Source organism: Streptomyces sp. NPDC002446, from assembly GCF_053595675.1.
This window is the reverse complement of sequence record NZ_JBSFYC010000043.1, coordinates 1-57671: the sequence shown is the minus strand read 5'-3', so window position 1 is coordinate 57671 and position 57671 is coordinate 1. Positions and strand designations below refer to the sequence as shown.

At 71.3% G+C, this 57671-nt stretch carries 54 protein-coding genes (1 of these 54 running past the window's edge); 47 read left to right on the top strand and 7 right to left on the bottom strand.

Translation table 11 applies throughout. From position 1 onward, the window contains the following. Window positions 1-154, bottom strand: partial view of a hypothetical protein gene (locus ACWD6P_RS23515; RefSeq protein WP_451446115.1) — the 5' end (the start) only. Its footprint begins 1526 nt before the window's first position; only the first 154 of its 1680 coding nucleotides appear in the window; its start codon is at window positions 152-154; its stop codon lies off the left edge, out of view. A 172-nt stretch (window positions 155-326) separates the two neighbouring features. Further along, window positions 327-2525, bottom strand: a complete 2199-nt coding sequence (locus ACWD6P_RS23510; protein WP_451446114.1) for an elongation factor G-like protein EF-G2 — start codon at window positions 2523-2525, stop codon at window positions 327-329. Window positions 2526-2788: 263 nt separating this feature from the next. Here ACWD6P_RS23510 and pgsA point away from each other — a divergent pair, with 263 nt between their 5' ends. The 15 genes from pgsA to ACWD6P_RS23435 all read left to right on the top strand — a co-directional run bounded on the left by pgsA (window position 2789) and on the right by ACWD6P_RS23435 (window position 18173). Next, window positions 2789-3439 (top strand): phosphatidylinositol phosphate synthase, encoded by a 651-nt coding sequence (gene pgsA / locus ACWD6P_RS23505; RefSeq protein WP_451446113.1) that lies wholly within the window; start codon window positions 2789-2791, stop codon window positions 3437-3439. Window positions 3440-3442: 3 nt separating this feature from the next. Then, entirely contained in the window at window positions 3443-4378 is a 936-nt protein-coding gene (locus ACWD6P_RS23500; RefSeq protein WP_451446112.1) for a phosphatidylinositol mannoside acyltransferase, read from the top strand. After that, the gene (locus ACWD6P_RS23495) at window positions 4375-5535 is read left to right on the top strand and encodes a glycosyltransferase family 4 protein (RefSeq protein ID WP_451446111.1); all 1161 of its coding nucleotides are present in this window, start codon (window positions 4375-4377) and stop codon (window positions 5533-5535) included. The genes ACWD6P_RS23500 and ACWD6P_RS23495 overlap by 4 nt, the downstream gene beginning before the upstream one ends. Before the next feature lie 50 nt (window positions 5536-5585). Further along, on the top strand, window positions 5586-6131 hold the full coding sequence (locus ACWD6P_RS23490; protein ID WP_451446110.1) for a hypothetical protein: 546 nt from the start codon (window positions 5586-5588) through the stop codon (window positions 6129-6131). A gap of 150 nt (window positions 6132-6281) precedes the next feature. Further along, window positions 6282-7193: a pyridoxal 5'-phosphate synthase lyase subunit PdxS gene (gene pdxS / locus ACWD6P_RS23485; RefSeq protein ID WP_451446109.1), complete on the top strand. Its 912-nt coding sequence runs from the start codon at window positions 6282-6284 to the stop codon at window positions 7191-7193. Between the two features lie 10 nt (window positions 7194-7203). Continuing rightward, a complete protein-coding gene (gene pdxT, locus ACWD6P_RS23480; protein ID WP_451446108.1) occupies window positions 7204-7797 on the top strand; it encodes a pyridoxal 5'-phosphate synthase glutaminase subunit PdxT in 594 nt (197 codons plus the stop codon). 73 nt (window positions 7798-7870) lie between these two features. Beyond that, the gene (locus ACWD6P_RS23475) at window positions 7871-8623 is read left to right on the top strand and encodes a YebC/PmpR family DNA-binding transcriptional regulator (protein ID WP_030415315.1); all 753 of its coding nucleotides are present in this window, start codon (window positions 7871-7873) and stop codon (window positions 8621-8623) included. Window positions 8624-8796: 173 nt separating this feature from the next. After that, window positions 8797-9348, top strand: coding sequence for a crossover junction endodeoxyribonuclease RuvC (gene ruvC / locus ACWD6P_RS23470; RefSeq protein WP_451446107.1), 552 nt, complete (start codon window positions 8797-8799; stop codon window positions 9346-9348). Further along, window positions 9345-9962, top strand: coding sequence for a Holliday junction branch migration protein RuvA (gene ruvA / locus ACWD6P_RS23465; protein WP_451446106.1), 618 nt, complete (start codon window positions 9345-9347; stop codon window positions 9960-9962). The genes ruvC and ruvA overlap by 4 nt, the downstream gene beginning before the upstream one ends. Window positions 9963-10044: 82 nt before the next feature. Continuing rightward, on the top strand, window positions 10045-11133 hold the full coding sequence (ruvB, locus tag ACWD6P_RS23460; protein WP_451446105.1) for a Holliday junction branch migration DNA helicase RuvB: 1089 nt from the start codon (window positions 10045-10047) through the stop codon (window positions 11131-11133). A 164-nt stretch (window positions 11134-11297) separates the two neighbouring features. Beyond that, window positions 11298-11822 (top strand): preprotein translocase subunit YajC, encoded by a 525-nt coding sequence (gene yajC / locus ACWD6P_RS23455; protein WP_451446104.1) that lies wholly within the window; start codon window positions 11298-11300, stop codon window positions 11820-11822. A gap of 147 nt (window positions 11823-11969) precedes the next feature. Beyond that, the gene (gene secD, locus ACWD6P_RS23450; RefSeq protein WP_451446103.1) at window positions 11970-13751 is read left to right on the top strand and encodes a protein translocase subunit SecD; all 1782 of its coding nucleotides are present in this window, start codon (window positions 11970-11972) and stop codon (window positions 13749-13751) included. 1 nt (window position 13752) lies between these two features. After that, the gene (gene secF / locus ACWD6P_RS23445) at window positions 13753-14874 is read left to right on the top strand and encodes a protein translocase subunit SecF (protein WP_451446102.1); all 1122 of its coding nucleotides are present in this window, start codon (window positions 13753-13755) and stop codon (window positions 14872-14874) included. Continuing rightward, a complete protein-coding gene (locus ACWD6P_RS23440; RefSeq protein WP_451446101.1) occupies window positions 14871-15419 on the top strand; it encodes an adenine phosphoribosyltransferase in 549 nt (182 codons plus the stop codon). Before secF ends, ACWD6P_RS23440 begins: the two co-directional genes overlap by 4 nt. Before the next feature lie 216 nt (window positions 15420-15635). Continuing rightward, window positions 15636-18173 (top strand): RelA/SpoT family protein, encoded by a 2538-nt coding sequence (locus ACWD6P_RS23435; RefSeq protein ID WP_451446125.1) that lies wholly within the window; start codon window positions 15636-15638, stop codon window positions 18171-18173. A 133-nt stretch (window positions 18174-18306) separates the two neighbouring features. Here ACWD6P_RS23435 and ACWD6P_RS23430 read toward each other — a convergent pair whose 3' ends face one another. Further along, window positions 18307-19536: a DUF349 domain-containing protein gene (locus ACWD6P_RS23430; RefSeq protein WP_451446100.1), complete on the bottom strand. Its 1230-nt coding sequence runs from the start codon at window positions 19534-19536 to the stop codon at window positions 18307-18309. A gap of 251 nt (window positions 19537-19787) precedes the next feature. Continuing rightward, window positions 19788-20597, bottom strand: a complete 810-nt coding sequence (locus tag ACWD6P_RS23425) for a peptidylprolyl isomerase (RefSeq protein WP_451446099.1) — start codon at window positions 20595-20597, stop codon at window positions 19788-19790. Window positions 20598-20805: 208 nt separating this feature from the next. Between ACWD6P_RS23425 and ACWD6P_RS23420 the strand changes: the two genes are divergently transcribed. The 4 genes from ACWD6P_RS23420 (at window position 20806) to ACWD6P_RS23405 (ending at window position 25079) form a co-directional block, all read left to right on the top strand. Next, complete coding sequence (locus ACWD6P_RS23420) at window positions 20806-21519, top strand: MBL fold metallo-hydrolase (RefSeq protein WP_451446098.1); 714 nt, start codon at window positions 20806-20808, stop codon at window positions 21517-21519. Between the two features lie 10 nt (window positions 21520-21529). Further along, entirely contained in the window at window positions 21530-22792 is a 1263-nt protein-coding gene (gene hisS / locus ACWD6P_RS23415; RefSeq protein WP_451446097.1) for a histidine--tRNA ligase, read from the top strand. Window positions 22793-22982: 190 nt separating this feature from the next. Next, window positions 22983-23624: a vitamin K epoxide reductase family protein gene (locus tag ACWD6P_RS23410; protein WP_451446096.1), complete on the top strand. Its 642-nt coding sequence runs from the start codon at window positions 22983-22985 to the stop codon at window positions 23622-23624. A gap of 84 nt (window positions 23625-23708) precedes the next feature. Then, window positions 23709-25079 (top strand): replication-associated recombination protein A, encoded by a 1371-nt coding sequence (locus tag ACWD6P_RS23405; RefSeq protein ID WP_451446095.1) that lies wholly within the window; start codon window positions 23709-23711, stop codon window positions 25077-25079. A gap of 54 nt (window positions 25080-25133) precedes the next feature. Here ACWD6P_RS23405 and ACWD6P_RS23400 read toward each other — a convergent pair whose 3' ends face one another. Continuing rightward, window positions 25134-25925 carry a DUF2470 domain-containing protein gene (locus tag ACWD6P_RS23400; protein ID WP_451446094.1) on the bottom strand — a complete coding sequence of 264 codons (792 nt, stop codon included), beginning with the start codon at window positions 25923-25925 and terminating at the stop codon, window positions 25134-25136. Between the two features lie 185 nt (window positions 25926-26110). Here ACWD6P_RS23400 and rpsD point away from each other — a divergent pair, with 185 nt between their 5' ends. Further along, entirely contained in the window at window positions 26111-26722 is a 612-nt protein-coding gene (gene rpsD / locus ACWD6P_RS23395) for a 30S ribosomal protein S4 (RefSeq protein WP_384429048.1), read from the top strand. Here the strand turns inward: rpsD and ACWD6P_RS23390 are convergent. After that, a complete protein-coding gene (locus ACWD6P_RS23390) occupies window positions 26719-28941 on the bottom strand; it encodes an ATP-binding protein (RefSeq protein WP_451446093.1) in 2223 nt (740 codons plus the stop codon). The genes rpsD and ACWD6P_RS23390 overlap by 4 nt on opposite strands. Before the next feature lie 178 nt (window positions 28942-29119). Here ACWD6P_RS23390 and ACWD6P_RS23385 point away from each other — a divergent pair, with 178 nt between their 5' ends. The 14 genes from ACWD6P_RS23385 (at window position 29120) to nusB (ending at window position 42590) form a co-directional block, all read left to right on the top strand. Beyond that, the gene (locus tag ACWD6P_RS23385) at window positions 29120-29554 is read left to right on the top strand and encodes a DUF948 domain-containing protein (protein WP_451446092.1); all 435 of its coding nucleotides are present in this window, start codon (window positions 29120-29122) and stop codon (window positions 29552-29554) included. Window positions 29555-29562: 8 nt separating this feature from the next. Continuing rightward, window positions 29563-29907, top strand: coding sequence for a DUF6167 family protein (locus ACWD6P_RS23380; protein ID WP_451446091.1), 345 nt, complete (start codon window positions 29563-29565; stop codon window positions 29905-29907). Next, entirely contained in the window at window positions 29907-32576 is a 2670-nt protein-coding gene (alaS, locus tag ACWD6P_RS23375; RefSeq protein WP_451446090.1) for an alanine--tRNA ligase, read from the top strand. The genes ACWD6P_RS23380 and alaS overlap by 1 nt, the downstream gene beginning before the upstream one ends. A 14-nt stretch (window positions 32577-32590) precedes the next feature. Continuing rightward, window positions 32591-33055 carry a Holliday junction resolvase RuvX gene (ruvX, locus tag ACWD6P_RS23370; RefSeq protein WP_451446124.1) on the top strand — a complete coding sequence of 155 codons (465 nt, stop codon included), beginning with the start codon at window positions 32591-32593 and terminating at the stop codon, window positions 33053-33055. A gap of 128 nt (window positions 33056-33183) precedes the next feature. Continuing rightward, window positions 33184-34890, top strand: coding sequence for an endolytic transglycosylase MltG (gene mltG / locus ACWD6P_RS23365; protein ID WP_451446089.1), 1707 nt, complete (start codon window positions 33184-33186; stop codon window positions 34888-34890). Continuing rightward, entirely contained in the window at window positions 34887-35714 is an 828-nt protein-coding gene (locus ACWD6P_RS23360) for a shikimate dehydrogenase (RefSeq protein ID WP_451446088.1), read from the top strand. Before mltG ends, ACWD6P_RS23360 begins: the two co-directional genes overlap by 4 nt. Before the next feature lie 125 nt (window positions 35715-35839). Next, a complete protein-coding gene (aroC, locus tag ACWD6P_RS23355; RefSeq protein ID WP_451446087.1) occupies window positions 35840-37024 on the top strand; it encodes a chorismate synthase in 1185 nt (394 codons plus the stop codon). Then, window positions 37021-37578 carry a shikimate kinase gene (locus ACWD6P_RS23350; protein WP_451446086.1) on the top strand — a complete coding sequence of 186 codons (558 nt, stop codon included), beginning with the start codon at window positions 37021-37023 and terminating at the stop codon, window positions 37576-37578. The genes aroC and ACWD6P_RS23350 overlap by 4 nt, the downstream gene beginning before the upstream one ends. Further along, window positions 37575-38666, top strand: a complete 1092-nt coding sequence (aroB, locus tag ACWD6P_RS23345) for a 3-dehydroquinate synthase (protein WP_451446085.1) — start codon at window positions 37575-37577, stop codon at window positions 38664-38666. The genes ACWD6P_RS23350 and aroB overlap by 4 nt, the downstream gene beginning before the upstream one ends. Window positions 38667-38733: 67 nt before the next feature. Beyond that, window positions 38734-39183 carry a type II 3-dehydroquinate dehydratase gene (gene aroQ, locus ACWD6P_RS23340; RefSeq protein WP_451446084.1) on the top strand — a complete coding sequence of 150 codons (450 nt, stop codon included), beginning with the start codon at window positions 38734-38736 and terminating at the stop codon, window positions 39181-39183. A gap of 261 nt (window positions 39184-39444) precedes the next feature. Continuing rightward, entirely contained in the window at window positions 39445-40326 is an 882-nt protein-coding gene (locus ACWD6P_RS23335; RefSeq protein WP_451446083.1) for a Pro-rich N-terminal domain-containing protein, read from the top strand. Window positions 40327-40413: 87 nt separating this feature from the next. Next, window positions 40414-41520: an aminopeptidase P family protein gene (locus tag ACWD6P_RS23330; RefSeq protein WP_451446082.1), complete on the top strand. Its 1107-nt coding sequence runs from the start codon at window positions 40414-40416 to the stop codon at window positions 41518-41520. A 66-nt stretch (window positions 41521-41586) separates the two neighbouring features. Further along, on the top strand, window positions 41587-42153 hold the full coding sequence (efp, locus tag ACWD6P_RS23325; protein WP_384429085.1) for an elongation factor P: 567 nt from the start codon (window positions 41587-41589) through the stop codon (window positions 42151-42153). A 2-nt stretch (window positions 42154-42155) separates the two neighbouring features. Continuing rightward, window positions 42156-42590: a transcription antitermination factor NusB gene (gene nusB / locus ACWD6P_RS23320; protein WP_451446081.1), complete on the top strand. Its 435-nt coding sequence runs from the start codon at window positions 42156-42158 to the stop codon at window positions 42588-42590. 280 nt (window positions 42591-42870) lie between these two features. Here nusB and bldD read toward each other — a convergent pair whose 3' ends face one another. Next, complete coding sequence (gene bldD / locus ACWD6P_RS23315; protein ID WP_384429091.1) at window positions 42871-43371, bottom strand: transcriptional regulator BldD; 501 nt, start codon at window positions 43369-43371, stop codon at window positions 42871-42873. Window positions 43372-43592: 221 nt separating this feature from the next. Between bldD and pyrR the strand changes: the two genes are divergently transcribed. The 13 genes from pyrR to metK form a co-directional block, all read left to right on the top strand. Further along, complete coding sequence (gene pyrR / locus ACWD6P_RS23310; RefSeq protein ID WP_451446080.1) at window positions 43593-44192, top strand: bifunctional pyr operon transcriptional regulator/uracil phosphoribosyltransferase PyrR; 600 nt, start codon at window positions 43593-43595, stop codon at window positions 44190-44192. A 93-nt stretch (window positions 44193-44285) separates the two neighbouring features. Continuing rightward, window positions 44286-45263: an aspartate carbamoyltransferase catalytic subunit gene (locus ACWD6P_RS23305; protein WP_451446079.1), complete on the top strand. Its 978-nt coding sequence runs from the start codon at window positions 44286-44288 to the stop codon at window positions 45261-45263. A 5-nt stretch (window positions 45264-45268) separates the two neighbouring features. Beyond that, window positions 45269-46555: a dihydroorotase gene (locus ACWD6P_RS23300; protein WP_451446078.1), complete on the top strand. Its 1287-nt coding sequence runs from the start codon at window positions 45269-45271 to the stop codon at window positions 46553-46555. Further along, complete coding sequence (locus ACWD6P_RS23295; protein WP_451446077.1) at window positions 46552-47133, top strand: PH-like domain-containing protein; 582 nt, start codon at window positions 46552-46554, stop codon at window positions 47131-47133. Before ACWD6P_RS23300 ends, ACWD6P_RS23295 begins: the two co-directional genes overlap by 4 nt. After that, complete coding sequence (carA, locus tag ACWD6P_RS23290; protein WP_451446076.1) at window positions 47130-48272, top strand: glutamine-hydrolyzing carbamoyl-phosphate synthase small subunit; 1143 nt, start codon at window positions 47130-47132, stop codon at window positions 48270-48272. The genes ACWD6P_RS23295 and carA overlap by 4 nt, the downstream gene beginning before the upstream one ends. Then, window positions 48265-51576, top strand: coding sequence for a carbamoyl-phosphate synthase large subunit (gene carB, locus ACWD6P_RS23285; RefSeq protein ID WP_451446075.1), 3312 nt, complete (start codon window positions 48265-48267; stop codon window positions 51574-51576). Before carA ends, carB begins: the two co-directional genes overlap by 8 nt. A 92-nt stretch (window positions 51577-51668) precedes the next feature. After that, on the top strand, window positions 51669-52781 hold the full coding sequence (locus tag ACWD6P_RS23280; RefSeq protein ID WP_451446074.1) for a quinone-dependent dihydroorotate dehydrogenase: 1113 nt from the start codon (window positions 51669-51671) through the stop codon (window positions 52779-52781). Then, window positions 52778-53614: an orotidine-5'-phosphate decarboxylase gene (gene pyrF / locus ACWD6P_RS23275; RefSeq protein WP_451446073.1), complete on the top strand. Its 837-nt coding sequence runs from the start codon at window positions 52778-52780 to the stop codon at window positions 53612-53614. Before ACWD6P_RS23280 ends, pyrF begins: the two co-directional genes overlap by 4 nt. 215 nt (window positions 53615-53829) lie before the next feature. Continuing rightward, on the top strand, window positions 53830-54153 hold the full coding sequence (locus ACWD6P_RS23270) for an integration host factor (RefSeq protein WP_006607450.1): 324 nt from the start codon (window positions 53830-53832) through the stop codon (window positions 54151-54153). 38 nt (window positions 54154-54191) lie between these two features. Continuing rightward, entirely contained in the window at window positions 54192-54812 is a 621-nt protein-coding gene (gene gmk / locus ACWD6P_RS23265) for a guanylate kinase (protein ID WP_451446072.1), read from the top strand. Window positions 54813-54918: 106 nt separating this feature from the next. Beyond that, window positions 54919-55191 carry a DNA-directed RNA polymerase subunit omega gene (gene rpoZ, locus ACWD6P_RS23260; protein ID WP_005319902.1) on the top strand — a complete coding sequence of 91 codons (273 nt, stop codon included), beginning with the start codon at window positions 54919-54921 and terminating at the stop codon, window positions 55189-55191. A 103-nt stretch (window positions 55192-55294) separates the two neighbouring features. Then, window positions 55295-56536, top strand: coding sequence for a bifunctional phosphopantothenoylcysteine decarboxylase/phosphopantothenate--cysteine ligase CoaBC (gene coaBC / locus ACWD6P_RS23255; RefSeq protein WP_451446071.1), 1242 nt, complete (start codon window positions 55295-55297; stop codon window positions 56534-56536). A 263-nt stretch (window positions 56537-56799) separates the two neighbouring features. After that, a partial coding sequence (gene metK, locus ACWD6P_RS23250; RefSeq protein WP_451446070.1) for a methionine adenosyltransferase occupies window positions 56800-57671 on the top strand: 872 nt, incomplete at its 3' end.

The window sequence follows — 57671 nt, the reverse complement described above, 5'->3', positions numbered from 1 at the left end:
CCTTGGAAATGTCGGCGAGCGGGCTGTCCCGATAGGCGGCCGAGGCCAGCGCCTGGGTCGCCGCCGTCTGCCCGGCGCTCCCCGAGAGCGGCACCTGCGCCCCTGGGCTGAAGTCGAACCCGTCTGCCACTACCGCCCCCCACACCGCTCGCATCCGATGATGCGGCTCTTCCCGGCTTCCGCTGACGGCACACCTGCCACGAGCCGGTGACCGCGGATCCCGCCGCTGAACAGTGGTCCAACGACGGGCTCTCAGCGTACAGCCGCCGTCCAGCCCAAGGGGGTTGAGCCGGACAGCGGCCGATCCAGGGCTGACCTGGCGTCAACTATGCGCCGTTCGCCGCCTCTTCCCGGTGTTTGTCGGCGAGCTGCGGCGGCATCGGCTCATGCCGTACGTAGACCCGGGAGAACCGCCCGCTGCCGTGCGAGAGGGAGCGCAGATCGATGGCGTACCGGCCGATCTCGATCTCGGGCACCTCCGCGCGCACGACGGTGCGGCCCGCCCCGGACTGCTCGGTGCCCACGACCCGGCCGCGGCGGCCCGACAGATCGCTCATCACCGGACCGACGAAGTCGTCCGGAATCAGCACGCTCACCTCACAGACCGGTTCCAGGAGGTCGATGCGGACACCGGCGGCGGCCTCGCGCAGCGCCAGCGCGCCCGCCGTCTGGAACGCGGCGTCCGAGGAGTCGACCGAGTGCGCCTTGCCGTCGAGCAGCGTGACGCGGATGTCGACCAGCGGATGCCCGGCGGCCACCCCGCGTGCCGCCTGGGCGCGTACGCCCTTCTCGACGGACGGGATGAACTGCCGGGGCACCGCGCCGCCGACGACCTTGTCCACGAACTCGATGCCGGAGCCGCCCGGCAGCGGCTCCACCTCGATCTCGCAGATCGCGAACTGGCCGTGCCCGCCGGACTGCTTCACATGCCGCCCGCGGCCGGCGGAGGCCTCGCCGAAGGTCTCCCGGAGCGACACCTTGTGCGCGACCGTGTCCACCTGGACGCCGTAGCGGTTGCGCAGCCGCTCCAGTGCCACGTCGACATGGGCCTCGCCCAGGCACCACAGCACCACCTGATGGGTGTCCTGATTGTGCTCCAGGCGCATCGTCGGGTCCTCCGCCACCAGGCGGGCCAGGCCCTGCGAGAGCTTGTCCTCGTCGGCCTTGCTGTGTGCCCGGATGGCGACCGGCAGCAGCGGGTCCGGCATCGTCCAGGGCTCCATCAGGAGCGGACTGTCCTTGTCGGAGAGGGTGTCGCCGGTCTCGGCGCGGGACAGCTTCGCCACACACGCCAGATCGCCGGCGATCGCCTGGGGCAGCGGGCGCTGCTGCTTGCCGAACGGGGCGGACAGCGCGCCGACCCGCTCGTCGACGTCATGGTCCTCGTGGCCCCGGTCCTGCAGACCGTGGCCCGAGACGTGCACCGTCTCGTCCGGGCGCAGCGTGCCCGAGAAGACCCGCACCAGCGAGATCCGGCCGACGTACGGGTCCGAGGAGGTCTTGACCACCTCGGCCGCCAGCGGGCCGTCGGGATCGCAGGCCAGCGCGGGGCGCGGCGCGCCCTGCGGGGTGGTCACCTCGGGCGCCTCGCGCTCCGCCGGGGTCGGGAAGCCGCCGGTGACCAGCTCCAGCAGCTCGACGGTGCCCAGGCCCTGCCGGGAGCCCTCGGCGGCCGGTGCGGCGGCCAGTACGGGGTGGAAGGTGCCGCGGGCGACCGCCGTCTCCAGGTCCCCGATGAGCGTCTTGACGTCGATGTCCTCGCCGCCGAGGTAGCGGTCCATCAGGGACTCGTCCTCGCTCTCGGCGATGATCCCCTCGATGAGGCGGTTGCGGGCCTCCTCGATCAGCGGCAGCTCGTCCGCCGTCGGCTCACGTTCGGTGCGCTCGCCGGACGAGTAGTCGAAGACCCGCCGGGAGAGCAGGCCGATCAGGCCGTGGACGGGGGAGTGGCCGTCGGCGCCCGGCGTTCCGTACAGCGGCAGGTACAGCGGCAGCACCGCGTCCGGGTCCTCGCCGCCGAAGGCGCTCCGGCACAGCTCGGTCATCTCGTGGAAGTCGGCGCGGGACGCCTCCAGATGCGTGATGACCAGGGCCCGCGGCATACCGACGGCCGCGCACTCGTCCCAGACCATACGGGTCGCGCCGGCCACGCCGTCGGCCGCCGAGACAACGAAGAGGGCCGCGTCCGCGGCGCGCAGACCGGCCCTGAGCTCCCCGACGAAATCGGCGTATCCGGGGGTGTCCAAGATATTGATCTTGATTCCGCCCCAGTCCACCGGGACCAGGGACAGCTGTACGGAGCGTTGCTGGCGGTGCTCGATCTCGTCGTAGTCCGACAGACACCCACCGTCCTCGACGCGGCCCGCCCGGTTGACCGCGCCGGAAGCCAGCGCGAGGGCCTCGACCAGAGTGGTCTTTCCCGATCCGCTGTGGCCGACCAGCACCACGTTTCTCAGGGCCGTGGGCCGGTCGGCCGCTGATGCCCTGCCGGCGGCTCCCGGGTGTGTACTCGTCTTCTCGCTCATGTGTCTCGCCTCCAGGTCGACACTTTGCGGTGATTCGAGCTTTCCACCGGGGTCATGATGCGTCCATACGTGGCACACGGACCCGGCGCTCCCAAGGGGTACACGGGGCCCGTTCGCGCGCCCGGAGGCGCGTGGCGGCGACCCCGAGCCGCGGGATGCACCCTGCGCCGCGATGCCTTCGCGGCGGCCCGCGGCCTCGTGGCTACGATGGGCCAGCCGGTGGCCCCTTGACCTCGCGGCCCGTTTCGACCTCCGGGAAGGCCATGCTGAACAAGTACGCGCGTGCTTTCTTCACGCGTGTTCTCACGCCGTTCGCCGCCCTGCTCATCCGTATCGGCGTCAGCCCGGACGCGGTCACCCTCGTCGGCACCGGAGGCGTGGTGGCCGGCGCCCTGGTCTTCTACCCCCGGGGCGAGTTCTTCTGGGGCACGGTCGTGATCACCCTCTTCGTCTTCTCCGACCTGGTCGACGGCAACATGGCACGGCAGCTCGGCCGCTCCAGCCGCTGGGGGGCCTTCCTCGACTCCACCCTCGACCGGGTCGCCGACTCGGCGATCTTCGGCGGGCTCGCCCTGTGGTACGCGGGACGCGGCGAGAGCCTGGTGCTCTGCGGGATGGCGATCTTCTGCCTGGCCAGCGGGCAGGTGGTCTCGTACACCAAGGCGCGCGGTGAGGCCATCGGGCTGCCGGTCGACGTCAACGGGCTGGTGGAGCGCGCCGAGCGGCTGGTCATCACGCTGGTGGCCTGCGGGCTCTCGGGGCTGCACGCGTTCGGGGTGCCCGGCGTCGAGGTCCTGCTGCCGGTCGCGCTGTGGATCGTCGGCGTCGGCAGCGCGGTCACCCTCGGCCAGCGTGTGGTGACGGTACGCCGGGAGTCGGCCGAGGCCGACGCCCTCGCACAAGGGGGGAACTAGCGCATGAGTGCGCGCAAGAAGAGCGGTCCGCTGCGGATCGACACCGACAGGCTCACGGACGCGCTCTACGGCCTGGGCTGGAGCACCGTCAAGAAGCTGCCCGAAGGGGTCGCCGTACGGCTCGGCCGGCGGATCGCCGACACCGCCTGGAAGCGCCGCGGCAAGGGCGTCCTCCGCCTGGAGGCCAACCTCGCCCGGGTCGTCCCGGACGCCTCCGCCGAGCGCCTGGCCGAGCTCTCCCGGGCCGGAATGCGCTCGTACATGCGCTACTGGATGGAGTCCTTCCGGCTGCCGGCCTGGAGCGAGGACCGGATAAGGGCGGGCTTCGTGCCCGAGGGCGTGCACCACCTGCAGGAGGCGCTCAAGAGCGACCGCGGCGTCATCCTCGCCCTGCCCCACATGGGCAACTACGACCTCGCGGGCGCCTGGGTCACCACCAAGCTCAACACCCCCTTCACCACCGTCGCCGAGCGCCTCAAGCCGGAGTCCCTCTACGACCGCTTCGTCGCCTACCGCGAGGGCCTGGGCATGGAGGTGCTGCCGCACACCGGCGGCGCCGCCTTCGGCACGCTCGCCCGCCGGCTGCGGGCCGGCGGCCTGGTCTGCCTGGTCGCCGACCGTGATCTGTCCAGCTCCGGCATCCCGGTCAAGTTCTTCGGCGAGGAGACGAGGATGCCGGCCGGCCCCGCCATGCTCGCCGTACAGACCGGCGCGATGCTGCTGCCGGTCACCCTCTGGTACGACCGGACGCCCGTCATGCGCGGCCGCATCCACCCCGAGATCGAGGTCCCCGAGACCGGCACCCGCACCGAGAAGGCCGCCCTGATGACCCAGGCGCTCGCCGACACCTTCGCCTCCGGCATCGCCGACCACCCCGAGGACTGGCACATGCTCCAGCGGCTGTGGCTCGCCGACCTGGAGAACGAGAGGACACCGTGAAGATCGGCATCGTCTGCCCGTACGCCTGGGACGTCCCCGGCGGCGTCCAGTTCCACATCCGGGACCTGGCCGACCACCTGATCCGCCTGGGTCACGAGGTCTCCGTCCTCGCCCCCGCCGACGACGAGACGCCGCTCCCGCCGTACGTCGTCTCCGCCGGCCGCGCCGTCCCCGTCCCGTACAACGGCTCGGTCGCCCGCCTCAACTTCGGCTTCCTCTCCGCGGCCCGGGTCCGCCGCTGGCTGCAGAACGGCGCCTTCGACGTCATCCACATCCACGAACCGGCCTCCCCGTCGCTCGGCCTGCTCTCCTGCTGGGCCGCCCAGGGCCCGATCGTGGCGACCTTCCACACCTCCAACCCGCGCTCGCGGGCGATGATCGCCGCCTATCCGATCCTCCAGCCCGCCCTGGAGAAGATCAGCGCCCGCGTCGCGGTCAGCGAGTACGCCCGCCGCACCCTCGTCGAACACCTCGGCGGCGATGCGGTGGTCATCCCCAACGGCGTGGACGTCGACTTCTTCGCCCGCGCCGAGCCCAGGCCCGAGTGGCAGGGCCGGACCATCGGCTTCATCGGCCGCATCGACGAGCCGCGCAAGGGCCTTCCGGTCCTGATGAAGGCGCTGCCCAAGATCCTCGCCGAGGTGCCCGACGCCCGGCTGCTCGTCGCCGGCCGCGGTGACGAGGAGGAGGCCGTCGCCACCCTCCCCGCCGACCTGCGCTCCCGGGTGGAGTTCCTCGGCATGGTCACCGACGAGGACAAGGCGCGCCTGCTGCGGAGCGTCGACCTCTATGTCGCCCCCAATACGGGCGGCGAGTCCTTCGGCATCATCCTCGTGGAGGCGATGTCCGCCGGCGCACCCGTACTCGCCAGCGACCTCGACGCCTTCGCCCAGGTCCTCGACCAGGGCGAGGCCGGCGAGCTCTTCGCCAACGAGGACGCCGACGCGCTGGCCCGCGCCGCCGTACGCCTGCTGGGCGACCCCGCCCGCCTGGCGGAGCTGCGCGAACGCGGCAGCCGCCATGTCCGCCGCTTCGACTGGTCGACGGTCGGCGCCGACGTCCTCGCCGTCTACGAAACCGTCACCGCCGGCGCGGCCTCGGTGGCCACCGACGAACGCGTCGGCCTGCGGGCCCGGCGGTGGCTGGCGAAGGACTGACCAGGCGCCGCCCCGGGGCAGCTGCCGACGTACGGGTAACGTGACGGCCCGTGACCACCATCATCTGGATCGCGGTAGCGGTCGTCCTCATCGGTGTCTACCTCAGCTGGACGGCCGGCCGCCTGGACCGCCTGCACGCGCGCATCGACGCCGCCCGCGCGGCCCTCGACGCCCAGCTCCTGCGGCGTGCGTCCATCGCGCAGGAGGTCGGCACGTCGGGTGTCCTGGACCCCGCCGCCTCGATCGTCCTCTACCAGGCGGCGCACGAGGCCCGGCAGGCCGAGGAGGACCACCGCGAGGTCGCGGAGAGCGAGCTGAGCCAGACGCTGCGGGCGATCTTCGCGGAGGAGGCGCAGCTGGAGGCCGTACGGGAGGCACCCGGCGGCGAGCAGACGGTCGCCGAGCTCACCGCCGCGGTCCGGCGCGTCCCGATGGCCCGCCGCTTCCACAACGACGCCGTACGGGCCGCGCGTGCCGTCCGCCGCCACCGGGTGGTGCGGGTCTTCCGGCTGGCCGGGCACGCGCCGTTCCCGCTGGCCTTCGAGATGGACGACGAGCCGCCGGCCGTCCTCGACGACCGCTCGGCCGGCGGCTGAGGCCCTCGCCGGGGAGCCGTCGGCCGCCCCGGCCGGGGCCACTGCAGGCCTCAACGAGCCACCGGCTGCGAATTGGCCCTTTTCTCCGGTCCCTCACCGAGGGTTGTGTGTGCGGCACGTTCAACCACCCGCACTGAGTGAGGTCAAACCGTGTCCAGCACGCCCACCACGCCCCAGAACCCCGAGACCGGGACCGCACGCGTCAAGCGCGGCATGGCCGAGCAGCTCAAGGGCGGCGTGATCATGGACGTCGTCACGCCGGAAGAGGCGAAGATCGCCGAGGACGCGGGCGCCGTCGCCGTCATGGCCCTGGAGCGGGTCCCCGCCGACATCCGCAAGGACGGCGGCGTGGCCCGCATGTCGGACCCCGACATGATCGACGGCATCATCGACGCCGTCTCCATCCCGGTCATGGCCAAGTCCCGGATCGGCCACTTCGTCGAGGCCCAGGTCCTGCAGTCGCTCGGCGTCGACTACATCGACGAGTCCGAGGTCCTCACCCCCGCCGACGAGGTCAACCACTCCGACAAGTGGGCCTTCACCACCCCCTTCGTGTGCGGTGCCACCAACCTGGGCGAGGCGCTGCGCCGGATCGCCGAAGGCGCCGCCATGATCCGCTCCAAGGGCGAGGCCGGCACCGGCAACGTCGTCGAGGCGGTCCGCCACCTGCGCCAGATCAAGGCCGAGATCGCCAAGCTGCGCGGCTGTGACAACAACGAGCTGTACGCCGCCGCCAAGGAGCTGCGCGCCCCGTACGAGCTGGTCAAGGAGGTCGCGGAGCTCGGCAAGCTGCCGGTCGTGCTGTTCTCCGCCGGCGGTGTGGCCACCCCGGCCGACGCCGCGCTGATGCGCCAGCTCGGCGCCGAGGGCGTGTTCGTCGGCTCCGGCATCTTCAAGTCCGGCGACCCGGCCAAGCGCGCCGCCGCGATCGTGAAGGCCACCACCTTCTACGACGACCCCAAGGTCATTGCGGACGTCTCCCGCAACCTGGGCGAGGCCATGGTCGGCATCAACTGCGACACCCTCCCCGAGGCCGAGCGCTACGCCAACCGCGGCTGGTGACGGTACGTACATGAGTACTCCCACGATCGGTGTGCTGGCCCTCCAGGGCGACGTCCGCGAGCACCTCACGGCGCTCGCGGCCGCCGACGCCCTGGCGCGGCCGGTGCGCCGCCCCGAGGAACTGGACGAGGTCGACGGCCTGGTCATACCGGGCGGCGAGTCCACCACGATGTCCAAGCTGGCGATCGTCTTCGGCATGCTGGAGCCGCTGCGCGCGTTCGTGCGCGCGGGCAAGCCGGTCTACGGGACCTGCGCCGGCATGATCATGCTCGCGGACAAGCTGCTGGACGCCCGCGAGGACCAGGAGACGCTCGGCGGCATCGACATGATCGTGCGCCGCAACGCGTTCGGACGGCAGAACGAGTCCTTCGAGGCGGCCATCGACGTCGACGGCATCCCCGGCGGACCGGTCGAGGGCGTCTTCATCCGGGCGCCCTGGGTCGAGTCGGTCGGCGGCGCGGTCGAGGTCCTGGCGACGTACGACGGGCACACCGTGGCCGTGCGGCAGGGTAACGTCCTCGCCACGTCGTTCCACCCGGAGCTCACCGGCGACCACCGCGTCCACGGGCTGTTCGTCGAGATGGTGCGCAGCGTGACTGTGTAACACCGCGTCACCCGGCCCCGGTAGGATCTATGGCGTTCGTTTCAGAAGTTGGTTACGCGAAGGAGACAGGCGGATGTCCGGCCACTCTAAATGGGCTACGACGAAGCACAAGAAGGCCGTGATCGATGCCAAGCGCGGCAAGCTCTTCGCGAAGCTGATCAAGAACATCGAGGTCGCGGCCCGTACGGGCGGTGCCGACCCGGACGGCAACCCGACCCTCTTCGACGCCATCCAGAAGGCCAAGAAGAGCTCGGTGCCCAACAAGAACATCGACTCCGCGGTCAAGCGCGGTGCGGGCCTGGAGGCCGGCGGCGCCGACTACGAGACCATCATGTACGAGGGCTACGGCCCCAACGGTGTCGCGGTGCTCATCGAGTGCCTCACCGACAACCGCAACCGTGCCGCCTCGGACGTCCGCGTCGCCATGACCCGCAACGGCGGTTCGATGGCCGACCCGGGCTCGGTCTCGTACCTGTTCAACCGCAAGGGCGTGGTGATCGTCCCCAAGGGTGAACTGACCGAGGACGACGTGCTGGGCGCGGTGCTGGACGCCGGTGCCGAGGAGGTCAACGACCTCGGTGAGTCCTTCGAGGTGCTCAGCGAGGCCACCGACCTGGTCGCGGTCCGTACCGCGCTCCAGGAGGCCGGCATCGACTACGACTCGGCCGACGCCAACTTCGTCCCGACCATGCAGGTCGAGCTGGAGGAAGAGGGCGCGCGCAAGATCTTCAAGCTGATCGACGCGCTGGAGGACAGCGACGACGTGCAGAACGTCTTCGCCAACTTCGACGTCCCGGACGACGTGATGGCCAAGGTCGACGCCTGAGTTCCGCGCCATCGCGCGGCCGCGCCGCCGTTCGCACACGGGCCGACGGGGAACACACCCCCGTCGGCCCGTCGCGTTGTCAGTGGCACCCGATACTGTGCTGAGCAGGGGATCTTCCGCCCCCCCGCGGGGGAGCGGGGGACGAAACGGTACGGCGTGAGGGGAGGGGCAGCGTGAAGGTGCTCGGGGTGGACCCGGGGCTGACCCGGTGCGGGGTCGGCGTGGTGGAAGGCCTGGCCGGCCGCCCGCTGAAGATGGCCGGCGTCGGCGTCGTCCGCACCCCGGCGGACGCCGACATCGCCCACCGGCTGGTCCTCATCGAGCGCGGCATCGACGAGTGGCTCGATGCGCACCGCCCCGAATTCGTCGCCGTGGAGCGGGTCTTCAGCCAGCACAACGTCCGTACGGTCATGGGCACCGCCCAGGCCAGCGCGGTCGCCATGCTGTGCGCGGCGCGCCGCGGACTGCCGGTCGCGCTGCACACCCCCAGCGAGGTCAAGGCGGCTGTCACGGGCTCGGGCCGGGCCGACAAGGCCCAGGTCGGCGCCATGGTCACGCGCCTGCTGCGGCTCGACGCGCCACCGAAACCGGCCGACGCCGCGGACGCCCTCGCCCTCGCCATCTGCCACATCTGGCGGGCTCCCGCGGTCAACCGCCTCCAGCAGGCCCAGGCCGCCGCCCGCCGCACCTCCGCTCCCGTCCGCACGCTGAAGGGCTCCCGATGATCGCCTTTGTCTCCGGCCCGGTCGCGGCCCTGGCTCCCGATACCGCCGTCGTCGAGGTCGGCGGTATCGGCATGGCCGTCCAGTGCACCCCGACCACGCTCGCCGCGCTGCGCATCGGACAGCCGGCCAAGCTCGCCACCTCCCTCGTCGTCCGCGAGGACTCGCTCACGCTCTACGGTTTCTCCGACGACGACGAGCGGCAGACGTTCGAGCTGCTGCAGACCGCCAGCGGCGTGGGTCCCCGGCTCGCCCAGGCCATGCTCGCGGTGCATTCACCGGACGCGCTGCGCCGCGCGGTCGCCACCGGTGACGAGAAGGCGCTCACCGCCGTGCCCGGCATCGGCAAGAAGGGCGCGCAGAAGCTGCTCCTGGAGCTCAAGGACCGGCTCGGCGAGCCGGTGGGCAGCGGCCCCGCCGTCGGCAGCGCCGTCACGGCCGGCTGGCGCGACCAGCTGCAGGCCGCCCTGATCGGGCTCGGGTACGCCACCCGCGAGGCGGACGAGGCGGTCACCGCGGTCGCCCCGCAGGCCGAGGCGGCGCTCGCCGCGGGCGGCGCACCCCAGGTACCGCAGCTGCTCAAGGCCGCCCTGCAGACCCTCAACCGCGCCCGGTGACCGCCGCCACCGGGGCCGTGGGCCCCCGACCGTACGACCACGAAGGCGGCCCGGCCGCCCCGACCCCGCGAGGCAATCCGCAGTGAACTGGGACGAGACCGCACCGCCCGCCGAGGACACCGCCCCCGGCGGCCCGGACCGGCTGGTCGGGGCCGACGCGGACGGCGAGGACACCGCCGTCGAGGCCGCGCTGCGGCCCAAGGACCTCGCCGAGTTCGTGGGCCAGGAGCGGGTGCGCGAACAGCTCGACCTGGTGCTGCGCGCGGCCCGTGCCCGCGGCGCCACCGCCGATCACGTCCTGCTGTCCGGAGCGCCGGGCCTGGGCAAGACCACCCTCTCGATGATCATCGCCGCCGAGATGGGCGCCCCGATCCGGATCACCTCCGGCCCCGCCATCCAGCACGCCGGCGATCTCGCCGCGATCCTCTCCTCCCTCCAGGAGGGCGAGGTCCTCTTCCTCGACGAGATCCACCGGATGTCCCGGCCCGCCGAGGAGATGCTCTACATGGCGATGGAGGACTTCCGCGTCGACGTGATCGTCGGCAAGGGCCCGGGGGCCACCGCCATCCCGCTGGAGCTCCCGCCGTTCACGCTGGTCGGGGCCACGACCCGGGCCGGTCTGCTGCCGCCCCCGCTGCGCGACCGCTTCGGCTTCACCGCCCACATGGAGTTCTACGCCCCCGCCGAGCTGCAGCGGGTCATCCACCGCTCCGCCGGGCTGCTCGACGTCGAGATAGAGCCCGAGGGCGCCGCCGAGATCGCCGGCCGCTCCCGCGGCACCCCCCGTATCGCCAACCGCCTGCTGCGCCGGGTCCGCGACTACGCCCAGGTCAAGGCGGACGGCCTGATCACCCGCGAGATCGCCGCGCAGGCCCTGGGGGTCTACGAGGTCGACGTCCGCGGGCTGGACCGCCTCGACCGCGCGGTGCTCACCGCCCTGCTGAAGCTCTTCGGCGGCGGCCCGGTGGGCCTGTCGACGCTGGCGGTCGCGGTGGGGGAGGAGCGCGAGACGGTCGAGGAGGTCGCCGAGCCGTTCCTCGTACGCGAGGGACTGCTGGCCAGGACCCCCCGGGGACGTATCGCGACGCCGGCCGCCTGGACCCATCTCGGGCTGGTCCCGCCGCAGCAGCAAGCGGGCGGAAACGGACAGCAGGGCTTGTTCGGGGTGTGACGGCGCGGAGACTCGCCCGGCCAGGAACTGCGGTGCGATGCTGGGCGTTGTTCCAGTGGTGGGGACTCGCTTAGACTCCGCCGATGCCAGTCCGCAGGGCCGGCATACCCACCCCCGATAAATGAGGCCGCGGCTTGCGCGGTCGTGTGAAGGATATCCGTCCCGTGCCCAATATCGTCACTCTCCTCCCCTTCATCGTCCTCATCGGGGCCATGTTCCTGATGACGCGGTCCGCCAAGAAGAAGCAGCAGGCGGCCGTGGAGATGCGCAACCAGATGCAGCCGGGCGCCGGCGTGCGGACCATCGGTGGCATGTACGCCACCGTCAAGGAGGTCCACGACGACACCGTCCTCCTGGAGGTCGCCCCCGGCGTGCACGCCATCTACGCCAAGAACGCCGTTGGCGCGGTGCTTGCGGACGAGGAGTACAACCGCATTCTGGACGGTGCTGACCCGGTCCACGCCGACGAGCCGGTCGTCCCCGACGACGCCTCCTCGCTGACCGGCGACACCGCCACCGAGACGGGTGAAAAGGCCGCCAAGATCGAGCTGGGCAAGGCCGAGACCCCGGCCGACGCCGAGCCGGCTGCCGATCAGCCCGCCGCCGACAAGGCCGACAAGGACACCGTCAAGGCAGACGCCGACGCCGCCAAGGAGGACAAGAAGGCCGGCGGCGACGACGCCAAGTAGTCCATCCCACGGAACCGCGGAGCACGTCGAGTCGTGCACCGCGGTTCCGGGACGGTCTAGGCTCCGGCGGGGGCAGGTCCGCACAAGACTTCGTGGCCACTCGGCCGACACCCCGGGCCGAGGGGTTGGACAGGGAGAAACGAGAAGGTGGCAGCACCGAAGAAGGGCCGCAGGGCGCCCGCGAGCCAGGGGCATCCGGGCCGCACCCTGCTGCTGGTCCTGATCGCGATGGTGGGGCTGGTCGGAGGCATGTTCTACTCCGGCACGCTGACCCCCCGGCTGGGTATCGACCTGGCGGGCGGTACGAGCTTCACGCTGGCGGCCCAGAACCAGCCGGGCAAGCCCAACGCGATCAACGAGACCAACATGAACACCGCCGCCGGCATCATGGAGCGGCGGGTCAACGGTCTCGGTGTGACCGAGTCCGAGGTCCAGACGCAGGGCAGCAACCACATCATCGTGAACATCCCCAAGGGGACGGACGCGAAGCAGGCCCGCCAGCAGGTCGGTACCACCGCCCAGCTCGGTTTCCGGCCGGTGCTGACCACCACCGTGGGCACCAAGACCCCCGAGCCCAGCCCCTCCAAGAGCGGTGCGAAGGACACGGGCAAGGGTGACAAGGCGTCCGGCGACAAGGCCGACGACAAGCCGGGCACCGAGCAGAACGCCTCCTCGTCGCAGTCGCCGAGCGCCAAGCCGACGACGCAGGGCCGCGCCGTGACGGACGCGCTGAAGAAGGCGCCGTCCGCCAAGCCCACTCCGTCCGGCTCGGCCAAGCCCTCCGCACCGCCGGCCCCGCCGTCGGTCCCCGGTGCCCAGCAGCTCCCGGCGGCCCTCCAGAAGCAGCTGGACGCGCTGGACTGCTCCACCAAGAAGAGCCGCGCCGTGGCCGGTGAGAAGGCCGCCGGCGCCAAGCCGTCCGACCCGATCGTGGCCTGCAAGGACGACGGCGCCCAGAAGTACGCGCTCGGCCCGATCGCCGTCGAGGGCACGGACGTCAAGGACGCCAAGGCCGTCTTCGACAGCCAGACCGGCCAGGGCTGGATCGTCCAGATGGACTTCACCTCCGAGGGCGGCAAGAAGTTCGCGGACATCACCGGCAAGCTCGCCACCAAGGCGCCGCCGCAGAACCAGTTCGCGATCGTCCTGGACGGCGCGGTGGTCTCCGACCCGCGGGTCACCGAGCGGCTCAACGGCGGTAACGCCACCATCTCCGGCGGCTTCACCCAGCAGAGCGCCGAGGACCTCGGCAACATGCTGTCGTACGGTGCGCTGCCCCTCTCCTTCAAGATCGACGACGAGACCACGGTCACCGCGGCCCTCGGCGGCGAGCAGCTGCACGCCGGTCTGATCGCCGGCGCCATCGGCCTCGCGCTGGTCGTCATCTACCTCATCGCCTACTACCGGGGCCTGGCGCTGGTCGCGCTGGCGAGCCTGTGCGCCTCGGCGATCCTGACGTACACGATCATGACGCTGCTGGGCCCGGCCATCGGCTTCGCGCTGAACCTCCCGGCGGTCTGCGGCGCCATCGTCGCCATCGGCATCACCGCCGACTCGTTCATCGTCTACTTCGAACGCATCCGGGACGAGATCCGCGAGGGACGCACACTGCGCCCGGCCGTCGAGCGCGGCTGGCCGCGGGCCCGCCGCACGATCCTGGTCTCCGACTTCGTGTCGTTCCTGGCCGCCGCGGTGCTGTTCATCGTCACCGTCGGCAAGGTGCAGGGCTTCGCCTTCACCCTCGGCCTGACCACCGTCCTCGACGTCGTGGTGGTCTTCCTCTTCACCAAGCCGCTGATGACGCTGCTGGCCCGGCGGAAGTTCTTCGCCGACGGACACTCCTGGTCCGGCCTCGACCCCAAGCGCCTGGGCGCCAAGCCGCCGCTGCGCCGTCGTCGCACCGCCCCCACCCAGACGAAGGAGGCGTGAGATGTCCAAGCTCGGAAACATCGGCGCCCGGCTCTACCGCGGTGAGGTCGGCTACGACTTCATCGGCAAGCGGAAGATCTGGTACGGCATCTCGATCCTCATCACCATCACGGCCATCGTCGGCCTGGCGGTGCGCGGTCTGAACATGGGCATCGAGTTCTCCGGCGGCGCGGTCTTCACCACCCCGAAGACCTCCGTGACCGCCTCGGAGGCCCAGCACAAGGCCGAGTCGGCGGCGGGCGGCCGCCAGGCCCTGGTGCAGAAGCTCGGCGGCGGTGCGCTGCGCATCCAGATCAGCGGCCTGGACACCAAGCAGGCGGTGCCGGTCCAGGAGGAGCTCGCCAAGGACCTGAAGGTTCCGGTCAAGGACGTCAACACCCAGCTGGTCGGCCCGAGCTGGGGTGAGCAGATCGCCAACAAGGCCTGGCTGGGCCTGGGGATCTTCATGATCCTGGTGGTGCTCTATCTGGCCATCGCGTTCGAATGGCGGATGGCGCTCGCCGCCCTGATCGCGCTCATCCACGACCTCACGATCACGGTCGGCATCTACGCCCTGGTCGGTTTCGAGGTCACCCCCGGCACGGTCATCGGTCTGCTGACCATCCTCGGTTACTCCCTGTACGACACGGTCGTCGTCTTCGACAGCCTCAAGGAAGCCTCCAAGGACATCACCAAACAGAGCCGCTTCACCTACAGCGAGATCGCCAACCGCTCGATCAACAGCACCCTGGTGCGGTCGATCAACACCACGGTCGTGGCGCTGCTGCCGGTCGCCGGTCTGCTGTTCGTCGGCGGCGGTGTGCTGGGCGCGGGCATGCTCAACGACATCTCGCTGGCCCTGTTCGTCGGTCTGGCCGCCGGTGCGTACTCCTCGATCTTCATCGCCACCCCGCTGGTCGCCGACTTCAAGAACGCCGAGCCGGAGATGAAGGCGCTGGCCAAGCGCGTCAAGGCGAAGCGCGCCGCCGCGGCGGCCAAGGCCGCGAGCCAGGAGAACGCGCAGGACGCCGGCTCCGGCGCGGAGGTCGCCGAGGAGGGCGACGGCACCGCGGTCGTCGGACCGCGCGGCCAGTCCGCCCCCCGGGGCCGCGGTCGCGGCGGCTCGTCGGGCAAGCGCCGATGAGCGCCTCCGCAGCCCTGAGGGAGCTGCTGCTCAGCAAGATCTCCGATGTGCCGGACTACCCGCAGCCGGGCGTGATGTTCAAGGACATCACCCCGCTGCTGGCCGACCCGGCCGCCTTCGGCGCGCTCACCGACGCCTTCGCCGAGCTGTGCGCACGGCATCGCGCCGACAAGGTGGTGGGCCTGGAGGCTCGCGGCTTCATCCTCGCCGCCCCGGTCGCGGTCCGCGCCGGCATCGGCTTCGTCCCCGTCCGCAAGGCGGGCAAGCTGCCCGGCGAGACCCTCGGCCAGGCCTACGAGCTGGAGTACGGCACCGCCGAGATCGAGATCCACGCCGATGCGCTGGCTCCCGGCGACCGGGTGCTGGTGATCGACGACGTGCTCGCCACCGGCGGCACGGCCGATGCGTCGGTGCAGCTCATCCGGCGCGCGGGCGCCGAGGTCGCGGGCCTGGCGGTGCTGCTGGAGCTGGGCTTCCTGGCCGGGCGGCAGCGGCTGGAGCCGGGTCTGAAGGGCGCTCCGCTGGAGGCTCTGATCACGGTCTGAGCCCGCTCCGGGCGGCACACGCGCACCACATGAGCAGCAGGGGCATCCGGAAGAATCCGGGTGCCCCTGCTGCTGTGTCATGTACGGACCCATGGCCGCGGGGGAGCCGCGGCCGCGGGCTCGATACCATGGCACCCCGACCCGTTCGAGGTCCTGGGGTCCGGAACCGCTTGAGGAGTGCTCTTGCCAGACGAGGCCCAGCCGCTCTCCCCCGGACTGCGTCCGACGGGATCCGATGCCGCGCGCGCGGACGAGCCGAAGCCGGTGAACGCGGCTTCCCCGGACGCGCCCAAGCCCGAGCGGCCCGGCGAACCCGACGGGAACGCGGGGCCCCGGCCCCCCGCCGGCCGGCCCGCCACCTCCGCCCCGGCCCGCGCGCCCAAGCCGCCCGCCAAGGCCGCCCAGCCCGCCGCGGCCAAGCCGCTGCCGCCGGCCCCGGCCGGCCGCTCCGGTTCGCCCAACCGCGTACGGGCCCGCCTCGCCCGGCTGGGCGTCCAGCGCTCCAGCCCGTACAACCCGGTCCTGGAGCCGCTGCTGCGGGCCGTCCGCGGCAACGACCCCAAGATCGAGACCGCGACGCTGCGCCAGGTCGAGCGGGCCTACCAGGTCGCCGAGCGCTGGCACCGCGGCCAGAAGCGCAAGAGCGGCGACCCGTACATCACCCATCCGCTCGCGGTCACCACCATCCTCGCCGAGCTGGGCATGGACCCGGCGACGCTGATGGCGGGCCTGCTGCACGACACCGTCGAGGACACCGAGTACGGCCTGGACACCCTCCGCCGCGACTTCGGCGACCAGGTCGCGCTGCTGGTCGACGGCGTCACCAAGCTCGACAAGGTCAAGTTCGGCGAGGCCGCGCAGGCCGAGACGGTCCGCAAGATGGTCGTCGCGATGGCCAAGGACCCGCGCGTCCTGGTCATCAAGCTCGCCGACCGGCTGCACAACATGCGCACCATGCGCTACCTCAAGCGCGAGAAGCAGGAGAAGAAGGCGCGCGAGACGCTGGAGATCTACGCGCCGCTCGCCCATCGCCTGGGCATGAACACCATCAAGTGGGAGCTGGAGGACCTCGCCTTCGCGATCCTCTACCCCAAGATGTACGACGAGATCGTGCGGCTGGTCGCCGAGCGGGCGCCCAAGCGCGACGAGTACCTGGCGATAGTGACCGACGAGGTCCAGGCCGATCTGCGCGCCGCCCGCATCAAGGCCACCGTCACCGGCCGCCCCAAGCACTACTACAGCGTCTACCAGAAGATGATCGTGCGCGGCCGCGACTTCGCCGAGATCTACGACCTGGTGGGCATCCGCGTCCTCGTCGACACCGTCCGCGACTGCTACGCCGCCCTCGGCACCATCCACGCGCGATGGAACCCGGTCCCCGGCCGGTTCAAGGACTACATCGCGATGCCGAAGTTCAACATGTACCAGTCGCTGCACACGACGGTCATCGGCCCCAGCGGCAAGCCGGTCGAGCTGCAGATCCGCACCTTCGACATGCACCGCCGCGCCGAGTACGGCATCGCCGCGCACTGGAAGTACAAGCAGGAGGCGGTGGCCGGCGCCTCCAAGATCCGTACGGACGTACCGAAGTCCACCGCCGGCAAGGCCGGCAAGGACAGCGCCGCCGTCAACGACATGGCCTGGCTGCGGCAGCTGCTGGACTGGCAGAAGGAGACCGAGGACCCGGGCGAGTTCCTGGAGTCGCTGCGCTTCGATCTGTCCCGCAACGAGGTCTTCGTCTTCACGCCGAAGGGCGACGTGATAGCGCTGCCGGCCGGCGCCACGCCCGTCGACTTCGCCTACGCGGTGCACACCGAGGTCGGCCACCGCACGATAGGGGCGCGGGTCAACGGGCGCCTCGTACCGCTCGAATCGACCCTGGACAACGGCGATCTGGTGGAGGTCTTCACCTCCAAGGCCACGGGTGCCGGACCGTCCAGGGACTGGCTCGGCTTCGTCAAGTCCCCGCGCGCCCGCAACAAGATCCGCGGCTGGTTCTCCAAGGAGCGCCGCGACGAGGCCATCGAGCAGGGCAAGGACGCCATCGCGCGCGCCATGCGCAAGCAGAACCTGCCGATCCAGCGGATCCTGACCGGCGACTCCCTGGTGACCCTCGCGCACGAGATGCGCTACCCCGACATCTCGTCGCTGTACGCGGCCATCGGCGAGGGCCATGTCGCCGCGCAGGGCGTCGTCCAGAAGCTGGTGCAGGCGCTCGGCGGCCAGGACGAGGCCACCGAGGACATCGCCGAGTCCACCCCGATCCGGCCGCGCTCCAAGCGCCGCTCCAGCGCCGACCCCGGCGTGGTCGTCAAGGGCGTCGACGATGTCTGGGTCAAGCTCGCCCGCTGCTGTACGCCGGTGCCGGGCGACCCCATCATCGGCTTCGTCACCCGCGGCAGCGGCGTCTCGGTGCACCGTGCGGACTGCGTCAACGTCGACTCGCTGTCCCGGCAGCCGGAGCGGATCCTGGACGTCGAGTGGGCGCCCACCCAGTCCTCGGTCTTCCTGGTCGCCATCCAGGTCGAGGCGCTGGACCGCTCCCGGCTCCTGTCGGACGTCACGCGGGTCCTGTCGGACCAGCACGTCAACATCCTCTCGGCGGCCGTCCAGACCTCCCGCGACCGCGTCGCCGCCTCCCGCTTCACGTTCGAGATGGGCGACCCGAAGCATCTGGGGCATGTGCTCAAGGCGGTCCGGGGCGTGGAGGGCGTCTACGACGTCTACCGGGTGACGTCGGCCCGTAGGCCGTAGCTGCGTCACGAGAAGAGGGCCTCGGTACCTATGTACCGAGGCCCTTTCGTGCCGAGATCCTCAGCCATTAATTGAGGAACCCCGACGGCGAGCAACCACCTCCGCGAGAGCGGCGCCGGGTTAGGCGCAAAAATCAGCCGCCGAACTCCTCCAGGCCCTTGAGCGCCTGGTCCAGCAGGGCCTTGCGGCCCTCCAGCTCGCGGCCGAGCTTGTCGGCCTTGGCGTCGTTGCCGGCCGCCCGCGCCGTGTCGATCTGCTTCTGCAGCTTGTCGACGGCGTCCTGCAGCTGGCCGGTCAGCCCCGCGGCGCGGGCCCGCGCCTCAGGGTTCGTACGGCGCCACTCGGCCTCCTCGGCCTCCTGGATGGCCCGCTCCACGGCGTGCATCCGGCCCTCGATCTTGGGGCGGGCGTCCCGCGGGACGTGGCCGATGGCCTCCCACCGCTCGTTGATCGACCGGAACGCGGACCGCGCGGCCTTCAGGTCGGAGACCGGGAGCAGCTTCTCGGCCTCGACGGCCAGCTCCTCCTTGCGGGTCAGGTTCTCCCGCTGCTCGGCGTCGCGCTCTGCGAAGACCTCACCGCGCGCCTGGAAGAAGATGTCCTGGGCGCCGCGGAAGCGGTTCCACAGGTCGTCCTCGTGCTCGCGCTGGGCGCGGCCCGCGGCCTTCCAGTCCGCCATCAGCTCGCGGTAACGGGCCGCGGTGGCGCCCCAGTCCGTCGAGCTGGACAGCGCCTCGGCCTCGGCGACCAGCTTCTCCTTGGCCTTGCGGGACTCCTCGCGCTGCGCGTCCAGCGACGCGAAGTGCGCCTTGCGCCGCTTGGAGAACGCCGAGCGGGCATGCGAGAAGCGGTGCCACAGCTCGTCGTCCGCCTTGCGGTCGAGCCTCGGCAGCCCCTTCCAGGTGTCCACCAGCGCACGCAGCCGCTCGCCGGCCGCCCGCCACTGCTCACTGGCCGCCAGCTCCTCGGCCTCGGCGACCAGCTTCTCCTTGGCCTGGCGGGCCTCGTCGCTCTGCTTGGCCTTCTGTGCCTTGCGCTCCTCGCGGCGCGACTCGACGGCCTCGACGAGCTTGTCCAGCCGCTTCCCGAGCGCCTCCAGATCGCCGACCGCGTGGTGCTCGTCCACCTGCTGGCGCAGATGGTCGATGGCGGCCGTCGCGTCCTTCGCCGACAGGTCGGTGGTCTTGACCCGCCGCTCGAGGAGGCCGATCTCGACGACCAGGCCCTCATACTTGCGCTCGAAGTAGGCGAGGGCCTCCTCGGGAGTGCCCGCCTGCCACGATCCGACGACCTTCTCGCCATCGGCGGTACGCACGTACACGGTCCCCGTCTCATCGACGCGGCCCCATGGGTCGCTGCTCACAGCGCCTCCTCCACATGATGCCGGCGCAGGCGTACGCCCCCCGGCATCGTCCACAGTTTCTGTCCGGCAGAGCCGCGCCCTGGCCGGTCCGACGGGCTGTCTTGCGGGTGAGGGTGGCAGCCGTCGGAGCAGGCACCCTACCCACACGCCAATCTAGGCGACCGGCGGTCGGCTGTCCGCATCCAGCGCGACCGAAATTCCGTGGTCCACGTGCGGGGCGGGGCCCGGCCGCTCCCGCCCCGCCCGGCCGGTCAGGACTTCCCGACGGTCGCCCGGTCGATCACGACGGTGGCGTTGGGCGCGGTGTTCTCGGTCTGCGGGTCGGGCGTCGAACCGGCGTCGGCGATCTTGCGCAGGACGTCCATGCCGCCCGTGATCGTGCCGAACGGTGTGTAGTTCGGGGGCAGCTCGCTGTCCTGGTAGACGAGGAAGAACTGGCTGCCGCCGGAGTTGCGGGTCTTCTCGTTCTGCCCGTCGTAGGTGTTGGCCATCGCGACCGTGCCCGCCGGATACACCCCGCCCTTGAGCCGGGGGTCCTTGAGGTTCTCGTCCGGGATGGTGTACCCGGGCGAGCCCTTGCCCGTGGCCGTCGGGTCGCCGCACTGCAGGACGTGGATGCCCTGGTCCACCAGGCGGTGGCAGCGGCTGTGGTCGAAGTAGCCCTGGCCGGCCAGGAAACGGAACGAGTTGACCGTGTGGGGCGCCTTCGCCGCGTCCAGCTTCAGCTCGATCGTGCCGCAGGTCGTCGCCAGCTTCGCGGAGTAGGAGGCCGAGGTGTCGAGGGACATCGCCGGCTCCTTCTTCCAGGTCTTCTTCGACGGTGTGCCCTTCGCGGGCTTGCCGCACGGGTCCGGTGCCGCGGACGGCGCCGCCCGGTCGCCGTCGCCGGCCAGTCCGGCCGAGGCGTAGGCGGCGGCGCCGGCGGCCAGTGCGACGGCCACCGCGGACGCGATGATCACATTGCGGCGCCTGGACTTGAGCCGGGCCGCGGACCGCCGTTGCTGCTGGCGCTCGAACTTCTCCCTGGCGAGCTGCCGCCGCCGCTGATCCTTGCTGACCACCGGTCGTCTCCTTCAGTCCGATCGTCGAGGTGTCCGCACAGCGGCGTCCGGGAATCGAGGCCTGCGGGCCGCGATCGCCGCCGTCCGCCGTGGCCGTACCGTATATGGGTTCGCCCTGCCGGGAGTCCCGCCGGTAGGCTCTGGAGCTGCCGAGATGTCCGGGAGCGGCCCTGCGGACCGCCCTCCACACCGATCTTTAAGGACGAACGTGCTGATTGCCGGGTTCCCCGCCGGGGCCTGGGGCACCAACTGCTACTTGGTCGCCCCCGCCGCCGGCGAGGAGTGCGTCATCATCGACCCGGGCCACCAGGCGGCCCAAGGAGTCGAGGACGCGGTCAGAAAGCATCGGCTCAAGCCCGTCGCGGTCGTCCTCACACACGGCCATATCGACCATGTCGCCTCGGTCGTCCCCGTGTGCGGCGCGCACGACGTCCCGGCCTGGATCCACCCCGAGGACCGCTACATGATGAGCGACCCGGAGCGGGCCCTCGGGCGCTCCATCGGTCAGCAGCTCATGGGCGAACTGACGGTGGGGGAGCCGGACGACGTCAAGGAGCTCGGCGACGGCACCGTCCTGGAGCTCGCCGGAATGGAGTTCTCCGTCGCGCACGCACCGGGCCATACCAAGGGGTCGGTGACGTTCAGGATGCCCGAGCAGGCGGACGTTCCGCCGGTCTTCTTCTCGGGCGACCTGCTGTTCGCCGGCTCCATCGGACGCACCGACCTGCCGGGCGGCGACCACGCGGAGATCCTCCGGTCGCTGGAGCGCGTATGCCTCCCGCTGGACGACTCGACCGTGGTCCTCTCCGGCCACGGCCCCCAGACCACCATCGGCCGCGAGCGCGCCACCAACCCCTTCCTGCGGGAGGTGGCCGCCGGCCTCGGAGACGGCTTCAGCGCCGCTCCACGACGAGGAATGTGACGAAGCTTCCGTGAGCACCTTCAAGGCCCCCAAGGGCACGTACGACCTGATTCCGCCGCAGTCCGCCACCTTTCTCGCGGTGCGCGACGCGATCGCCGCGCCGCTGAGGAACTCCGGGTACGGCTACATCGAGACGCCCGGCTTCGAGAACGTCGAGCTGTTCGCGCGCGGTGTCGGTGAGTCCACCGACATCGTGACCAAGGAGATGTACGTCTTCGAGACCAAGGGCGGCGACCGGCTCGCGCTGCGCCCCGAGACCACCGCGCCCGTGCTGCGTGCCGTCCTGGAGTCCAACCTCCACAAGGCGGGCAACCTGCCGGTGAAGGTCTGGTACTCGGGCTCGCAGTACCGCTACGAGCGCCCCCAGAAGGGCCGCTACAGGCACTTCTCCCAGGTCGGAGCCGAGGCCATCGGCGCCGAAGACCCGGCCCTGGACGCCGAGTTGATCATCCTGGCCGACCAGGCCTACCGCACGCTGGGGCTGCGCGACTTCCGCATCCTGCTCAACTCCCTGGGCGACAAGGAGTGCCGCCCGGTCTACCGTGCCGCGCTGCAGGACTTCCTGCGCGGTCTGGAGCTGGACGAGGACACCCGCCGCCGGATCGAGATCAATCCGCTGCGGGTCCTGGACGACAAGCGCGAGTCGGTCCAGGAGCGGCTCGTCGGGGCGCCGATGCTCCGTGACTACCTGTGCGAGTCCTGCAAGGCGTACCACGAGCAGGTGCGCGAGCTGCTGACCGCGGCGGGCGTGGCCTTCGAGGACGACGAGAAGCTGGTCCGCGGCCTGGACTACTACACCCGCACCACCTTCGAGTTCGTCCACGACGGCCTCGGCTCGCAGTCCGCGGTGGGCGGCGGCGGCCGCTACGACGGCCTGTCGGAGATGATCGGCGGCCCCGCGCTGCCGTCCGTCGGATGGGCGCTGGGCGTCGACCGCACGGTGCTGGCGCTGGAGGCGGAGGGCATCACGCTCGACATCCCCGCCGCCACCGCCGTCTACGCGGTCCCGCTGGGCGAGGAGGCCCGCCGGGTGCTGTTCGGCACGGTCACCGAGCTGCGCCGGTCCGGCGTCGCCACCGACTTCGCCTACGGCGGCAAGGGCCTGAAGAACGCCATGAAGTCCGCCAACCGCTCCGGCGCACGGCTGGCGCTGGTGGCGGGCGAGCGGGATCTGGCCGAGGGCGTCGTCCAGCTCAAGGACCTGCAGAGCGGCGAGCAGACGCCCGTCGCACTGGACGCGGTGGCCGACGAGGTGCGGCGCCGGCTGGGCTGAGGCCGTCACGACGGCGCCACGGCCCGGTGGCGCCGTCAACCGCCGGCGCCCGGAATCACTCGCTTGAGCTGCCGTCTCTTTATGCGCAGCGAACGGTGGGTCGTTGCGCAGTTGGGGCACAATGAAGGGCGCGCCCGCCGCTGCGCGGGCCGCCCGGCCTCATCTCCCCACCGACCGACGGAACGGCCATATGACGACGACAGCGGTTGACGACGTGTCCATCGACGACGACCACGCGAGCGGCACCGGCACCATCGGCTCGGGCCGGGGCTATGCGCTGCTCCTGGTGATCACCGGCGCGCTCGGCGCCCTGGCCGCCTGGGTCATCACGCTGGACAAGATCGAGCTGCTGAAGGACCCGAACTTCAAGCCGGCCTGCAGCTTCAACCCGATCATCTCCTGCGGCAGCGTCATGCAGAGCAAGCAGGCGGAGGTCTTCGGCTTCCCGAACCCGTTTGCCGGCCTGGTCGGCTTCGGCGTGGTCATCGCGATCGGCATGGCCCTGCTCGCCGGCGCCCGCTTCCGCCGCTGGTACTGGATCGGGCTGAACGTCGGCACCGGGCTCGCCGCGGTCTTCTGCATGTGGCTGATGACCCAGTCGCTGTACAGCATCAACGCGCTGTGCCTGTGGTGCACGCTGACCTGGTGCGTCACGATCCTGATGTTCTGGTACACCACCGCGCACAACCTCAAGCACGGCATCATCCCGGCCCCCGAGGGCCTGCGCCGCACCGTGCTGGAGTTCCACTGGGTCGTGCCGGTGCTCTGGTACGGCGTGATCGCCCTGCTGATCCTCACCAAGTGGTGGTCGTACTGGAGCACGCTGATCTGAGCCCGGCTGCCAGCCGCCCCGCGCCCCGGCCCGTCCATGACGGCGGCCGGGGCGTTGTCAGTGGGGTGCCATAGGCTCGTGGACGTGGAACCCGACCTGTTCACCGCCGCCGCCGAAGACCGCCAGGAGAAGGACCCTGCGGGGTCCCCGCTCGCCGTGCGGATGCGTCCGCGCACCCTCGACGAGGTCGTGGGCCAGCAGCATCTGCTCAAGCCGGGCTCGCCGCTGCGGCGGCTGGTGGGCGAGGGGAGCGGCGGGCCCGCGGGGCCGTCGTCGGTGTTCCTGTGGGGGCCGCCCGGCATCGGCAAGACGACTCTGGCGTATGTCGTCAGCCAGGCGACGAACAAGCGCTTTGTGGAGCTCTCCGCGATCACGGCCGGGGTCAAGGAGGTCCGCGCGGTCATCGACGGTGCCCGGCGGGCCTCGGGCGGCTTCGGCAAGGAGACCGTCCTCTTCCTCGACGAGATCCACCGCTTCAGCAAGGCCCAGCAGGACTCCCTGCTGCCGGCCGTGGAGAACCGCTGGGTCACCCTGATCGCCGCGACGACCGAGAACCCGTACTTCTCGGTGATCTCGCCGCTGCTGTCGCGTTCGCTGCTGCTGACGCTGGAACCGCTCACGGACGACGATCTGCGCGGCCTGCTGCGGCGCGCGCTGACCGACGCGCGCGGTCTGGCCGGCGCGGTCACCCTCCCCGAGGACACCGAGGCGCATCTGCTGCGCATCGCCGGCGGGGACGCCCGGCGCGCGCTGACGGCCCTGGAGGCAGGCGCCGGATCCGCGCTGGCCAAGGGCGAGAAGGAGATCACCCTCCAGACCCTGGAGGAGTCCGTCGACCGTGCCGCGGTGAAGTACGACCGGGACGGCGACCAGCACTACGACGTCGCCAGCGCGCTGATCAAGTCCATCCGCGGCTCGGACGTCGACGCCGCGCTGCACTACCTCGCGCGGATGATCGAGGCGGGCGAGGACCCGCGGTTCATCGCCCGCCGGCTGATGATCTCGGCGAGCGAGGACATCGGCCTGGCGGACCCGTCGGCCCTGCAGACCGCGGTCGCCGCCGCCCAGGCCGTGGCGATGATCGGCTTCCCCGAGGCCCGGATCACGCTGAGCCAGGCCACCATCGCGCTCGCCCTGGCGCCGAAGTCCAACGCCGCCTATCTGGCCATCGACGCCGCGCTGGCGGACGTCCGGGCCGGCCGGGCCGGTGCGGTCCCGCCCCACCTGCGCGACAGCCACTACAAGGGCGCCCAGAAGCTCGGCCACGGCCAGGGCTACCAGTACCCGCACGACCTGCCGGGCGGCATCGCGGCCCAGCAGTACGCGCCGGACGAGGTGCACGGCAAGCGGTACTACGAGCCCACCCGCCATGGCGCGGAGGCGCGCTACGCCGATGTGGCCGAGCGGGTGCGCTCCCGCCTGCGCGGCGCCGCGGGCGAGGGCGCCGCCGAATAGCCCGGTGCCGGGAACGGGCGACCCGGCGGCCCCTCGCCGAGCGGCCGCCCGGGTCTATTCGGCCGCCGCCTCGAAGAGCACATGCATCGCCCGTCGCAGCTCCGCCACGTCCCGGACGGGCTCCGGGAAGTCGAAGCGGGCGTCGAAGGAGTGCTGCTCGGCGGCCGTGCCGCGGTCTCCCGCGGCACGGCCCCCGGACCCCCCGACAAAACGGACCCGCAGCCCGAAGCGGTCCAGGCCCACGGGTACGGCCCGGTCGCGCAGCCCGCAGACCCGGCCGCGCTCGCCCAGCAGGGCGCACAGCCCGCGTACCTGCTCGCTGTGCGCGGAGTGCAGATGCTGCAGCAGCTCCGCCTCGTGGGCGACCAGCGGGTCGGGTTCCGCGTCGGCGAAGTCGTCCGGCTCGACGGCCTCGGCGCCCCACAGGTCGTCCACCGCGCCCTCACCGACCTCCAGGCGCAGCATCATCCAGGCGGGTCGCCCGTACAGCCCCGGCGCCGGGTCCGGCTGGAGCGCCTCGCCGATGCCGAGCAGCTCGCCGACGGGGTGCCGCTCGGCGAGCAGCATCGCCGCCTCGGCGCGCTGCTCGTTGCGCACGGGGGTCAGCCAGCCGGCCACCCAGGCCCGTCCGCGGATGCGATGGGGCACAGAAACGGGCGCGACATCAGTGATCTCCATCACTGCGGACAGATCATCATCCTGCGCGTGCGCGGCCGCCCGAGCGGCCGCAGAGTCCCCAGGGACCAGCAACAGCACGTCTCCGCCCGGTGTGACGGTCCGGCAGACGGGAGCCGAGAGCCCCGTCTCGTCGGGATCCTCGACACCGGGGACGCTCAAAGATGCCATACCATGGGACTCGACGAGGGTTCGTACGCGCTCGGCGGCGGTCGGCTGCCGGGCGTCTTCCACGGGACGCGGCTGACCCGCCTCGGTGCTCTGACCAGCACTGGGCAGGGGGATCCCAGGTCGAAACATGCGTTCTCCTCGCGCTAAGGTAAGCCTCACCTAACTTACACGGAGGTCCGTTCCACGTGAACCAGTCGCGTCCCAAGGTCAAGAAGTCGCGCGCGCTCGGCATTGCGCTGACGCCGAAGGCCGTCAAGTACTTCGAGGCCCGTCCCTACCCGCCCGGCGAGCACGGCCGTGGCCGCAAGCAGAACAGTGACTACAAGGTCCGGCTGCTTGAGAAGCAGCGTCTGCGTGCGCAGTACGACATCAGCGAGCGTCAGATGGCGCGCGCCTACGACCGCGCTCGGAAGGTCGAAGGCAAGACCGGCGAAGCGCTGATCATCGAGCTTGAGCGCCGTCTGGACGCGCTCGTCCTGCGTTCGGGCATCGCCCGCACGATCTACCAGGCCCGTCAGATGGTCGTCCACGGCCACATCTCGGTGAACGACCGCAAGGTCGACAAGCCGTCCTTCCGCGTCCGCCCCGGCGACGTCGTGATGGTCCGCGAGCGCAGCCGCGAGAAGCACCCCTTCCAGGTCGCGCGTGAGGGTGGCTACGCCCCCGACGGCGAGACCCCGCGCTACCTCGAGGTCAACCTGCAGGCTCTGGCGTTCCGCCTCGACCGGGACCCGAACCGCAAGGAGATCCCGGTGATCTGCGACGAGCAGCTCGTCGTCGAGTACTACGCCCGCTAAGCACCAGCAGGCGCAGCACCGTCCCGGCCCGCCGTCTCCCCGCCGCTCGCGGAGGGGGAGGCGGCGGGCTCGTGCGTGGCGGGCGCGCGGCGCACCGCACGGCGTGCTGCGGCAGGCCGGCCGGTGCGCCGCAGGATCCGGTCCACCGTCGCGTCCAGATCGAGCCGTCCGCCCGTGCGCAGCGCCCGCTCGTAGCGCCCGTCGCCCAGCCGCTGCCGGGCCTGCTCCTCGCACCGCGCGTGCAGCCGGCCGAAGTGGCGCGAGCCGAACAGCGGCAGCCCCACCGACGGCCAGATCCGCCCCGCGGCGCCCTGCAGCACCGCGGCCTCCTCCGCATCGCCCTCGCCGAGCATCACCGGCGCCAGCAGCTCGATCGCCAGCACCGCGCCCAGCAGGTCGTGGAGGGTGTGGTCGATGGCCAGCGACTCCTCCAGCAGCGCGCGGGCCCGCCCGCCGTCGCCCCGGGACCAGGCGGCGTAGGCCAGTACGAACTGCGCGGAGGCCAGCGTCCAGCGTTCGCCGTGGTCCTCGCAGACCTCCAGCACCTCCTCGCACAGCCGCACCGCGTCCGCCAGCTCGTCCTGGAAGGCCGCCGCCATCGCCAGCGCGAGCTGCGCCATCAGCGCCGTACCGCTGAGCTCGCCGATCTCCCGGTAGCGCGCCAGCGCGCCGCGCAGCAGCTCCTCGGCACGCGGCAGGTCGTCGCAGACCAGGGCCAGGCAGCCGGTGCGGTGCAGCGCGTACGCGGCCGCGGTGGCGTTCCCGGTCCGTTCGGCCTTCTCGCTGCACTCCCGCAGCGCCCCGAGCGCGCCGACGGTGTCCCCCTGGAGCACCGCGACATGGCCGGTCACCCACAGCGCCTTCAGCCGCGCCTCGTCGTGGTCGCTCTCCAGCTCCAGGGCCCGGTCGAGCCAGTGCCGGCCCTCCGAGAGCCGGCCGCAGCCCACCCAGTAGAACCACAGGGTGCCCGCCAGATACTGGCCCAGATGCGTATCGGCGGCGGTCGCCAGGCTCTGCTCCAGCGCCACCCGCAGATTGGGCAGTTCGGCCTCGATCCGGGCGGCGATCTCGGCCTGCCGCGAGCTGAACCAGTCCAGTTCGCACCAGGTCGCCAGCCCCAGGTACCAGTCGCGGTGCCGGCGCCGCAGCCGGTCGCCGTCCTGCGTCGCGGCCAGCCAGCCGGCGCCGTAGGCCCGTACGGTCTCCAGCATCCGGTAGCGCACCCCGGTCGCGGTCTCCTCGCGTACGAGCACCGACTGGGCGACCAACTCGGCGACGACGTCCAGGAGTTCCTCGCACGGCAGCTCCGGGCCCGAGCAGACGTACTCCGCCGCCTCCAGGTCGAACTGCCCGGCGAAGACCGACAGCCGCGCCCACAGCAGCCGTTGTGCGGGCGTGCACAGCTCATGGCTCCAGCCGATCGTGGTCCGCAGCGCCCGGTGGCGGGGCACGACCCCCCGGGTGCTGCCGGTCAGCAGCCGGAAGCGGTCGTCGAGGCGGTGCAGCACCTGGTCGACGGAGAGCGCGCGCAGCCTGCCCGCGGCCAGTTCCAGCGCGAGCGGAATGCCGTCGAGCCGTCGGCACAGCTCGCCGACCGCGGCCTCGTCGCGCTCCTCGACGGTGAAGCCCGCGACGACCGCGGCGGCGCGGTCGGCGAACAGCGCGGCGGCGTCGGCCGGGTTCATCGGCCCCAGCGGCAGGACGTGCTCGCCCGGGATCCCGAGCGGGCGCCGGCCCGCGGCCAGCACCCGCAGCCCGGGGGAGCGGCGCAGCAGCTCCAGGGCCAGCTCGGCGCAGGCGTCGGCCAGGTGGTCATAGCCGTCCAGGACGAGCAGCAGCTCACGGTCCGCGAGGTGGTCGCCGAGCGCGGTGCGCACCGGACGGCCGCTGCGGCCGTCCGGCGCCAGCGCCTCGGCGACGGCGTGGTCCAGGAGGTGCGGCTTGCGCAGGGAGTCCAGTCCGATCAGCCACGCCCCATCGCAGAAGCGATCCTGCAAGATCGCGGCGCCGCGGGCGGCAAGGCGTGACTTTCCGACGCCGCCGAGACCGGTGAGGGTGACGATCCGGGCCGATTCCAGCTGCCGCGCCAGCGCGGAGAGTTCGTCGGCGCGGCCGATGAAGCGGTCGGTCTCCGCGGGGAGATTTCCCGGCCCGCCCGGCGCCCGCAGGCGCTCGGAGGAAGGACGAGGAGAGGGCCCGGGGCGCGGGAAGCGTCGCATGGCACACGGAGCGTACTCGGCGGGATGCGGACCGTACAATCATGCGCCCGCCTCCGGGCCGCACCGGTCCCGTGACGCGGGGAACGGGGTACGGACGGACAGTCACGGCGCGATAAGGTCAAGGTTGCCGTCCGAGCAGGACGAGACCAGACCAAACCAGTCGGAGAGTGGTGCCAACGTGTCCGGTGGAGAGGTGGCCGGGATCCTCGTGGCCGTCTTCTGGGCGATCCTCGTGTCGTTCCTCGCCCTGGTGCTGGTGAGGCTCGCGCAGACGCTGAAGGCGACCACCAAGATGGTGGCCGAGGTGTCTGAGCAGGCCGTCCCGCTCCTCGCGGACGCCTCCGCGACCGTCCGCTCCGCGCACACCCAGCTGGCCCGCGTCGACGCCATCGCCGCCGATGTCCAGGAGGTCACCGCCAACGCCTCCGCGCTCTCCTCGACCGTCTCCTCCGCCTTCGGCGGACCGCTGGTCAAGGTGGCCGCCTTCGGCTACGGCGTGCGCCGCGCGATCGGCAAGAAGGGCGAGCCGGAGCCCAAGCGCACCGTCGTCGTCGGCCGTACCCTGCCCGGCGCCCGCCGCGGCGGGCGCCGCAACCGTCGCTCCAAGGACTGATCACAGCGATGTTCCGCCGCGCATTCTGGTTCACCACCGGCGCCGCCGCCGGGGTGTGGGCCACCAACAAGGTCCACCAAAAGCTGCGCAAGCTGCAGCCCGACAGCCTCGCCGCGCAGGCCGCGGAGAAGGCCGTCGAGACCGGAAACCGGTTGCGTCAATTTGCATTGGACGTACGGACCGGAATGGCGGACCGTGAAGAGCAGCTGCACGACGCACTCGGGCTCAGCGAGCCGGCCGAGGTGCGCGAGCTGCCCGCACCGCGCCGCGCGGTGCTCCCCCCGCAGTACCGAACCACGAGAAGAACCGGACCGAACGGTCTGACCGGACCGACTGGAAAAGAGGACCACTGATGGAGTCGGCTGAAATCCGCCGCCGCTGGCTGCGCTTCTTCGAGGAGCGCGGGCACACCGTCGTGCCGTCGGCGTCGCTCATCGCGGACGACCCGACGCTGCTGCTCGTCAACGCGGGCATGGTCCCCTTCAAGCCGTACTTCCTCGGCGAGGTCAAGCCCCCGCACAAGACCGCCACCAGCGTCCAGAAGTGCGTCCGTACGCCGGACATCGAAGAGGTCGGCAAGACCACCCGGCACGGCACGTTCTTCCAGATGTGCGGCAACTTCTCCTTCGGCGACTACTTCAAGGAAGGCGCCATCAAGCACGCCTGGGAGCTGCTGACCAGCTCGCAGGCCGACGGCGGCTACGGCCTCGACCCCGAGCGCCTGTGGATCACCGTCTACCTCGACGACGACGAGGCCGAGCGCATCTGGCACGAGGTCGTCGGAGTGCCCAAGGAGCGCATCCAGCGGCTGGGCATGAAGGAGAACTACTGGTCCATGGGCGTGCCGGGCCCCTGCGGCCCGTGCTCCGAGATCAACTACGACCGCGGCCCCGAGTTCGGCGTCGAGGGCGGCCCGGCCGTCAACGACGAGCGGTACGTGGAGATCTGGAACCTGGTCTTCATGCAGTACGAGCGCGGCGCGGGCACCGGCAAGGAGGACTTCGAGATCCTCGGCGAGCTGCCCAGCAAGAACATCGACACCGGCCTCGGCCTCGAGCGCCTCGCGATGATCCTGCAGGGCGTGCACAACATGTACGAGACGGACACCCTGCGCGTCGTCATCGACAAGGCCACCGAGCTCACCGGCGTCCGCTACGGCGCCTCGAACGCCACCGACGTCTCGCTGCGTGTGGTCGCCGACCACATCCGTACCTCCACGATGCTCATCGGTGACGGCGTCACCCCGGGCAACGAGGGCCGCGGCTATGTCCTGCGCCGCATCATGCGCCGCGCCATCCGCAACATGCGCCTGCTCGGCGCCACCGGCCCGGTCGTCGGCGAGCTGCTGGACGTCGTCATCAAGACCATGGGCCAGCAGTACCCCGAGCTGCTGCAGGACCGCCGCCGGATCGAGACGGTCGCCCTCGCCGAGGAGGCCGCCTTCCTCAAGACGCTCAAGGCCGGCACCAACATCCTGGACACCGCGGTCACGGACACCAAGACCGCCGGCTCCACGGTCCTGCCCGGCGACAAGGCCTTCCTGCTCCACGACACCTGGGGCTTCCCGATCGACCTCACCCTCGAAATGGCCGCCGAGCAGGGCCTTTCGGTGGACGAGGATGGCTTCCGCCGGCTGATGAAGAAGCAGCGGGAGATGGCCAAGGCCGACGCCCAGTCCAAGAAGCACGGCCACGCCGACCTGTCCGCCTACCGCGAGGTCGCCGACAAGTCCGGCAGCACGGAGTTCACCGGCTACAGCGCCACCGAGGGCGAGTCCACGGTCGTCGGCCTGCTGGTCAACGGCGCCCCGGCGCCCGCCGCCCACGAGGGCGACGAGGTCGAGGTCGTCCTGGACCGCACCCCCTTCTACGCCGAGGGCGGCGGCCAGCTCGCCGACCAGGGCCGGATCAAGCTGGACTCCGGCGCCGTCGTCGAGGTCCGCGACGTCCAGCAGCCGGTGCCCGGTGTCACGGTCCACAAGGGCGTCGTCCAGGTCGGTGAGGTGGTGCTCGGCTCGTCCGCGTACGCCGCCATCGACGTCAACCGCCGGCGCGCCATCGCCCGTGCCCACAGCGCCACCCACCTCACCCACCAGGCGCTGCGCGACGCCCTGGGCCCGACGGCCGCCCAGGCCGGTTCGGAGAACTCCCCGGGCCGCTTCCGCTTCGACTTCGGCTCGCCGACCGCCGTTCCCGGCTCGGTCCTGACCGACGTCGAACAGAAGATCAACGACGTGCTCGCCCGTGAGCTGGACGTGCACGCCGAGGTCATGAGCATGGAGGACGCCAAGAAGCAGGGCGCCATCGCCGAGTTCGGCGAGAAGTACGGCGACCGGGTCCGCGTGGTGACCATCGGCGACTTCTCCAAGGAGCTGTGCGGCGGCACGCACGTCCACAACACCGCCCAGCTGGGCCTGGTGAAGCTGCTGGGCGAGTCCTCCATCGGCTCCGGCGTGCGCCGTGTCGAGGCACTGGTCGGCGTGGACGCCTACCGGTTCCTGGCCCGTGAGCACACCGTCGTCTCCCAGCTCACCGAGCTGGTCAAGGGGCGTCCGGAGGAGCTTCCGGAGAAGATCTCCGGTGTCCTGGCCAAGCTGAAGGACGCCGAGAAGGAGATCGAGAGGTTCCGCGCCGAGAAGGTGCTGCAGGCCGCCGCCGGGCTGGCCGAGGGCGCCAAGGACGTCCGCGGGGTGGCGCTGGCCGCCGGCCAGGTCCCGGACGGCACCTCCGCCGACGACCTGCGCAAGCTCGTCCTGGACGTCCGCGGCCGGATCCAGGGTGACCGGCCCGCCGTGGTGGCGCTGTTCTCGGTCGCCAACGGCCGTCCGGTGACGGTCATCGCCACCAACGAGGCCGCCCGCGAGCGCGGCATCAAGGCCGGCGAGCTGGTCCGTACGGCGGCCAAGACGCTCGGCGGCGGTGGCGGCGGCAAGCCGGACGTCGCCCAGGGCGGCGGCCAGAACCCCGCCGCGGTACCGGACGCCATCCAGGCCGTGGAGCGGCTCGTGGCCGAGGCGGCCTGACGCCGGTGAGTGAGATGCGACGCGGCCGGCGCATCGCCGTGGATGTCGGGGACGCCCGGATCGGGGTCGCCTCGTGCGACCCCGACGGGGTCCTCGCCACCCCGGTCGAGACCGTGCCGGGACGGGACGTCCCGGCGGCGCACCGCCGGCTCAAGGCGATCGTCGAGGAGTACGAGCCGCTCGAAGTCGTGGTCGGCCTGCCCCGCTCCCTCAGTGGGGGAGAGGGGCCGGCCGCGGCCAAGGTCCGGGCCTTCGCCCAGGAGCTGGCGCGGAACATCGCACCCGTAGGGGTCCGGCTGGTCGACGAGCGGATGTCGACGGTCACCGCGACCCAGGGCCTGCGGGCCTCCGGCGTGCGCAGCAAGAAGGGCCGCTCGGTGGTCGACCAGGCGGCCGCGGTGGTCATCCTGCAGAGCGCGCTGGAGACCGAGCGGACCTCCGGGGAGGCTCCCGGCGAGAGCGTCGAAGTGGTCATCTGATCGCGATACGGTAACGTGCCGCGCGATGTGGCGGCGGTTCGAACAGCCGCACGTGCAAGTAGAGGCGGATCGATACAGCAAGCGCGCTGCCGGACCGGAGCGCACCGCCTCTCGGCTCTAGGGGATCGATGACCGAGTATGGCCGGGGCTACGGCTCCGAACCGTGGCATCCCGAGGACCCGCTCTACGGAGACCAGGGTCCCTACGGAGGCCAGGCGCAGCAGCCTCAGTGGGGCGGGCAGCAACCCGCCCCGCAGCACTCCGCCCCCCAGCAGTACACGGGTCCCCGGCAGCAGCATCCCCAGCAGCACTACGACGCGGGCTGGGACGGGTCGCAGACCGGGCAGCTGCCGTACGACCCGTACGACCCCTACGGGCAGCAGCCGCCGGCCGATCCGTACGGCGGGGCGGGCCAGGACTACTCGGGCCAGGACTACTACGGGCATCAGGCCGCCTATCAGCAGCCGCAGTCCCAGCAGGCGCACCAGCAGCAGGCCCCGCACCAGCAGCAACAGCAGCAGTACCAGCAGCAGGGGCATCCGCAGGGCCGGGTCGAGCCGGAATACGACGAGCCGTCGCACGGCGCCGGTGACGACTGGCGCGCGGATCCCGAGCCGGAGCACCCGTTCTTCGCCGAGGACGACGGCCGCTCGTACGACGACGGCCGCTCGTACGACGACGGCCACGACGACCACGACGACGACCCGCCCGAGGGGCGCCGTTCGGGCCGCGAGCGCCGCGGCAAGAAGAACAAGAAGAACAAGCGCCGCAGCGGCACCGCCTGCCTGGTCGTCACCCTGGTCTTCGCCGGAGCCGTCGGGACCGTCGGCTACTTCGGCTACGACTTCTTCATGGCGCACTTCGGCTCGGCCCCCGACTACGAGGGCGAGGGCTCGGGCGAGATCCAGGTCGAGATTCCGGACGGTTCGCCGATCTCGGCAATGGGAGAGATCCTCGCGAAGAACGGCGTGGTCAAGAGCGCCGGCGCCTTCAGCGAGGCGGCCGGCGACAAGACTCTGCAGCCGGGAACGTATTCGCTGCGCAAGCACATGTCGGCCGCCGCGGCCGTCGAGCTGATGCTGGACCCCAAGAGCCGCAACGGCCTCACCATCCGCGAGGGACTGCGGGCCGGCGAGGTCTACAAACTCATCGACAAGAAGCTCAAACTCAAGGCGGGCACGACCAAGGACGTCGCCAAGAGCCAGGCCAAGAACCTCGGCCTGCCGTCCTGGGCCAATGACTCCGCGAAGATAAAAGACCCGCTGGAAGGCTTCCTCTACCCGTCCACCTACAGCGTGGGCGACAACGCGAAGCCGGCCGCGGTCCTCAAGCAGATGGTGGCGCGGGCCAATCAGGTCTACGAGAAGATCGACCTCACGGGGAGCGCGCAGAAGCTGCACCTCTCCTCGCCGATGCAGCTGCTCACCGTCGCCAGCCTCACCCAGGCCGAAGGCAAGTACAAGCACGACTTCCTCAAGGTCGCACGCGTCGTCTACAACCGCCTCAAGCCGGACAACACCGAGACCTACGGTCTGCTCGACTTCGACTCGACGGTGAACTACGCGAGGTCCCAGAGCACTCTGGACACCGGGTCCGTCGACAATCTGCGGAACTTCAACGACCCGTACAACACCTACAAGTTCAAGGGTCTGCCGCCGGGACCGATCGGCAATCCCGGTGAGGTGGCGCTCAAGTCCGCCATCAATCCGGCCAAGGGCAACTGGTACTACTTCGTCTCGATCAACCCGGAAAAGACGCTGTTCGCCGAGACGAACGAAGAGCACGAGAAGAACCGCCGCATCTACGAAAAGGAACGCGAGAAAGCCAAGCAATGAGCCCCACACGTCGCGCCGCGGTACTCGGCTCCCCGATCGCCCATTCCCTCTCCCCGGTACTGCACCGTGCCGCATACGCGGAGCTGGGTCTGGACGACTGGACGTACGACCGTTTCGAGGTCGACGAAGCGGCACTGCCGGCGTTCATGGAGCGGCTGGACGCCACCTGGGCGGGGCTCTCGCTGACCATGCCGCTCAAGCGCGCGGTGATCCCGCTGCTCGACGAGATCAGTGACACCGCGGCCTCCGTGGAGGCGGTGAACACCGTCGTCCTCACCCCCGAGGGCCGCCGCGTCGGCGACAACACCGACATCCCCGGCATGCTCGCCGCGCTGCGCGAGCGCGGGGTGCGGCAGGTCGAGCGGGCCGCCGTCCTGGGAGCCGGCGCCACCGCCTCCTCGGCGCTCGCCGCGCTCTCCCGGATCTGCACCGGCGAGGTCACCGCGTACGTCCGCAGCGACGCGCGCGCCGAGGAGATGCGCGGCTGGGGCGAGCGGCTCGGCGTCGCGGTCCGCACCGCCCCGTGGGCGGAGGCCGCCGAGGCCTTCGCGGCCCCGCTGACCATCGCCACCACCCCGGCGGGCACCACCGACGCGCTCGCCGCGGCCGTCCCCGACCGGCCCGGCACGCTCTTCGACGTCCTCTACGAGCCCTGGCCGACGGCGCTGGCCACCGCCTGGGCCGACCGCGGCGGCGCGGTGGTCGGCGGGCTCGACCTGCTGGTCCACCAGGCGGTGCTGCAGGTGGAGCAGATGACCGGACGCGCTCCGGCCCCGCTGGCGGCGATGCGCGAGGCCGGTGAGGCGGCCCTGGCCGCTCGCTGAATCCGCCGGCCGGCCCCGGCTTCCGGCGCCCGGTCCGTTCTCTGGACTGGGCGCCGCCCCTCCCGCGCGACGTGGGAGGATCAGGGGGAGAACGTACGCGGATGAGCAGTACATGAGGAGCACCGTTGAGCAGGTTGCGCTGGCTGACGGCGGGGGAGTCGCACGGCCCCGCACTCGTGGCGACGCTGGAGGGCCTTCCGGCCGGGGTCCCGATCACCACGGAGCTGGTGGCGGACGCGCTGGCGCGGCGCCGGCTGGGCTATGGCCGCGGTGCCCGGATGAAGTTCGAGCGGGACGAGGTCACCTTCCTGGGCGGGGTGCGCCACGGCCTGTCGCTGGGTTCTCCGGTGGCGGTCATGGTGGGCAACACCGAGTGGCCCAAGTGGGAGCAGGTCATGGCCGCCGACCCGGTGGACGCCGAGGAGCTGGCGGCGCTGGCGCGTAACGCGCCGCTGACCCGCCCCCGTCCCGGGCACGCCGACCTCGCCGGTATGCAGAAGTACGGCTTCGACGAGGCCCGGCCGATCCTGGAGCGCGCCTCGGCGCGGGAGACGGCGGCGCGGGTCGCCCTGGGCGCGGTGGCCCGCTCCTTCCTGAAGGAGACCGCGGGCATCGAGATCGTCTCGCACGTGGTCGAGCTGGCCGCGGCGAAGGCTCCGTACGGTGTGTACCCGAAGCCGTCGGATGTGGCGAAGCTGGACGCGGATCCGGTGCGCTGCCTGGACGCGGACGCGAGCAAGGCGATGGTCGCGGAGATCGACCAGGCGCACAAGGACGGCGACACGCTGGGCGGTGTGGTCGAGGTGCTGGCGTACGGGGTGCCGGTGGGCCTGGGTTCGCATGTGCACTGGGACCGGCGTCTGGACGCCCGGCTGGCCGCCGCGTTGATGGGCATCCAGGCCATCAAGGGTGTCGAGGTCGGTGACGGTTTCGACCTGGCCCGGGTGCCCGGCTCGAAGGCGCACGACGAGATCGTGGCCACCGACGACGGCATCAGGCGCAGTTCGGGCCGCTCCGGTGGTACCGAGGGCGGGCTGACGACGGGCGAGCTGCTGCGCGTCCGCGCGGCGATGAAGCCGATCGCGACGGTGCCGCGGGCGCTGGCGACGGTGGATGTGAGCACGGGTGAGGCGGCCAAGGCGCACCACCAGCGCTCCGATGTCTGCGCGGTGCCGGCCGCGGGGATCGTCGCCGAGGCGATGGTCGCGCTGGTGCTGGCCGATGCCGTGGTGGAGAAGTTCGGCGGCGACAGCGTGCCGGAGACCCGCCGCAATGTGCGCAGCTACCTCGACAACCTGGCGATCAAATGACGTGCCCGGTCGTCGTGCTGATCGGCCCGCCGGGGGCGGGTAAGTCCACGGTGGGCGCGCTGCTCGCCGAGCGGCTGGGCGTCGGCTACCGGGACACCGATGCCGATGTGGTCGCCACGGCCGGCCGGCCGATCGCCGAGATCTTCATCGACTCGGGCGAGCCGCACTTCCGCCGGCTGGAGCGGGAGGCGGTGCGCGTCGCGCTGGACGACCACCCGGGTGTGCTCTCGCTCGGCGGCGGCGCGATCATGGACGAGGGCACCCGGGCGCTGCTGACCGGGCTGCCGGTGGTGTTCCTGGACGTCGAACTCGCCGACGCCGTCAAGCGGGTGGGCCTGGACGCCCCCCGCCCGCTGCTCGCCGTCAATCCGCGCAAGCAGTGGCGCGAGCTGATGGAGCGGCGGCGCCCGCTGTACACCGAGGTCGCGCGCGCCGTGATCGCCACGGGGGAGCGCACCCCCGGCCAGGTCGTCGAGGCGATCCTGGACGCATTGGAGCTACGGCCGGTCGCGGGAGACGCCCCGCAGGCGGGCCACAGGGAGGAACAGGCATGACGGAGCAGGCCACCCGTATCCAGGTCGGCGGTACGGCGGGTTCCGACCCGTACGAGGTGCTCGTCGGGCGGCAGCTGCTCGGTGAGCTCCCGGGCCTGATCGGTGCCGGTGTGCGGCGGGTGGCGGTGCTGCACCCGGAGGCGCTGGCCGCCACCGGTGAGGCGCTGCGCGAGGACCTGGCCGCCCAGGGCTACGAGGCGATCGCCGTCCAGCTGCCGAACGCCGAGGAGTCCAAGACCGTCGAGGTCGCCGCGTACTGCTGGAAGGCGCTGGGGCAGTCCGGTTTCACCCGCAGCGATGTGATCGTCGGCGTCGGCGGCGGTGCCACCACGGACCTGGCCGGTTTCGTCGCCGCGACATGGCTGCGCGGGGTGCGCTGGGTCGCCGTGCCGACCACCGTGCTGGGCATGGTGGACGCCGCGGTCGGCGGCAAGACCGGCATCAACACCGCCGAGGGCAAGAACCTCGTCGGCGCCTTCCACCCGCCGGCCGGCGTGCTGTGCGACCTCGCCGCCCTCGACACCCTCCCCGTCCACGACTACGTCTCCGGTCTCGCCGAGGTCATCAAGGCCGGCTTCATCGCCGACCCCGCCATCCTCGACCTGATCGAATCCGACCCGGAGGCGGCCAGGCGTCCGGACGGTGCGCACACCGCGGAGCTGATCGAGCGGGCGATCCGGGTCAAGGCCGAGGTGGTCTCCGCCGACCTCAAGGAGTCGGGTCTGCGCGAGATCCTCAACTACGGCCACACCCTGGCCCACGCCATCGAGAAGAACGAGCGCTACAACTGGCGGCACGGCGCGGCGGTCTCCGTCGGCATGGTCTTCGCCGCCGAACTCGGCCGGATCGCCGGCCGTCTCGACGACGCCACCGCCGACCGCCACCGCACCGTCCTGGCCTCCGTCGGCCTGCCCCTGACCTACCGCGGTGACCAGTGGCCCAAGCTCCTGGAGACGATGAAGGTCGACAAGAAGACCCGCGGCGACCGCCTGCGCTTCATCGTCCTGGACGGCCTCGCCAAGCCCACGGTCCTGGAAGGCCCCGACCCGGCGATGCTGCTGGCCGCCCACGCCGAGATCGCGTCATGAGCGGGCGTGGTGAGCGCATCGTGAAGAGGTGCGTGGCGCGCGAGGCCGAGCGAAGCGAGGTTCCGGCATGAGTGCCACGGTCCGCAAGGTGCTGGTCCTCAACGGCCCCAACCTCGGCCGGCTGGGCTCCCGCGAGCCCGATGTCTACGGTTCCACCTCCTACGCCGGGCTGGTCGAGGAGTGCACCCGGCTCGGCAAGGAGCTGGGCTTCGCGGCCGAGGTCCGGGAGACCAACGACGAGGGCGAGATGATCCGCTGGCTGCACGAGGCCGCGGACGGATCGATCCCGGTCGTCATCAACCCGGGTGCCTTTACGCACTATTCGTACGGAATGCGGGACGCGGCCGCCCAGCGCACCGCCCCGCTCATCGAGGTGCACATCTCGAACCCGTACGCGCGCGAACAGTTCCGCCACAATTCGGTCATCGCGGCCGTCGCCAGCGGCACCGTCGCCGGATTCGGTCTCGGCTCGTACCGCCTCGCGCTCCGCGCGCTGGCCGAGGAAATGGCCAACTGACGTACCACCAGGGGCACTTCGGCCCCGCCCCCGGTCGTTCCGACGGTGCGCGCCGGGGGGCGGGACCCTGCCCGGCCGGTGCCGGGAGGGTACCGTTCGCATCAGCACCACCCACGCCGACAGCCGCGGGGCACAACGGCCCCCTGGGGCCGGTGGGTTACCGCACACCGCACCGGGCAGCCGACCCGGTGCCGGGCACCGCCCAGCGGTAGCCGGGGGAGTACCGCACCACGTCGACCGCACGAGACGGAGAGCCACCGGATGCAGTACGCAGTGGGGGCTCCGCTGCCGCCCCACGGGCCGGCATCAGGACCCGGGGCTGCCATGCACTGGACGCCCAACCCGGGACGGCCCGCCCCGCCCACCTCACCGCCGGCCCCCTCGGCCCCGCCGCCGGTCCCCGCAGCCCCGCCCCCGCCCGCGCAGCAGCCCGCCCCGCAGCAGGGCTGGCACGGGCCCGCACCGCAGCAGGCCCCGCCCACCGGGCACAGCACCACCGACCTCACCGGCCATGTCCGGCTGCCCGCGGGCGCCCCGGTGCCGGTGCCCAGCCCGCCCGCGGACACCGCCGCGCCCGACGCCTCCCAGGCGGCCGTCGCGGTGCTGCTCATCGGCCCGGCCGGAGCCGGCAAGACCAGCGTCGCGCGCCACTGGGCCGACACCCGCCGGGTGCCGACCGCGCACATCAGCCTCGACGACGTCCGCGAGTGGGTCCGGGCCGGTTTCGCCGACCCGCAGTCCGGCTGGAACGACCACTCCGAGGCGCAGTACCGCCTCGCCCGCCGCACCTGCGGCTTCGCGGCCCGCAACTTCCTCGCCAACGGCATCTCCTGCATCCTCGACGACGCCGTCTTCCCCGACCGCCCGGTCGTCGGCCTCGGCGGCTGGAAGCGCCATGTGGGCCCCGGCCTGCTGCCGATCGTGCTGCTGCCCGGCCTGGAGATCGTTCTGGAGCGCAACGCCCGGCGCACCGGCAACCGCCGCCTCTCCGACGAGGAGGTCGCCAGGATCCATGGCCGGATGGCCGGCTGGTACGGCTCCGGGCTGCCGATCATCGACAACTCCCAGCACGACGTCGCCACCACGGTCCGCGTGCTGGACGACGTCGTCGCCCGCTCCATCGCCAGCCCGCCCAGCTGGTGAACGGGGCGCGTCGTCGTGGAGCGCCCCCGTCCCCCGGGCGGCCGCGCTCGACCGGCCGCCTCGGGAGAGCCGCCGTACGCTCGTGATATGTCCGAGTTGTACGCGGCCCGACGCACGCGGCTGCGCGACCGCTGCGCGGCAACCGGAAGTGCCGCCGCACTGATCTCGCGCCCCGCCAACGTCCGCTACCTCACCGGCTGCGCGCCTCCGGGCGCCGCCCTGCTGCTGGGGCCGGGCGACGAGGTGCTGCTGTGCGGCAGACCGCTCAGCGGCGATCCGTCCGAGGGCCGGCCGGTCGATGACGTACGGGTGTCGGTGCTGCCCACCCGGGGTGGCGACCCGGTCGTGGCCGGCGCCGATCTGGCGGCGAAGGCCGGCGCGGACACCCTGGCCGTCGAGGAGCACCACCTCACCGTCTCCCGGCACCGGGCGCTGTCCCAGGTCGCGCCCCGGATGCGGCTGACCGACATGGGGTGCGCGGTCGAGGCGCAGCGGCTGGTCAAGGACGACGACGAGATCGCCTGTCTGCGGATCGCCGGTGAGATCGCCGACCAGGCCCTGGGCGAGCTGCTCGAATCGATCCTGGTCGGCCGCACCGAACGGCATCTCGCGCTCGAACTGGAGCGCCGCTTGGTCGACCACGGCGCGGACGGCCCGGCCTTCCCCACCTCCGTCGCGACCGGTCCGAACTCCGGCCGCGCCCGGCATCTGCCCACCGACCGGCGGGTCGAGGAGGGTGACTTCCTCAGCGTCGGCCTGGGCGCGAACTACCGCGGCTACCGCAGCGAGGTCGGCCGGACCTTCGTCATCGGCACCTCGCCCTCGGACTGGCAGATCGAGCTGTACGATCTCGTTTTCGCAGCCCAGAGGGCCGGACGCGAGGCGCTGGCGCCGGGTGTGGAGTGCCGCGAGGTGGACCGGGTGACCCGCCATGTGCTGGACGCCGCGGGGTACGGCGAGCGGCTCGGGCCGTGGACCGGCCACGGCGTGGGACTCGAAATCGACGAGGACCCTCAGTTGTCCCCGGCCGCCATGGGTAAACTGGACGCTTGCGTGCCGGTCACCGTCGAGCCGGGGGTTCACATCCCGGGCCGTGGGGGTGTCCGCATCGACGACACACTCGTCGTCCGTCCTGAGGCGGACGGCGGGCCCGAGCTACTCACGATCACGACCAAGGAGCTGCTCGCACTGTGAGCCGCAGCGGCTCACTGGGTGCTGCTCCCGGGTCCCACCACCTGCAGTCCAGGAGATTCCGCAACCGTGGCATCCACGAACGACCTCAAGAACGGCATGGTGCTCAAGCTCGAAGGCGGCCAGCTCTGGTCCGTCGTCGAGTTCCAGCACGTCAAGCCCGGCAAGGGCCCGGCCTTCGTCCGCACCAAGCTCAAGAACGTGCTCTCCGGCAAGGTGGTGGACAAGACCTTCAACGCCGGCGTGAAGGTCGAGACGGCCACCGTCGACAAGCGCGGGATGCAGTTCTCGTACATGGACGGCGACTACTTCGTCTTCATGGACATGGACACCTACGACCAGATCCACGTCGACCGCAAGGCCGTCGGCGACGCCGCGAACTTCCTCCTGGAGGGCTTCGAGGCGGTTGTCGCGCAGCACGAGGGTTCGGTGCTCTACGTCGAGCTGCCGGCCGCCGTCGAGCTGGTCATCAAGGAGACCGAGCCGGGCGTCCAGGGCGACCGCTCCACCGGTGGCACCAAGCCCGCCACGCTGGAGACCGGCTACGAGATCCAGGTGCCGCTCTTCATCACGACCGGTGAGAAGATCAAGGTCGACACCCGCTCGGGCGACTACCTCGGCCGGGTGAACAGCTAACCGTGGCTGCCCGCAGCAAGGCCCGCAAGCGCGCCTTCCAGATCCTCTTCGAGGCCGATCAGCGCGGCGCCGACGTGCAGTCCGTGCTCGCGGACTGGATGCGTCACGCCCGGACCGACCCCCGGCAGCCGCCGGTGAACGAGTACACCCTGCAGTTGGTCGAGGGGTACGCGGACCACATCGCCCGCATCGACGAGCTGATCTCCACCTATGCGGTCGACTGGGACCTGGACCGGATGCCGGCGGCCGACCGCTCGATCCTCCGGCTCGGGGCCTACGAACTGCTCTGGGTGGACGACACGCCGGACGCGGTGGCGATCGACGAAGCCGTGCAGCTCGCCAAGGAGTTCTCCACGGACGACTCCCCGGCCTTCGTCAACGGCCTCCTCGGCCGGCTCAAGGAGCTGAAGCCGAGCCTGCGCCGCGAGGCGCAGTAGAGACGCGGCAGGCGCTCGACAGAGCGTGCGAACGGGCCCGGAGCGGGGATTGCCGCTCCGGGCCCTTCGCGTGCCCGCAGGGCGCCTTCTGAGCCCCTTCCGGTGGCTTGGCAGCGCCTGGCAGCGCCGTCTGAGCCCCTTCCGGTGGCTTGGCGGCGCTTGGCAGCGCCTCCTGCGTCGCTTCCGGGGCCCGTCCGTAGGACGGCAGACGACGGCAGACAAAAAACCGCCGCCCCGGATGGCCGGGGCGGCGGTACGTTTCTTCAGCTGTCGCGCTTGGTCAGATCTCCTCGTGCGTGACCGCGCGGCGGGCGTCGGAGTCCAGCACGCCCCAGCTGATCAACTGCTCGGTCAGCACCGAGGGCGACTGGTCGTAGATCACGGCGAGGGTGCGCAGGTCGTCCTGGCGGATCGAGAGCACCTTGCCGTTGTAGTCACCGCGCTGGCTCTGGATCGTGGCGGCGTAGCGCTGCAGCGGGCCGGCCTTCTCCTGCGGGACATGGGCAAGACGCTCCAGGTCGAGCACCAGCTTCGGCGGCGGCTCGGCCGCCCCGCCCGGTGTCGTGCCCGGAAGGAGTTCCTGCACCGGAACGCCGTAGAAGTCCGCCAGTTCGGCGAGGCGCTGCACGGTCACGGCACGGTCGCCGCGCTCGTACGAACCCACTACCACGGCCTTCCAGCGGCCCTGGGACTTCTCCTCGACGCCGTGGAGGGAGAGGCCCTGCTGGGTACGGATGGCGCGGAGCTTGGCCCCGAGCTGTTTGGCGTATTCGCTGGACATAAGGATCCCCAGACGGCTGTATCGACATGCGGCTCCGCCGCGCGGCTGGTAACTCACTGTGAGGTTACGCAGCGTAATCTGACTTCGTCAAGCGGAATGGGCCAGACCATCACCCGTCAGGGGTGCCGGCGGGTCCTGAAGGGGCTCCTGCTAACCTGACTGCGTTATTCCGACGTCCTTTAAGGTCCGTCCCGTGAGGCGGAGAAGGAGGTCCGTTTCGTATGGACGCAAACAGTTCTGACGCGGAGGTCCAGCTTCCGGCGCGACCGGTGCTCGAAGGCCCGGACATCGCGCGCATGCTGACCCGTATCGCCCACGAGATCGTCGAGCGCGCCAAGGGCGCGGACGATGTGGTGCTGCTGGGCATCCCCACCCGCGGAGTCTTCCTCGCCCGGCGGCTGGCCGCCAAGCTCGAGGAGATCACCGGCCGCACGATCCCGGTCGGCTCGCTCGACATCACGATGTACCGCGACGACCTGCGCCTGGGCCCCGCCCGCACGCTCGCCCGCACGGACATCCCCACCGACGGCATCGAGGGCCGGCTCGTCCTGCTCGTCGACGACGTCCTGTTCTCCGGCCGCACGATCCGCGCCGCGCTGGACGCGCTGGGCGACATCGGCCGGCCGCGCGCCGTACAGCTCGCGGTCCTCGTCGACCGCGGTCACCGCGAACTGCCGATCCGTGCCGACTATGTGGGCAAGAACCTCCCCACGTCGCTGCGGGAGGCGGTCAAGGTCCAGCTCACCGAGGAGGACGGCCGGGACGCCGTACTGCTCGGTGTCCGCGAGGCCCGCGAGACCACCCCGGCCGGCGAGCGCTAGCGCACCGCGCACGGACCCGGTGCCCCCGGGGCCCCAGGCATGCCCGCTCGACGGGCATCCCCGTACACCTCCTTCACCCACGGAGAAAACCGGATGAAGCGTCACCTCATCTCGGCCGCCGACCTCACCCGCGACGACGCCGTCCTGATCCTCGACACCGCCGAGGAGATGGCCCGGGTCGCGGACCGGCCGATCAAGAAGCTCCCCACCCTGCGCGGCCGTACGATCTGCAACCTCTTCTTCGAGGACTCGACCCGTACCCGGATCTCCTTCGAGGCGGCCGAGAAGCGGCTCTCCGCGGACGTGATCAACTTCGCCGCCAAGGGGTCCAGCGTCTCCAAGGGCGAGTCCCTCAAGGACACCGCCCAGACCCTGGAGGCGATGGGCGTCGACGCCGTCGTCATCCGGCACAGCGCCTCCGGCGCGCCCTACCGGCTCGCCACCTCCGGCTGGATCGACGCCCCCGTCATCAACGCCGGTGACGGCACGCATCAGCACCCCACCCAGGCCCTGCTCGACGCCTTCACCATGCGGCGGCGGCTCATCGGCCCGGACGCCGGGCTGGGGCAGGACCTCGGCGGGCAGCGCATCACCCTGGTCGGCGACGTGCTCCACAGCCGGGTCGCGCGCTCGAACGTCGACCTCCTGCACACCCTCGGCGCCGAGGTCACCCTCGTCGCCCCGCCCACCCTGGTGCCGGTCGGCGTCGAGACCTGGCCGTGCGAGGTGTCGTACGACCTCGACCGGGTGCTGCCGAAGTCCGACGCCGTGATGATGCTGCGGGTGCAGCGCGAGCGCATGAACGCCGCCTTCTTCCCGACCGAGCGCGAGTACTCGCGCCGCTACGGCCTGGACGGCGACCGGATGGCGCGGATGCCCGAGCACGCCATCGTGATGCACCCCGGCCCGATGGTCCGCGGCATGGAGATCACCGCCGAGGTCGCCGACTCCGACCGCTGCACGGTCATCGAGCAGGTGGCCAACGGGGTATCCATCCGCATGGCCGTCCTGTACCTGCTCCTGGGCGGCAACGAGCCCGCCGTCACCCACCCCCGTACCGAGGAGAAGTAAGAACCATGAGCAAGATCCTTATCCGCGGTGCGAAGGTCCTCGGCGGGGAGCCGCAGGACGTACTGATCGACGGGGAGACCATCGAGGCCGTCGGCACCGGGCTGTCCGCCGAGGGCGCCGACGTCATCGAGGCCGACGGCAAGATCCTGCTGCCGGGCCTGGTTGACCTGCACACCCATCTGCGTGAGCCGGGCCGTGAGGACTCCGAGACCGTTCTGACCGGTACCCGGGCGGCTGCCTCCGGTGGCTACACCGCCGTGTTCGCCATGGCCAACACCTTCCCCGTCGCCGACACCGCCGGCGTTGTCGAGCAGGTCTACCGGCTCGGCCAGGAGCACGGCTACTGCGATGTGCAGCCCATCGGTGCCGTCACCGTGGGCCTGGAGGGCCAAAAGCTCGCCGAACTGGGCGCCATGCACGAGTCCGCCGCCGGCGTCACCGTCTTCTCCGACGACGGCAAGTGCGTCCACGACGCCGTGATCATGCGCCGGGCGCTGGAGTACGTGAAGGCCTTCGGCGGCGTCGTCGCGCAGCACGCCCAGGAGCCGCGGCTCACCGAGGGCGCCCAGATGAACGAGGGCATCGTCTCGGCGGAGCTGGGGCTCGGCGGCTGGCCGGCCGTCGCCGAGGAGTCGATCATCGCCCGCGATGTGCTGCTCGCCGACCACGTGGGCTCGCGGGTGCACATCTGCCACCTGTCGACCGCCGGCTCCGTCGAGATCGTGCGCTGGGCCAAGTCCCGCGGCATCGACGTGACGGCCGAGGTCACCCCGCACCACCTGCTGCTGACCGACGAGATGGTGCGGACGTACAACCCCGTCTACAAGGTCAACCCGCCGCTGCGCACCGAGCGCGACGTCATGGCCCTGCGCGAGGCGCTCGCCGACGGCACGATCGACATCGTCGCCACCGACCACGCCCCGCACCCGCACGAGGACAAGGACTGCGAGTGGGCCGCGGCCGCCATGGGCATGGTGGGCCTGGAGACCGCGCTGTCGGTCGTGCAGCGGACCATGGTCGAGACCGGCCTGCTGACCTGGGCGGACGTCGCGGACCGGATGTCCTTCGCGCCCGCGCGGATCGGTCAGGCCAAGGGCCACGGCCGCCCCGTCTCGGCCGGTGAGCCGGCCAACCTCACGCTGGTCGATTCCGCTTACCGTGGAGAGGTGGACCCCGCGGGCTTCGCCTCGCGCAGCCGCAACACCCCCTACGAGGGGCGTGAGCTGCCGGGGCGTGTCACCCACACCTTCCTGCGGGGCCGCGCAACGGTCGTCGACGGGAAGCTGGCGTGACTCCTCCACTCATCCATCTGGCCGAAGCGCAGAAGTCCGCGCCGGTCACCGACTGGGCCGCACGGATCGGCTGGGTCGTCGGCCTGCTGGTCTTCGTGGTCTTCGTCTACTGGCTGATGCGGCAGGGCTGGAAGTGGCGCGGCACGCTCCAGGGCGATCTGCCCGAGCTGCCCGGCACCCCCGACGAGCCCGGAGAACCGCGCCTGACGCTCAGCGGCCGCTACCACGGCTCCACCACCGCCGGGCAGTGGCTCGACCGGATCGTCGCGCGCGGCCTGGGCACCCGCAGCCGCGCCGAGCTGACGCTGACCGACCAGGGCCTGGACGTCGTACGGCCGGGCGCCGCGGACTTCTTCGTGCCGGCCGCCGCACTGCGCGGCGCCCGCCTCGACAAGGGCATCGCCGGCAAGGTCCTCACCGAGGGCGGCCTGCTGATCGTCACCTGGCGGCACGGGGACCGGGAGATCGACTCCGGGTTCCGCTCCGACCGGGCGGCCGAGCACGCCGCCTGGGTCGCGGCCGTCAACGCACTGAGCACCACCACCACCGAGCACACCGAAACGGAAGGCGCACGATGACGACCTCCACCAGGGGGACCGCCAAGATCCCCGCCGTACTCGTCCTGGAGGACGGCCGCACCTTCCGCGGCCGTGCCTACGGGGCCGTGGGGGAGACCTTCGGCGAAGCGGTGTTCTCCACCGGCATGACCGGCTATCAGGAGACGCTGACCGACCCCTCGTACCACCGGCAGGTCGTCGTCATGACCGCGCCGCACATCGGCAACACCGGTGTGAACGACGAGGACCCCGAGTCGCAGCGGATCTGGGTCGCCGGCTACGTCGTCCGCGACCCCGCCCGTGTCCCGTCCAACTGGCGCTCGGTGCGCTCCCTGGACGAGGAGCTGGTCGCCCAGGGCGTCGTCGGCATCAGCGGCATCGACACCCGCGCGCTCACCCGTCACCTGCGCGAGCGCGGTGCGATGCGGGTCGGCATCTTCTCCGGCGAGGCCCTGCCCGACGCGGGCGTCATGCTGGCCAAGGTGCGCCAGGCCCCCGAGATGCAGGGCGCCGACCTCTCCACCCAGGTCGCCACCAAGGAGGCGTACGTCGTCCCGGCGATCGGTACGAAGAAGTTCACCGTCGCCGCCATCGACCTGGGCATCAAGGGCATGACCCCGCACCGCATGGCCGAGCGCGGCATCGAGGTGCACGTCCTGCCCGCGACCGCCACCGCCGAGGACGTCTACGCGGTCGACCCGGACGGCGTGTTCTTCTCCAACGGCCCGGGTGACCCGGCCACCGCCGACCACCCCGTGTCCGTCATGCGCGAGGTGCTCTCCAGGAAGACCCCGCTGTTCGGCATCTGCTTCGGCAACCAGATCCTGGGCCGCGCGCTGGGCTTCGGCACCTACAAGCTCAAGTACGGGCACCGTGGCATCAACCAGCCGGTGCAGGACCGTACGACCGGCAAGGTCGAGGTCACCGCGCACAACCACGGGTTCGCCGTCGACGCGCCGCTCGACAAGGTCTCCGACACCCCCTACGGGCGTGCCGAGGTCTCCCACGTCTGCCTGAACGACAACGTCGTGGAGGGGCTGCAGCTGCTCGACCAGCCCGCCTTCTCCGTCCAGTACCACCCCGAAGCGGCCGCGGGCCCGCACGACGCCGCGTACCTCTTCGACCGCTTCGTACAGCTCATGGAGGGCCAGCGTGCCTAAGCGCACCGATATCCAGTCCGTCCTGGTCATCGGCTCCGGCCCGATCGTCATCGGCCAGGCCGCCGAGTTCGACTACTCCGGTACCCAGGCCTGCCGGGTCCTCAAGTCCGAGGGCCTGCGCGTCATCCTGGTGAACTCCAACCCCGCGACGATCATGACCGACCCGGAGATCGCCGACGCCACCTATGTCGAGCCGATCACCCCGGAGTTCGTCGAGAAGATCATTGCCAAGGAGCGCCCGGACGCGCTCCTGCCGACCCTCGGCGGTCAGACGGCCCTGAACACGGCCATCTCGCTGCACGAGGCCGGCACCCTCGACAAGTACGGCGTCGAGCTGATCGGCGCCAACGTCGAGGCGATCAACAAGGGCGAGGACCGCGACCTGTTCAAGGAGGTCGTCGAGGCCGTCAACGCCAAGATCGGCCACGGCGAGTCCGCCCGCTCGGTCATCTGCCACTCCATGGACGACGTCCTCAAGGGCGTCGACGAGCTCGGCGGCTACCCCGTCGTCGTCCGCCCCTCCTTCACCATGGGCGGCGCCGGCTCCGGCTTCGCCCACAACGAGGAGGAGCTGCGCCGCATCGCCGGCCAGGGCCTCACGCTCTCCCCGACCACCGAGGTGCTCCTGGAGGAGTCCATCCTCGGCTGGAAGGAGTACGAGCTGGAGCTGATGCGCGACAGGAACGACAACGTCGTGGTCGTCTGCTCCATCGAGAACTTCGACCCGATGGGCGTCCACACCGGCGACTCGATCACCGTCGCGCCGGCGATGACGCTCACCGACCGCGAGTACCAGATCCTGCGCGACATCGGCATCGCGGTGATCCGCGAGGTCGGTGTCGACACCGGCGGCTGCAACATCCAGTTCGCGGTCAACCCCGTCGACGGCCGGGTCATCGTCATCGAGATGAACCCGCGCGTCTCGCGCTCCTCGGCGCTGGCCTCCAAGGCCACCGGCTTCCCGATCGCGAAGATCGCCGCCCGGCTCGCCGTCGGCTACACCCTCGACGAGATCCCCAACGACATCACCGAGAAGACCCCGGCGTCCTTCGAGCCGACTCTCGACTACGTCGTCGTCAAGGTGCCGCGCTTCGCCTTCGAGAAGTTCCCGGCCGCCGACGCCACGCTGACCACGACCATGAAGTCGGTCGGCGAGGCGATGGCGATCGGCCGCAACTTCCCCGAGGCGCTGCAGAAGGCGCTGCGCTCGCTGGAGAAGAAGGGCAGCCAGTTCGACTTCGTGACCGCTCCGGGCGCGAAGGCGGAGCTGCTGGAGCTCGCCCAGGTCCCGACCGACGGCCGGATCAACACCGTCATGGCCGCGATCCGGGCCGGCGCCACCCCGCAGGAGGTCTTCGACGCCACGAAGATCGACCCCTGGTTCGTCGACCAGCTCTTCCTGGTCAAGGAGATCGCCGACGAGATCGCCGCCGCGGACAAGCTCGGCCCCGAGATCCTTGCGGACGCAAAGCGCCATGGCTTCTCCGACGCCCAGATCGCGGCGATCCGCGGTCTGCGCGAGGACGTCGTGCGCGAGGTCCGGCACGCCCTCGGCGTCCGCCCCGTCTACAAGACGGTCGACACCTGCGCCGCCGAGTTCGCCGCGAAGACCCCGTACTTCTACTCCTCCTACGACGAGGAGACCGAGGTCGCGCCGCGCGAGAAGCCGGCCGTGATCATCCTCGGCTCCGGCCCCAACCGCATCGGCCAGGGCATCGAGTTCGACTACTCCTGCGTCCACGCCTCCTTCGCGCTCAGCGAGGCCGGCTACGAGACCGTGATGGTCAACTGCAACCCGGAGACCGTCTCGACGGACTACGACACCTCCGACCGCCTGTACTTCGAGCCGCTGACGCTCGAGGACGTACTGGAGATCGTGCACGCCGAGACCCAGGCGGGCCCGGTCGCCGGCGTCGTCGTCCAGCTCGGCGGGCAGACCCCGCTGGGCCTGGCGCAGGCGCTCAAGGACAACGGCGTGCCGATCGTCGGCACCTCGCCCGAGGCGATCGACCTCGCCGAGGAGCGCGGCGCCTTCGGCCGGGTGCTGACCGACGCCGGTCTGCCCGCCCCCAAGTACGGCACCGCCTTCTCCTTCGACGAGGCGAAGCGGATCGCCGCCGAGATCGGCTACCCGGTCATGGTCCGCCCGTCCTACGTGCTCGGCGGCCGCGGCATGGAGATCGTCTACGACGAGCCCTCGCTCGGCGGGTACCTGGAGCGGCACGCGGGGCTGATCTCCGAGCACCCGGTCCTCATCGACCGCTTCCTCGACGACGCCATAGAGATCGACGTCGACGCGCTCTACGACGGCCACGAGCTCTACCTCGGCGGCGTCATGGAGCACATCGAGGAGGCCGGCATCCACTCCGGCGACTCCGCCTGCGCGCTGCCCCCGATCACCCTCGGCGGCTTCGACATCAAGCGGCTGCGGGCGTCGACGGAGGCGATCGCCAAGGGCGTGGGCGTCCGCGGCCTGATCAACATCCAGTTCGCGATGGCCGGCGACATCCTCTACGTCCTGGAGGCCAACCCGCGTGCCTCCCGTACGGTGCCCTTCACCTCGAAGGCCACCGCCGTGCCGCTGGCCAAGGCCGCCGCCCGGATCTCGCTGGGCGCCACCATCGCCGAGCTGCGCGCCGAGGGCATGCTGCCCAAGGCCGGCGACGGCGGCACCCTGCCGCTGGACGCGCCGATCTCGGTCAAGGAAGCCGTCATGCCCTGGTCGCGGTTCCGCGACGCCTCGGGCCGCGGTGTGGACACCGTCCTCGGCCCCGAGATGCGCTCCACCGGCGAGGTCATGGGCATCGACTCGGTCTTCGGCACGGCGTACGCCAAGTCCCAGACCGGCGCCTACGGGGCGCTGCCCACCAAGGGCCGCGCCTTCGTGTCCGTCGCCAACCGCGACAAGCGCTCGATGATCTTCCCGGCGCGCGAGCTGGTCGCGCACGGCTTCGAGCTGCTCGCCACCTCCGGCACCGCCGAGGTGCTGCGCCGCAACGGCATCAACGCCACCGTGGTGCGCAAGCAGTCCGAGGGCGAGGGCCCGAACGGCGAGAAGACCATCGTCCAGCTGATCCACGACGGCCAGGTCGACCTGATCGTCAACACCCCGTACGGCACCGGCGGCCGCCTGGACGGCTACGACATCCGGACCGCCTCCGTCGCCCGCGGCATCCCCTGCCTGACCACGGTCCAGGCGCTGGCCGCGGCCGTACAGGGCATCGAGGCGATGTCCCGCGGCGATGTGGGCGTGCGTTCCCTCCAGGAACACGCGGAACATCTCATCGCCGCCCGCGAGGAGTAGGGCGCACGAGGGGGACACGGTCACCGTGTCCCCCTCTTCATGAGCCCCTCCGAGCCCCCTCGCCCCCACCTGTGGAAGGCACCTGCCGCACCATGTACCGCCTCTTCTTCAACCTGATCTTCAAGCGAATGGATCCGGAGCAGGCCCACCACCTGGCGTTCCGCTGGATCCGGTACGCCGTGCGCATCCCCGTCCTGCGCACCTTCATCGCCGCCGTCCTCGCCCCCCGCTACAAGGAGCTGCGCACCGAGGCCCTGGGCCGCCGGATGCACGGCCCCTTCGGGCTGGCCGCCGGCTTCGACAAGAACGCCGTCGCCATCGACGGGATGGCCATGCTCGGCTTCGACCACGTCGAGATCGGCACGGTCACCGCCCAGCCGCAGCCCGGCAACCCCAAGAAGCGCCTCTTCCGGCTCGTACCGGACCGCGCGCTGATCAACCGCATGGGCTTCAACAACGACGGCTCCGCCTCCGTGGCGGCGCGCCTGGCGGCCCGCAACCCGGTCTTCCGCACCACCGTCGGCGTCAACATCGGCAAGACCAAGATCGTCCCGGAGGCCGAGGCCACCGCCGACTACGTCACCTCCACCGAGCGGCTCGCCCGCCACGCCGACTACCTGGTCGTCAACGTCTCCTCCCCGAACACCCCGGGGCTGCGCAACCTCCAGGCCGTCGACCACCTGCGTCCGCTGCTGACCGCCGTACGCGAGGCTGCCGACCGCACGGTCACCGACCGCCGGGTCCCGCTGCTGGTCAAGATCGCCCCGGACCTCGCGGACGCGGACGTCGACGCGGTCGCCGACCTCGCCGTCGAGCTGGGCCTGGACGGGATCATCGCCACCAACACCACCATCGCCCGTGAGGGCCTCGGCCTGGTCTCCGCCCCGGAGCTGACCGCCGAGACCGGCGGCCTGTCCGGCGCGCCCGTCAAGGAGCGCTCCCTGGAGGTGCTGCGCCGCCTCTACGCCCGTGTCGGCGACCAGGTCACCCTCGTCGGCGTCGGCGGCATCGAGACCGCCGAGGACGTCTGGCAGCGCATCCTCGCCGGCGCCACGCTGGTCCAGGGCTACAGCGCGTTCATCTACGAGGGCCCGTTCTGGTGCCGCGCCCTCCACAAGGGGCTGGCGGCCCGGCTGCGCAACAGCCCGTACGCCACCCTCGCCGACGCGGTCGGCGCCGAGCACAGGAAGGTGACCGCAGCATGACCCTGGAGCCTTTCGGCGCGCGTCTGCGCCGCGCCATGGACGAGCGCGGCCCGCTCTGCGTCGGCATCGACCCGCACGCCTCCCTGCTGGCCGACTGGGGCCTGAACGACGACGTCGCGGGCCTGGCCCGCTTCACCCGCACCGTCGTGGAGGCGCTCGGCGAGCAGGTCGCGGTCTTCAAGCCGCAGGCGGCGTTCTTCGAGCGCTTCGGCTCGCGCGGCCTGGCCGTCCTGGAGACCGCCGTCGTCGAGGCGCGCGAGCGCGGCGCCCTGGTCCTGATGGACGCCAAGCGCGGCGACATCGGCTCGACCATGGCGGCGTACGCCGAGACCTTCCTGCGCCCGGACTCGCCGCTGTTCTCGGACGCCCTGACGGTCTCCCCGTACCTCGGTTACGGCTCGCTGAAGCCGGCCGCCGACCTGGCGCGGGAGAACGGCTGCGGGCTCTTCGTCCTCGCCCTGACCTCCAACCCGGAGGGCGCGGAGGTCCAGCGGGCGGTGCGCGAGGACGGGCGCAGCATCGCGGCGACCATGCTCGGCCACCTCGCCGCCGAGAACGCCGGCGCCGAGCCGCTGGGCTCCTTCGGCGCGGTGGTCGGCGCGACGCTCGGCGATCTCTCCTCGTTCGACCTGTCGATCAACGGCCCGCTGCTGGCTCCGGGCATCGGCGCACAGGGTGCCACCCCCGCTGACCTCCCGACCGTCTTCGGGGACGCCGTACGCAACGTCGTCCCGAGCGTCAGCCGGGGGGTGCTGCGGCACGGCCCGGACACCGCGGCGCTGCGCGCGGCGGCCGGCCGATTCGCCGACGAAGTGCGTACCGCGCTCGCCTAGGTGCCTTTCGACGGGGACTTTGGTCCCGAAATGTCCTGGTCAGCAGAGTCTGACCAGGACTTTTCGTCTGTTCTCGCTGACTCCAGCGCGCTTGGCCGCTAGTCTCCGTCGAGAGCACTGCACGTAAGCGCGTTGCTCGTTGCTCCGCAGGTGCGGGGCGACTAGGTTCCACACCGGTCCGTATCCGACAGTTCGACATCCGAGGTGACGTAGGCGTGGCTCTTCCGCCCCTTACCCCTGAACAGCGCGCAGCCGCGCTCGAGAAGGCCGCCGCGGCTCGCCGGGAGCGCGCCGAGGTCAAGAATCGGCTCAAGCACTCCGGTGCATCCCTCCATGAGGTCATCAAGCAGGGCCAGGAGAACGACGTCATCGGCAAGATGAAGGTCTCCGCCCTCCTTGAGTCCCTGCCGGGCGTCGGCAAGGTCCGCGCCAAGCAGATCATGGAGCGGCTCGGGATCTCCGAGAGCCGCCGTGTCCGGGGTCTTGGCTCCAACCAGATCGCATCGCTGGAGCGCGAGTTCGGCAGCACCGCTTCCTGAATTTTCCGGCATCACCGGGAAGCTGGAATAATCGCTGCATGAGTTCTGCAGTCTCCCGGGGGACGACCCCCGTACCCCCGGCCAGACAACCGCGACTGACCGTGCTCTCCGGCCCCTCCGGGGTCGGCAAGAGCACGGTCGTCGCGCATATGCGCAAGGTCCACCCCGAGGTCTGGCTCTCGGTATCGGCCACCACCCGCAAGCCGCGGCCCGGGGAGCAGCACGGCGTCCAGTACTTCTTCGTCGACGACGAGGAATTCGACAAGCTCATCGCCAACGGCGAGCTGCTCGAATGGGCGGAGTTCGCGGGCAACCGCTACGGCACCCCCCGCAAGGCGGTGCTCGACCGCCTGGAGTCCGGCGAGCCGGTCCTGCTGGAGATCGACCTGCAGGGCGCCCGTCAGGTCCGCGAGTCCATGGCGGAGGCCCACCTGGTCTTCCTGGCCCCGCCGAGCTGGGACGAGCTGGTCCGCCGGCTCACCGGCCGGGGCACCGAGGCGCCCGAGGTGATCGAGCGCCGTCTGGAGGCCGCCAGGATCGAGCTGGCAGCGGAGAAGGAGTTCGATGTGACGCTCGTCAACACCTCCGTCGAGGACGTGAGCCGTGAGCTGCTAGCCTTGATGCTGCATCGATCCGGGGAGCGGAACACCAGCGGCTGACGCCGCGGAGCTTCACCGGCCCCGGACCGACCGAGATTTTTGCGCCGTGTCGTACGACACACCGGCGCGTGACACCCAGGCTTCATCCCCTTTCGGAAGGTAGAGAGTGTCCTCTTCCATCACCGCACCCGAGGGCATCATCAACCCGCCCATTGATGAGCTTCTCGAGGCCACCGACTCGAAGTACAGCCTCGTGATCTACGCCGCCAAGCGCGCGCGCCAGATCAACGCGTACTACTCCCAGCTCGGCGAGGGCCTGCTGGAGTACGTCGGCCCGCTGGTCGACACGCACGTCCACGAGAAGCCCCTCTCGATCGCGCTGCGCGAGATCAACGCGGGTCTGCTGACGTCCGAGGCCATCGAGGGCCCCGCTCAGTAAGCAGCAGCACTTCACCAAGGGCCCGGCGGTGTGACCGTCGGGCCCTTGGTGTGTCATAGGGCATACAGACCTTACGGACCAGAGCCCGGGGAGCGGCGAAGCGATGGACAAGCGGGAGCGGGAGCGGCCCAGGGTCGTCCTGGGCGTCAGCGGCGGCATCGCCGCCTACAAGGCCTGTGAGCTGCTGCGGCGGCTGACCGAGTCCGGGCACGACGTACGGGTGGTGCCCACCGCCTCGGCGCTGCACTTCGTCGGCGAGGCCACCTGGGCGGCGCTGTCCGGCAACCCGGCCTCCACCGAGGTCTGGGAGTCCGTCCACGAGGTTCCGCACGTCCGCATCGGCCAGACCGCCGACCTGGTCGTGGTCGCCCCCGCCACCGCGGACATGCTGGCCAAGGCCGCCCACGGCCTCGCCGACGACCTGCTGACCAACACCCTGCTCACCGCGCGCTGTCCGGTGGTGTTCGCCCCGGCGATGCACACCGAGATGTGGGAGCACCCCGCCACGCAGGAGAACGTCGCCACGCTGCGCCGCCGCGGCGCGCTCGTCATCGAGCCCGCGGTCGGCCGGCTGACCGGCGTCGACACCGGCAAGGGCCGCTTCCCCGACCCCGTGGAGATCTTCGACCTCTGCCGCCACGTCCTGCGGAGAAGCGGCGCACAGGGCGCCTCCGTACAGGACCTCGCGGGCCGCCATGTCGTGGTCACCGCCGGCGGCACCCGCGAGCCGCTGGACCCCGTCCGCTACCTGGGCAACCGCTCCTCCGGCAAGCAGGGCTACGCGCTGGCCGGCACCGCGGCGGCCCGCGGCGCCCGGGTCACGCTCGTCGCGGCCAACACCGAGCTGCCCGACCCCGCCGGGGTGGACGTGGTCCGTGTCGGCACCGCCCGCCAGCTCAGGGAGGCCGCAGTGAAGGCCGCGGCGGACGCCGACGCGGTCGTCATGGCCGCGGCCGTCGCCGACTTCCGTCCCGCCGTCTACACCACCGGCAAGATCAAGAAGATCGAGGGCCGGGAGCCGGAACCCGTCACCCTGGTCCGGAATCCGGACATCCTCGCCGAGCTCTCCGCCGACCGCGCCCGTCCCGGGCAGATCGTCGTGGGTTTCGCGGCCGAGACCGACGACGTGCTCGCCAACGGCCGCGCCAAGCTCGCCCGCAAGGGCTGTGACCTGCTGGTCGTCAATGAGGTGGGCGAGCACAAGGCCTTCGGCTCGGCGGAGAACGAGGCGGTCGTCCTGGCCGCCGACGGCACCGAGACCCCGGTTCCGTACGGCCCCAAGGAAGTCCTGGCCGACACGGTCTGGGATCTGGTGTCCCCCCGCCTGGCCGCGTCCCGGGCCTGAGCGCGCCCGTACGGCCGATATGCGCCCCCCAGTCACCCCACCGGCCCCACAAAAAGCGGCGTGTCCTCTTGACCGGACTCATTCTCAAGGTGATCGTCCTACCGTGAGGCGTGGTGTCCCAGGTCACGGGGGGTCCATAAATCGAGACCGCGTGCCCGAACGCCACATACGACCGATAAACTGGCGAGTGGATCGGGCCGAGCGCAGCTCTCGGCCCTTCCGCCAATGATCAGCCAGCAGCCGCTGCAACCCCAGGGAGCGATGTGTCCCGCCGCCTGTTCACCTCGGAGTCCGTCACCGAGGGCCACCCCGACAAGATCGCTGACCAGATCAGCGACACCATCCTCGACGCGCTCCTCAAGGAGGACCCGACCTCCCGGGTCGCCGTCGAGACGCTGATCACCACCGGCCTGGTCCATGTGGCCGGCGAGGTGACGACCAAGGCGTACGCCGACATCCCCAACCTCGTCCGCAACAAGATCCTGGACATCGGTTATGACTCGTCCAAGAAGGGCTTCGACGGCGCTTCCTGCGGCGTCTCGGTCTCGATCGGCGCGCAGTCCCCGGACATCGCCCAGGGTGTCGACACCGCGTACGAGAACCGCGTCGAGGGCGATGACGACGAGCTGGACCGGCAGGGCGCGGGCGACCAGGGCCTGATGTTCGGGTACGCCTGCGACGAGACGCCCGAGCTGATGCCGCTCCCGATCAACCTGGCGCACCGGCTCTCCCGCCGTCTGTCCGAGGTGCGCAAGAACGGGACCATCCCCTACCTGCGCCCCGACGGCAAGACCCAGGTCACCATCGAGTACGACGGCCACAAGGCTGTCCGCCTCGACACCGTCGTGGTCTCCTCGCAGCACGCCAGCGACATCGACCTCGACTCGCTGCTCGCGCCGGACATCCGCGAGTTCGTCGTCGAGCACGTCCTCAACCAGCTCGTCGAGGACGGCATCAAGCTGGACACCGAGGGCTACCGCCTGCTGGTCAACCCGACCGGCCGCTTCGAGATCGGCGGCCCGATGGGTGACGCCGGCCTGACCGGCCGCAAGATCATCATCGACACCTACGGCGGTATGGCCCGCCACGGCGGCGGCGCCTTCTCCGGCAAGGACCCGTCCAAGGTCGACCGCTC

Bases quoted from the DNA above. Each gene is read 5' to 3' on its own strand.
- ACWD6P_RS23330 (WP_451446082.1), top strand. From the start codon at position 40,414: ATGTCCGAGTTGTACGCGGCCCGACGCACGCGGCTGCGCGACCGCTGC.
- coaBC (WP_451446071.1), top strand. From the start codon at position 55,295: ATGGACAAGCGGGAGCGGGAGCGGCCCAGGGTCGTCCTGGGCGTCAGC.
- pyrR (WP_451446080.1), top strand. From the start codon at position 43,593: ATGGACGCAAACAGTTCTGACGCGGAGGTCCAGCTTCCGGCGCGACCG.
- ACWD6P_RS23300 (WP_451446078.1), top strand. From the start codon at position 45,269: ATGAGCAAGATCCTTATCCGCGGTGCGAAGGTCCTCGGCGGGGAGCCG.
- ACWD6P_RS23510 (WP_451446114.1), bottom strand. From the start codon at position 2,525: ATGAGCGAGAAGACGAGTACACACCCGGGAGCCGCCGGCAGGGCATCA.
- alaS (WP_451446090.1), top strand. From the start codon at position 29,907: ATGGAGTCGGCTGAAATCCGCCGCCGCTGGCTGCGCTTCTTCGAGGAG.
- aroB (WP_451446085.1), top strand. From the start codon at position 37,575: ATGACGGAGCAGGCCACCCGTATCCAGGTCGGCGGTACGGCGGGTTCC.
- ACWD6P_RS23305 (WP_451446079.1), top strand. From the start codon at position 44,286: ATGAAGCGTCACCTCATCTCGGCCGCCGACCTCACCCGCGACGACGCC.
- ruvA (WP_451446106.1), top strand. From the start codon at position 9,345: ATGATCGCCTTTGTCTCCGGCCCGGTCGCGGCCCTGGCTCCCGATACC.
- ACWD6P_RS23335 (WP_451446083.1), top strand. From the start codon at position 39,445: ATGCAGTACGCAGTGGGGGCTCCGCTGCCGCCCCACGGGCCGGCATCA.
- bldD (WP_384429091.1), bottom strand. From the start codon at position 43,371: ATGTCCAGCGAATACGCCAAACAGCTCGGGGCCAAGCTCCGCGCCATC.
- pgsA (WP_451446113.1), top strand. From the start codon at position 2,789: ATGCTGAACAAGTACGCGCGTGCTTTCTTCACGCGTGTTCTCACGCCG.
- ACWD6P_RS23380 (WP_451446091.1), top strand. From the start codon at position 29,563: ATGTTCCGCCGCGCATTCTGGTTCACCACCGGCGCCGCCGCCGGGGTG.
- mltG (WP_451446089.1), top strand. From the start codon at position 33,184: ATGACCGAGTATGGCCGGGGCTACGGCTCCGAACCGTGGCATCCCGAG.
- ACWD6P_RS23410 (WP_451446096.1), top strand. From the start codon at position 22,983: ATGACGACGACAGCGGTTGACGACGTGTCCATCGACGACGACCACGCG.
- ACWD6P_RS23390 (WP_451446093.1), bottom strand. From the start codon at position 28,941: ATGCGACGCTTCCCGCGCCCCGGGCCCTCTCCTCGTCCTTCCTCCGAG.
- ACWD6P_RS23475 (WP_030415315.1), top strand. From the start codon at position 7,871: ATGTCCGGCCACTCTAAATGGGCTACGACGAAGCACAAGAAGGCCGTG.
- ACWD6P_RS23280 (WP_451446074.1), top strand. From the start codon at position 51,669: ATGTACCGCCTCTTCTTCAACCTGATCTTCAAGCGAATGGATCCGGAG.
- ruvX (WP_451446124.1), top strand. From the start codon at position 32,591: ATGCGACGCGGCCGGCGCATCGCCGTGGATGTCGGGGACGCCCGGATC.
- ACWD6P_RS23440 (WP_451446101.1), top strand. From the start codon at position 14,871: ATGAGCGCCTCCGCAGCCCTGAGGGAGCTGCTGCTCAGCAAGATCTCC.
- gmk (WP_451446072.1), top strand. From the start codon at position 54,192: ATGAGTTCTGCAGTCTCCCGGGGGACGACCCCCGTACCCCCGGCCAGA.
- ACWD6P_RS23400 (WP_451446094.1), bottom strand. From the start codon at position 25,925: ATGGCATCTTTGAGCGTCCCCGGTGTCGAGGATCCCGACGAGACGGGG.
- secF (WP_451446102.1), top strand. From the start codon at position 13,753: ATGTCCAAGCTCGGAAACATCGGCGCCCGGCTCTACCGCGGTGAGGTC.
- pdxT (WP_451446108.1), top strand. From the start codon at position 7,204: ATGAGTACTCCCACGATCGGTGTGCTGGCCCTCCAGGGCGACGTCCGC.
- carA (WP_451446076.1), top strand. From the start codon at position 47,130: ATGACGACCTCCACCAGGGGGACCGCCAAGATCCCCGCCGTACTCGTC.
- ACWD6P_RS23350 (WP_451446086.1), top strand. From the start codon at position 37,021: ATGACGTGCCCGGTCGTCGTGCTGATCGGCCCGCCGGGGGCGGGTAAG.
- pyrF (WP_451446073.1), top strand. From the start codon at position 52,778: ATGACCCTGGAGCCTTTCGGCGCGCGTCTGCGCCGCGCCATGGACGAG.
- ACWD6P_RS23500 (WP_451446112.1), top strand. From the start codon at position 3,443: ATGAGTGCGCGCAAGAAGAGCGGTCCGCTGCGGATCGACACCGACAGG.
- aroQ (WP_451446084.1), top strand. From the start codon at position 38,734: ATGAGTGCCACGGTCCGCAAGGTGCTGGTCCTCAACGGCCCCAACCTC.
- ACWD6P_RS23360 (WP_451446088.1), top strand. From the start codon at position 34,887: ATGAGCCCCACACGTCGCGCCGCGGTACTCGGCTCCCCGATCGCCCAT.